This is a genomic window from Candidatus Methylobacter oryzae, from assembly GCF_003994235.2.
GTDB lineage: Bacteria > Pseudomonadota > Gammaproteobacteria > Methylococcales > Methylomonadaceae > Methylobacter_A > Methylobacter_A oryzae.
The window spans coordinates 1-57,671 of the sequence record NZ_RYFG02000120.1; the positions used below are offsets into that span (position 1 = coordinate 1).

General features: G+C 49.0%; 54 protein-coding genes and 1 riboswitch (1 of these 55 running past the window's edge). Of the genes, 23 read left to right on the top strand and 31 right to left on the bottom strand.

Translation table 11 applies throughout. The features are described from left to right. Positions 1-102, bottom strand: a riboswitch (cobalamin riboswitch). This riboswitch is flagged as partial in the annotation. 483 nt (positions 103-585) lie between these two features. Continuing rightward, complete coding sequence (crcB, locus tag EKO24_RS19980) at positions 586-1,296, top strand: fluoride efflux transporter CrcB (RefSeq protein WP_127026946.1); 711 nt, start codon at positions 586-588, stop codon at positions 1,294-1,296. Between the two features lie 443 nt (positions 1,297-1,739). Here the strand turns inward: crcB and EKO24_RS19985 are convergent, their stop codons facing one another. The 10 genes from EKO24_RS19985 to EKO24_RS20025 all read right to left on the bottom strand — a co-directional run bounded on the left by EKO24_RS19985 (position 1,740) and on the right by EKO24_RS20025 (position 11,754). Continuing rightward, on the bottom strand, positions 1,740-2,048 hold the full coding sequence (locus EKO24_RS19985) for a DUF190 domain-containing protein (protein ID WP_127026947.1): 309 nt from the start codon (positions 2,046-2,048) through the stop codon (positions 1,740-1,742). Between the two features lie 63 nt (positions 2,049-2,111). Continuing rightward, positions 2,112-2,348, bottom strand: a complete 237-nt coding sequence (locus EKO24_RS23315; protein ID WP_241674720.1) for a hypothetical protein — start codon at positions 2,346-2,348, stop codon at positions 2,112-2,114. Next, positions 2,306-2,836, bottom strand: a complete 531-nt coding sequence (locus EKO24_RS19990) for a hypothetical protein (protein ID WP_241674721.1) — start codon at positions 2,834-2,836, stop codon at positions 2,306-2,308. The genes EKO24_RS23315 and EKO24_RS19990 overlap by 43 nt, the downstream gene beginning before the upstream one ends. 114 nt (positions 2,837-2,950) lie before the next feature. Then, positions 2,951-4,360, bottom strand: coding sequence for a heavy metal sensor histidine kinase (locus EKO24_RS19995; protein WP_127026948.1), 1,410 nt, complete (start codon positions 4,358-4,360; stop codon positions 2,951-2,953). Further along, on the bottom strand, positions 4,341-5,012 hold the full coding sequence (locus tag EKO24_RS20000; RefSeq protein WP_005372060.1) for a heavy metal response regulator transcription factor: 672 nt from the start codon (positions 5,010-5,012) through the stop codon (positions 4,341-4,343). Before EKO24_RS20000 ends, EKO24_RS19995 begins: the two co-directional genes overlap by 20 nt. A gap of 25 nt (positions 5,013-5,037) precedes the next feature. Further along, the gene (locus EKO24_RS20005; protein ID WP_127026949.1) at positions 5,038-5,754 is read right to left on the bottom strand and encodes a sulfite exporter TauE/SafE family protein; all 717 of its coding nucleotides are present in this window, start codon (positions 5,752-5,754) and stop codon (positions 5,038-5,040) included. A 54-nt stretch (positions 5,755-5,808) separates the two neighbouring features. Continuing rightward, positions 5,809-6,108: an EamA family transporter gene (locus EKO24_RS20010; protein WP_241674722.1), complete on the bottom strand. Its 300-nt coding sequence runs from the start codon at positions 6,106-6,108 to the stop codon at positions 5,809-5,811. 5 nt (positions 6,109-6,113) lie between these two features. Beyond that, complete coding sequence (locus EKO24_RS20015) at positions 6,114-9,278, bottom strand: efflux RND transporter permease subunit (RefSeq protein WP_143733265.1); 3,165 nt, start codon at positions 9,276-9,278, stop codon at positions 6,114-6,116. After that, positions 9,278-10,339: an efflux RND transporter periplasmic adaptor subunit gene (locus tag EKO24_RS20020; protein WP_127026951.1), complete on the bottom strand. Its 1,062-nt coding sequence runs from the start codon at positions 10,337-10,339 to the stop codon at positions 9,278-9,280. The genes EKO24_RS20015 and EKO24_RS20020 overlap by 1 nt, the downstream gene beginning before the upstream one ends. Continuing rightward, entirely contained in the window at positions 10,336-11,754 is a 1,419-nt protein-coding gene (locus tag EKO24_RS20025) for a TolC family protein (protein WP_127026952.1), read from the bottom strand. Before EKO24_RS20025 ends, EKO24_RS20020 begins: the two co-directional genes overlap by 4 nt. A gap of 262 nt (positions 11,755-12,016) precedes the next feature. On the opposite strand from EKO24_RS20025, the gene EKO24_RS20030 reads away from it, so the two are divergent. Further along, positions 12,017-12,397 (top strand): DUF805 domain-containing protein, encoded by a 381-nt coding sequence (locus EKO24_RS20030; RefSeq protein WP_127026953.1) that lies wholly within the window; start codon positions 12,017-12,019, stop codon positions 12,395-12,397. A gap of 100 nt (positions 12,398-12,497) precedes the next feature. On the opposite strand, the gene tfpB is transcribed toward EKO24_RS20030, so the two are convergent. Genes tfpB through EKO24_RS20050 form a run of 4 tightly spaced genes read right to left on the bottom strand, consistent with a single transcriptional unit; the run spans position 12,498 to position 16,258 of the window. Beyond that, complete coding sequence (gene tfpB, locus EKO24_RS20035; protein ID WP_127026954.1) at positions 12,498-14,306, bottom strand: type IV pilus assembly ATPase TfpB; 1,809 nt, start codon at positions 14,304-14,306, stop codon at positions 12,498-12,500. Between the two features lie 45 nt (positions 14,307-14,351). Beyond that, on the bottom strand, positions 14,352-14,939 hold the full coding sequence (locus tag EKO24_RS20040; RefSeq protein ID WP_127026955.1) for a CDP-alcohol phosphatidyltransferase family protein: 588 nt from the start codon (positions 14,937-14,939) through the stop codon (positions 14,352-14,354). Beyond that, positions 14,936-15,751: an endonuclease/exonuclease/phosphatase family protein gene (locus EKO24_RS20045; protein ID WP_127026956.1), complete on the bottom strand. Its 816-nt coding sequence runs from the start codon at positions 15,749-15,751 to the stop codon at positions 14,936-14,938. The genes EKO24_RS20040 and EKO24_RS20045 overlap by 4 nt, the downstream gene beginning before the upstream one ends. Before the next feature lie 15 nt (positions 15,752-15,766). Further along, on the bottom strand, positions 15,767-16,258 hold the full coding sequence (locus EKO24_RS20050; protein ID WP_127026957.1) for a CDP-archaeol synthase: 492 nt from the start codon (positions 16,256-16,258) through the stop codon (positions 15,767-15,769). 197 nt (positions 16,259-16,455) lie between these two features. On the opposite strand from EKO24_RS20050, the gene EKO24_RS20055 reads away from it, so the two are divergent. From EKO24_RS20055 to recJ, 6 genes are all read left to right on the top strand, one after another. Further along, positions 16,456-16,650: a Trm112 family protein gene (locus tag EKO24_RS20055; RefSeq protein WP_196240041.1), complete on the top strand. Its 195-nt coding sequence runs from the start codon at positions 16,456-16,458 to the stop codon at positions 16,648-16,650. Further along, positions 16,647-17,417 carry a 3-deoxy-manno-octulosonate cytidylyltransferase gene (gene kdsB / locus EKO24_RS20060; protein WP_127026958.1) on the top strand — a complete coding sequence of 257 codons (771 nt, stop codon included), beginning with the start codon at positions 16,647-16,649 and terminating at the stop codon, positions 17,415-17,417. The genes EKO24_RS20055 and kdsB overlap by 4 nt, the downstream gene beginning before the upstream one ends. A gap of 101 nt (positions 17,418-17,518) precedes the next feature. Beyond that, positions 17,519-18,703 carry an alanine transaminase gene (gene alaC, locus EKO24_RS20065; RefSeq protein ID WP_127026959.1) on the top strand — a complete coding sequence of 395 codons (1,185 nt, stop codon included), beginning with the start codon at positions 17,519-17,521 and terminating at the stop codon, positions 18,701-18,703. 167 nt (positions 18,704-18,870) lie between these two features. Then, positions 18,871-20,181 carry a homoserine dehydrogenase gene (locus EKO24_RS20070; protein WP_127026960.1) on the top strand — a complete coding sequence of 437 codons (1,311 nt, stop codon included), beginning with the start codon at positions 18,871-18,873 and terminating at the stop codon, positions 20,179-20,181. Positions 20,182-20,189: 8 nt separating this feature from the next. After that, a complete protein-coding gene (gene thrC, locus EKO24_RS20075) occupies positions 20,190-21,269 on the top strand; it encodes a threonine synthase (protein ID WP_127026961.1) in 1,080 nt (359 codons plus the stop codon). Between the two features lie 178 nt (positions 21,270-21,447). Continuing rightward, positions 21,448-23,193, top strand: a complete 1,746-nt coding sequence (gene recJ, locus EKO24_RS20080) for a single-stranded-DNA-specific exonuclease RecJ (RefSeq protein WP_127026962.1) — start codon at positions 21,448-21,450, stop codon at positions 23,191-23,193. A gap of 39 nt (positions 23,194-23,232) precedes the next feature. Here the strand turns inward: recJ and EKO24_RS20085 are convergent, their stop codons facing one another. From EKO24_RS20085 to EKO24_RS20105, 5 genes are read right to left on the bottom strand one after another with little or no spacing between them, the layout of a single operon-like run. Continuing rightward, the gene (locus EKO24_RS20085) at positions 23,233-24,330 is read right to left on the bottom strand and encodes a peptidylprolyl isomerase (RefSeq protein WP_143733266.1); all 1,098 of its coding nucleotides are present in this window, start codon (positions 24,328-24,330) and stop codon (positions 23,233-23,235) included. Continuing rightward, a complete protein-coding gene (locus EKO24_RS20090; RefSeq protein ID WP_127026964.1) occupies positions 24,331-24,609 on the bottom strand; it encodes a BolA family protein in 279 nt (92 codons plus the stop codon). It lies immediately after the preceding gene. Then, positions 24,606-24,908 carry a YciI family protein gene (locus tag EKO24_RS20095; RefSeq protein ID WP_127026965.1) on the bottom strand — a complete coding sequence of 101 codons (303 nt, stop codon included), beginning with the start codon at positions 24,906-24,908 and terminating at the stop codon, positions 24,606-24,608. The genes EKO24_RS20090 and EKO24_RS20095 overlap by 4 nt, the downstream gene beginning before the upstream one ends. 3 nt (positions 24,909-24,911) lie before the next feature. Further along, on the bottom strand, positions 24,912-25,448 hold the full coding sequence (locus tag EKO24_RS20100) for a septation protein A (protein WP_127026966.1): 537 nt from the start codon (positions 25,446-25,448) through the stop codon (positions 24,912-24,914). A gap of 21 nt (positions 25,449-25,469) precedes the next feature. Beyond that, positions 25,470-25,790 (bottom strand): hypothetical protein, encoded by a 321-nt coding sequence (locus tag EKO24_RS20105; RefSeq protein WP_127026967.1) that lies wholly within the window; start codon positions 25,788-25,790, stop codon positions 25,470-25,472. Between the two features lie 119 nt (positions 25,791-25,909). Here EKO24_RS20105 and EKO24_RS20110 point away from each other — a divergent pair, with 119 nt between their 5' ends. Both EKO24_RS20110 and EKO24_RS20115 read left to right on the top strand, forming a co-directional pair. Continuing rightward, the gene (locus EKO24_RS20110; protein ID WP_127026968.1) at positions 25,910-26,212 is read left to right on the top strand and encodes a DUF1244 domain-containing protein; all 303 of its coding nucleotides are present in this window, start codon (positions 25,910-25,912) and stop codon (positions 26,210-26,212) included. Then, complete coding sequence (locus tag EKO24_RS20115) at positions 26,209-26,949, top strand: class I SAM-dependent methyltransferase (RefSeq protein WP_127026969.1); 741 nt, start codon at positions 26,209-26,211, stop codon at positions 26,947-26,949. Before EKO24_RS20110 ends, EKO24_RS20115 begins: the two co-directional genes overlap by 4 nt. Before the next feature lie 147 nt (positions 26,950-27,096). Here the strand turns inward: EKO24_RS20115 and EKO24_RS20120 are convergent, their stop codons facing one another. Further along, entirely contained in the window at positions 27,097-27,555 is a 459-nt protein-coding gene (locus EKO24_RS20120) for a toxin-antitoxin system YwqK family antitoxin (RefSeq protein ID WP_127026970.1), read from the bottom strand. A gap of 500 nt (positions 27,556-28,055) precedes the next feature. Here EKO24_RS20120 and EKO24_RS20125 point away from each other — a divergent pair, with 500 nt between their 5' ends. The 3 genes from EKO24_RS20125 (at position 28,056) to EKO24_RS20135 (ending at position 32,288) form a co-directional block, all read left to right on the top strand. Next, entirely contained in the window at positions 28,056-28,757 is a 702-nt protein-coding gene (locus EKO24_RS20125) for a c-type cytochrome (RefSeq protein ID WP_127026971.1), read from the top strand. 65 nt (positions 28,758-28,822) lie between these two features. Then, positions 28,823-29,794, top strand: a complete 972-nt coding sequence (locus EKO24_RS20130) for a DmsE family decaheme c-type cytochrome (RefSeq protein WP_127026972.1) — start codon at positions 28,823-28,825, stop codon at positions 29,792-29,794. Then, positions 29,742-32,288, top strand: a complete 2,547-nt coding sequence (locus EKO24_RS20135; protein WP_127026973.1) for an MtrB/PioB family decaheme-associated outer membrane protein — start codon at positions 29,742-29,744, stop codon at positions 32,286-32,288. Before EKO24_RS20130 ends, EKO24_RS20135 begins: the two co-directional genes overlap by 53 nt. A gap of 98 nt (positions 32,289-32,386) precedes the next feature. On the opposite strand, the gene EKO24_RS20140 is transcribed toward EKO24_RS20135, so the two are convergent. The 10 genes from EKO24_RS20140 to EKO24_RS20180 all read right to left on the bottom strand — a co-directional run bounded on the left by EKO24_RS20140 (position 32,387) and on the right by EKO24_RS20180 (position 41,353). Then, the gene (locus tag EKO24_RS20140; RefSeq protein WP_127026974.1) at positions 32,387-32,599 is read right to left on the bottom strand and encodes a helix-turn-helix domain-containing protein; all 213 of its coding nucleotides are present in this window, start codon (positions 32,597-32,599) and stop codon (positions 32,387-32,389) included. 113 nt (positions 32,600-32,712) lie between these two features. Beyond that, positions 32,713-32,916: a siphovirus Gp157 family protein gene (locus EKO24_RS23320; RefSeq protein WP_241674724.1), complete on the bottom strand. Its 204-nt coding sequence runs from the start codon at positions 32,914-32,916 to the stop codon at positions 32,713-32,715. Continuing rightward, positions 32,855-33,217, bottom strand: a complete 363-nt coding sequence (locus EKO24_RS20145; protein WP_241674725.1) for a siphovirus Gp157 family protein — start codon at positions 33,215-33,217, stop codon at positions 32,855-32,857. Before EKO24_RS20145 ends, EKO24_RS23320 begins: the two co-directional genes overlap by 62 nt. A 10-nt stretch (positions 33,218-33,227) precedes the next feature. After that, complete coding sequence (locus EKO24_RS20150) at positions 33,228-34,595, bottom strand: J domain-containing protein (RefSeq protein WP_127026975.1); 1,368 nt, start codon at positions 34,593-34,595, stop codon at positions 33,228-33,230. Between the two features lie 68 nt (positions 34,596-34,663). Continuing rightward, complete coding sequence (locus EKO24_RS20155) at positions 34,664-35,002, bottom strand: hypothetical protein (protein ID WP_196240042.1); 339 nt, start codon at positions 35,000-35,002, stop codon at positions 34,664-34,666. 283 nt (positions 35,003-35,285) lie between these two features. Next, a complete protein-coding gene (locus EKO24_RS20160; RefSeq protein WP_127026976.1) occupies positions 35,286-35,927 on the bottom strand; it encodes a chemotaxis protein CheB in 642 nt (213 codons plus the stop codon). A 359-nt stretch (positions 35,928-36,286) separates the two neighbouring features. After that, positions 36,287-37,441 (bottom strand): D-alanyl-D-alanine carboxypeptidase family protein, encoded by a 1,155-nt coding sequence (locus EKO24_RS20165; RefSeq protein WP_127026977.1) that lies wholly within the window; start codon positions 37,439-37,441, stop codon positions 36,287-36,289. Between the two features lie 234 nt (positions 37,442-37,675). After that, positions 37,676-38,656: a glycoside hydrolase family 17 protein gene (locus EKO24_RS20170; RefSeq protein ID WP_162853376.1), complete on the bottom strand. Its 981-nt coding sequence runs from the start codon at positions 38,654-38,656 to the stop codon at positions 37,676-37,678. Between the two features lie 355 nt (positions 38,657-39,011). After that, on the bottom strand, positions 39,012-39,698 hold the full coding sequence (locus EKO24_RS20175; protein ID WP_127026979.1) for a cupredoxin domain-containing protein: 687 nt from the start codon (positions 39,696-39,698) through the stop codon (positions 39,012-39,014). Then, a complete protein-coding gene (locus EKO24_RS20180) occupies positions 39,695-41,353 on the bottom strand; it encodes a multicopper oxidase domain-containing protein (protein ID WP_127026980.1) in 1,659 nt (552 codons plus the stop codon). Before EKO24_RS20180 ends, EKO24_RS20175 begins: the two co-directional genes overlap by 4 nt. Positions 41,354-41,641: 288 nt before the next feature. Between EKO24_RS20180 and EKO24_RS20185 the strand changes: the two genes are divergently transcribed. Together EKO24_RS20185 and EKO24_RS20190 are read left to right on the top strand one after the other, a co-directional pair. Next, the gene (locus EKO24_RS20185; protein ID WP_127026981.1) at positions 41,642-42,178 is read left to right on the top strand and encodes a hypothetical protein; all 537 of its coding nucleotides are present in this window, start codon (positions 41,642-41,644) and stop codon (positions 42,176-42,178) included. Positions 42,179-42,274: 96 nt separating this feature from the next. Next, positions 42,275-42,934: a tetratricopeptide repeat protein gene (locus EKO24_RS20190; protein WP_127026982.1), complete on the top strand. Its 660-nt coding sequence runs from the start codon at positions 42,275-42,277 to the stop codon at positions 42,932-42,934. A 164-nt stretch (positions 42,935-43,098) separates the two neighbouring features. Here EKO24_RS20190 and EKO24_RS20195 read toward each other — a convergent pair whose 3' ends face one another. Then, positions 43,099-43,473, bottom strand: a complete 375-nt coding sequence (locus tag EKO24_RS20195) for a transposase (RefSeq protein ID WP_127026983.1) — start codon at positions 43,471-43,473, stop codon at positions 43,099-43,101. A gap of 146 nt (positions 43,474-43,619) precedes the next feature. Here EKO24_RS20195 and EKO24_RS20200 point away from each other — a divergent pair, with 146 nt between their 5' ends. From EKO24_RS20200 to EKO24_RS20235, 8 genes are all read left to right on the top strand, one after another. Beyond that, positions 43,620-45,527 (top strand): bacteriohemerythrin, encoded by a 1,908-nt coding sequence (locus EKO24_RS20200; protein ID WP_127026984.1) that lies wholly within the window; start codon positions 43,620-43,622, stop codon positions 45,525-45,527. Positions 45,528-45,992: 465 nt separating this feature from the next. Further along, on the top strand, positions 45,993-48,335 hold the full coding sequence (locus EKO24_RS20205; RefSeq protein WP_127026985.1) for a methyl-accepting chemotaxis protein: 2,343 nt from the start codon (positions 45,993-45,995) through the stop codon (positions 48,333-48,335). 152 nt (positions 48,336-48,487) lie between these two features. Continuing rightward, complete coding sequence (locus EKO24_RS20210; protein ID WP_143733267.1) at positions 48,488-48,931, top strand: hypothetical protein; 444 nt, start codon at positions 48,488-48,490, stop codon at positions 48,929-48,931. An 83-nt stretch (positions 48,932-49,014) separates the two neighbouring features. Continuing rightward, positions 49,015-49,929: a diguanylate cyclase domain-containing protein gene (locus EKO24_RS20215; protein ID WP_127026987.1), complete on the top strand. Its 915-nt coding sequence runs from the start codon at positions 49,015-49,017 to the stop codon at positions 49,927-49,929. Positions 49,930-50,033: 104 nt separating this feature from the next. Further along, the gene (locus EKO24_RS20220) at positions 50,034-50,855 is read left to right on the top strand and encodes a SphA family protein (RefSeq protein ID WP_161990635.1); all 822 of its coding nucleotides are present in this window, start codon (positions 50,034-50,036) and stop codon (positions 50,853-50,855) included. Between the two features lie 227 nt (positions 50,856-51,082). Further along, entirely contained in the window at positions 51,083-54,934 is a 3,852-nt protein-coding gene (locus EKO24_RS20225; protein WP_161990636.1) for a CHASE domain-containing protein, read from the top strand. Further along, positions 54,927-55,850: a diguanylate cyclase gene (locus tag EKO24_RS20230; RefSeq protein ID WP_127026990.1), complete on the top strand. Its 924-nt coding sequence runs from the start codon at positions 54,927-54,929 to the stop codon at positions 55,848-55,850. The genes EKO24_RS20225 and EKO24_RS20230 overlap by 8 nt, the downstream gene beginning before the upstream one ends. 137 nt (positions 55,851-55,987) lie before the next feature. Continuing rightward, a protein-coding gene (locus tag EKO24_RS20235) for an ATP-binding protein (protein WP_161990637.1) crosses the window boundary here: on the top strand, positions 55,988-57,671 show its 5' portion. Its footprint extends 1,070 nt past the window's final position; the window shows 1,684 of its 2,754 coding nt (coding positions 1-1,684); its start codon is at positions 55,988-55,990; its stop codon lies off the right edge, out of view.

Here is a 57,671-nt window from a genome sequence, read left to right on the forward strand (position 1 = left end):
ACTTACATACCGTTGCGGGGGCAGCGTCGGCTTTGGATACCGACTTCCCGTTTAACCATTGGGTTTGAATAACCCTCCGGAACCTGAAAGCTAGGGTGATTATAAGGGGTAGGGGGGATAAAGCAAATTTGCTGGATTGGGTATTGTGAATTAGTTTTTTATCTAGTCCTGTAGGTGGGCAGGAATAAGTCAGTTAAATTTAGGATAAAACCCATGTTATATAAAAGCTCTTTGTTATAGTTTTTTGCATTTAAAGCTGAGTTGAGCGGCTTGCCCGCTCAAACGAAACTTATGCCCTCTGGGTATAAAGCTGAGTTGAGCGGCTTGTCCGCTCAAACCCTACTTATGCCCTGTGGGTATAAGTACGTAATATCCGTACGAATAGGTATCTGGAAGTTTTGAGAAATAGTGCTTTTATACTGTTGCGGGGGGCAGTGTCGGCTTTGGTCTAAACCTTATGATTCGCATTAAATTCAAAAATACAAAACCGGAACAGGCACTTCACATTCCAGCCGCAAAAAACTAGACTACCCGTTTAACTTGCGGCGGCGCATTTATCGCCATAAAACAGGAGTCACTAAATCAATGAACCAATTAATTGCCATCGCAATGGGCGGGTCGGCGGGCGCAGTTGTGCGCTTTTTAGTGGCCAATGCAATTTACGGCTGGTTGGGGCGAACTTTCCCTCACGGCACCTTGTTTATCAACGTATCAGGATCGTTTTTGATGGGTTTCCTATCAGTTATGATGATGCAGCGCTTTCCGTTGGCAGTCGAATACAGGGCCGCTATTTTGGTGGGTTTTCTGGGCGCTTATACAACTTTTTCGACCTTTGCGTTAGAAACGCTCAATTTATTCGAGGAAGGCAATTTACTGAAAGCGGCATTGAATATCTTTCTTAGCACCGTGTTGTGTTTGGCTGCGGTATGGGTAGGCTTGGTGTTGGCACGACAGCTATTCGAGTCTGACCTTTATCCCTGGATGGGACACAATTTCCCTTACCGTGACTTGGCATTAGGCTTCTTGATGATTTTTCTGGCAGCCATTTTGACCGAATTTTTGTTCATGCGGCAAAGTTTAGCGCCCGAACTACGCGCCATCGGTTTAATTACGCTACTCGGTTTGTTGGCCATCGTATCGACGCTGTGGCTGAGCTTCAAGCTTGCCGATTGGCATCTGGAATTCAATAGCTTATTAAGTATATTTATCGTCAATGCCCTGTTTGGCGTGGTCGCGGTCTGGCTAGGCATGGCTGTCGGTCATTGGCTTTGGCAATTCAATTCCTCGGCGCAGTAGTCGGTCATGATGAAATACAAGGATAAAGCCGAGCCGGTTTTCGTTGCGCACTCTTAACAGGTTTCACGCTGGTGTTGCTGTTATGCCCAAGTATAAAAAACGCGTCATCCATGCCGGTATGACGTGCTATTTGAACAAAGTGATAGGTGCTAAGTTAACGTAATATCAGAATAGAGCGCGTGACGTGGACCAACGCCTGTTGACAACCGAACCGATCGGCCAAGCACTAAACATCCCCTCGCCGCGATGTCCCATCACGATCAATTCCATCTTTATTTATTATTCTCCGCGTGATAAAGAATTTGCTTGGCGGGATGGCCTACGGCCATTCTTTTTATTCCGCCATTGTGCTTCTATGAGTTCAATCAATTTGCCAAGCGGTTGCGGTAAATCTTAAATACCCTGCTTTGTTTTTCTAATTATTGCGCTGTATCAATCAGGCTTTAAAGGCTACATACCCACATGGAGGAACTCACGATATGCGGAAGATGAAATTCGTTAAGTAACTCAGTAATAATAACTTCCGCCTTGTTCGGCTCTTCGTAGAATTCGATGATCAATGGCAAGTCCAGCGATAAATCCACTAAAAAGCTGGTCCGCAATTTGCCGTTTTCGCTGAATCCCTCGACAGCCCTTAGCACGGTCATGCCGCGGACTTTCGCCTTGTCATGCAAATAATCGACGATCTTGCCCAGGATATGTTCGCTTTCCCGCAGATAAATACGAACTAATGTCACTTCGTGTTTGACCATAGATTGACTCCAAAATATATTTTTTAATGATTGCTGGGGCGTAAATTTTTTGAATTTACTTTGTTATAAAGACCTTGCAATTAGCAGGATGCCCGACATTGCAAGAAACACGGAAAACAAGCGCTGATATTTGTTCTGGCCAATATTCAAATAAAACGTCTCGTCAGCCAAAACAAAAAACAGCGAGGCGACTACGGCATAACTCGCTTGCTCGTAAAAGCCGATCCGGATTTGCTGCCCGCTAAACGCAAACAAGGTCAGCAACTGCACAAGCGCAAAGGTGGCATAGGACGCAGCCACCGTGACTCGTGCGGTGTCCTTCGGGTAAGCTTTTGGTGGACCAGTGCCGTCAACAGCGAGCCGCCAAGACTGCTTAAGCCGTGGATGACGCCCATCAACACGAAATACGGCTTTTCGTACTTCATCAGCGCATCTATCGTGCGTGTCGCGCCAGCCGAAAAATCCTTCAGCGCGATAAACAGCAAAAATACCCCGATGAACAGGCCGATATTGATTCGGGCATGCGTCACGATGAACAGAAACAACGCGATCGGCGGCAGGCTTAGCCAGAGGATACGGCGATAGAAACCTAAATCGACGTTGGCATGGTGTTTCGTAATTTGAAAGCTATTGATGACCAAGGAAATCGGCAGCAAGATCACCAAGACATCGATAAAATCGTAGCCGAGCAACAGCAAAATCGGCGCGCCGAACAACAAAACCCCGGCGCCGAAAATGGATTGTACGATGGTTGCTGCCACCACTGTGAGTAAAATGTCCGCAGACATTGAATAATCTCCCTTAATATTCAAATAGTTTCTAACTATAAAGAAAGCGGAGAGCAAACGTCAAAACTTCTCGCCAATATATTGGCTTGCATGACCCAAGTTTGCTTAAACCCTTTAATGCCGCCGGTCGGTCTCAAAATGCAGCGTGACCAGGGTTCCTCGACCCAACTCGCTGGTAATCGCGATCCGCCCGCCGTGCAACGCCATAATCGATTTAACAATCGCGAGCCCTAAACCACAGCCGCCCCCGGAGCGGGCCGAATTCACCCGGTAAAAGCGGTCGAATAACTTGGGTAAGTGCTCGGCGGCAATCCCGCAACCGTTGTCTTGTACCCGAATATCGACGCCGTCGTCATCGCCGGCCTGAATGGAGATGCGGATTTCGCCGTTGACCGGCGTGTGTTGAATGGCGTTGAGCAACAGGTTGCTGAGGACCCGTTTAAATAACTGGGCATCGGCATAAAGCTCGCCTTCGCCTTGGTAGACCAAGCGAATTTGCTTTTCTTTCGCCAACGCGTCGAGATAACTGCAAACCGCTTCGATCTCGGCGCGTACGTCCAGAGCGATTTTATGCAACGCAATTTCGGTGTTGTCGGCTCTGGCCAAAAACAGCAGGGTTTCGATAATTTGCGCCAAGCGGCGGTATTCTTCCAGATTGGATTCGAGGATGTTGCGATATTGGTCAGCACTTCTCGGTTGGCCCAGTATCACCTCGCATTCGCCGGTCAGGTTATTGACCGGCGTGCGCAACTCATGAGCCAAATCGGCGGAAAATTGCTGCAATTGCGCGAACGACTGGTCCAAGCGCCTCAGCATCGCGTTAAAGGCCACAGCCAGGTCGGACAGCTCACGGGGATAATCGGTCGATACCAATTGCTCATGGAGCTGCGTCGCGGTCACGCCTTCCATGTGGCGGGCCATGATCGCCAATGGCTTCAGTCCACGTCGTGCAACCGCCAACGCGGACAAGCCGGAAAACAGCAAGCCGATCAGCAGGGTCGCCGCCAGATTGCGCCGGTATTCGGCCAGCAAGGCGGCCTGATGGGAAATGTCCAGGCCAATCTGGATGGTATGCTTTGGCTTTGCATTGCTGATTGCCGTCATCAGCATAAAGTACCGGCCGTCGGGCAGCGCTTGGATTGTTTTGTTGCCTGGTTGCGATCCGGAATGCCGAGGAAATTGCAGCATCGCAGCCAATGCCGACATCCCCGGCGTTTCGCTCAGGTTATGTCCTTGCTCATCCAGAATACGCGAGTAATATTCGCCGGTCGGCAAATCCAGTCCTTCCCGTTGTTCGTCGGCCAAACGCTCCAAATTCAGCGGCTGCTCCGCCAATACGTTTTGCAGTAACTGGATTTCCTTCAATAAAAACTGCCGATTGTCTTGCGCAAAAGTCTCAGTCAACGACCGGTACAAATAAAAGCCGATGCCCAGAAAAATCAGCAACGCCGCCAACGAGAACAGCCCCGTCAATCGGGCGGTCATCGACCAGGGGCGAGCAGGATCAACGCTGTTCAAGGACATAGCCGATCCCGCGCACGGTATGCAACAGTTTTTGCGGAAACGGATCGTCGATCTTCTGCCGCAGGCGGCGTATCGCGACATCGATGATATTGCTGTCGCAGTCGAAACGGACATCCCACACTTGTTCGGCAATCAGCGTCCGCGACAGGACTTCACCGGGCCGGTTCATGAATAAGGCCAGCAGCGTAAATTCCTTCGGCGTTAAATCCAGCGCTTGCCCGCCGCGATAGGCTTTATGCCGGATCGGGTCCAGGGACAAATCGGCCAATTGCAAGTGCTCCGCCTGACGCACCGGCCCACGTCTTAAAATCGAGCGAATCCGCGCCAGCAATTCGACGAACGCAAACGGCTTGACCAAATAATCGTCGGCGCCCAGTTCCAGGCCTTTGACCCGATCGTCCAGCGTATCGCGCGCGCTCAGGTACAACACCGGCGTTTTCCGGCCCCGCCGTCTTAATTCCGCTAGCACCGACCAGCCGTCGCGTAACGGCACCATGACGTCGAGAATGATCAGGTCGTATTCCACGGTCGCGGCCAGCAATAAGCCTTCTTCGCCGTCGTGGCAACTATCGACCACAAAACCGTGTTCGCTCAGCCCCTTTTGCAAATAGGCGGCGGTTTTCTTTTCGTCTTCGACAATCAAAATGCGCATAGTAAAGTCGCCGTCCGCTTAACAATCACTTGAGCAAAAACCATAAACCAAAACCGGCTATGGCGGCTTCGATCATGTTCATAAACATTTGTGCCGAGAGTTTTTCGAGCAGATTTTTGCCGGTGTAAGTACCCAAGATCATCACCGAGCCTACGACCACCCCGTTCATCCACGCCGCAGGGGATATAGCCCCTAACTCCTGATAAGAAGCCAGTTTGGCGATGTGCATGATCGCGGTACCTAAGGCTTCACTGCCGATAAATGCGCCTTTGACCAAGCCGTAGGACAGGTAAAATGGCGCCAGGAAAGGGCCGGCACTGCCCCCAATCGCCGACACCAATGAAAAAACGGCGCCAATCGGCGCAAACCAACGCACGCTAAAGCTCGTATTCGAGCGGCTACACCAGCGCCGCCAAATGACGGAGCCGATCAAAAATCCGCCTAAAAATTTAAACAGTTCGGTGTCCGGCATTCGGGTGAACAGCCAGGCGCCCAAGATGGAACAAGGTATCGCCCCCAAAGCAAACCAGAACACCACCGGAAATCGTATCAGCGGCCAATTGAAGCCAACCCGGCTCAGATTGCCGATCAATTGAGCAACTGCGTACAACGGCACTGCATCGCGTATCCCGAACGACGCGACTAAAACCGGCAACAAAATGATGCCGCCGCCCGTGCCGGCAATCCCCGCGACAATCGAGGCGGCGAGAGCCGTCGATAAAATAATAAGCCATTGATCCATAAGAGATTGAAGATTCCTTGTGTCGATTTAGACATCAACGTTTAAAGGCTAACGTTAAAACACCGGCAGCAACGCCTCGCCGATTTGCAGGGCGCGAAAATAGCACAGCCACGAAGCGCCTGTCGCCAGGGCGGACAGCGCCAGGAACTGCCAGGTTCTGGCCGGCCAATGCAAGGGATTGCTCCATTTTCCGGCAAAGCCTACAAATGCCGCCAAAATCACAACGATCATCGCCGTGCGAATCAGTGTCGCCAAGTCGGAATCGATACTTTGAATGCCGATTTTGGCAAAAATGGCGGTCAGCGCCGCAAAGACGGCCGATAACAGCGCCCAAAAAAACCAGTGTGAAGTCATCGTCATCATCGATTAATGTCATCCTTCCGTGTTGATTGATGCGGTACTGCCCGGCGTTGCAGCACAAAATAACAGCTCGGCGTCGCAATCAACGACAGCAACACCGACAAAACCAAGGCCCCGATCACCGCAATCGCCAACGGTTTCAGCATATCCGAGCCGGCGCCTATACCGTAGGCCAACGGCAACAAGCCCAACGCGGCGGCCAACGAGGTCATCAATACCGGGCGTAAGCGCCGCCGTCCCGACTCCAGCAACGCCTGTTCCAAGTTCTTGTTTTGCCCTTTTAGCTTATGCACCGAATCCAGCATCAGAATACCGTTTTTCGCGACCACGCCAATCCCGATAATGGCTCCGAGTAACGACACGATATTAACCGAAGTCCCGGTCAAGAACCACGCCATCAGCGTACCGCACATCGCCAATAGCGAACCGAACAAGATCGCGACCGGTTCGCGGAACGAGCGGAACTCGATCAACAGCACGGTAAACACCAGGAAAATAGCCGCCAGCAATACCATGAGCAGATTTTGGAACGATTCCTGTTGCTGTTGAAACAGGCCGCCGAACTCCAGTACGCCGGCCGGCAGGCTGGGGTCTTGCGCCAGTTTGGCTTTGATGTCGGTCATGGCGCTGCCCAAATCGCGATTTTCCAGGCGCGCTGAAACCGCCACCAATTGCCGCAGGTCTTCCCGATGCAACTCCAACTGGCCGGGATCGATCACCCTATCGGCCACTTGCGATAGCTTGACGGTACGGCCATCCATTGAACGCAATGGCAGTTCCTTGAGATCGGCGATTTGCCGGCTGGCTTCGGACTTTATACGCACCCGGATATTAACGATTCGGTCGCCTTCCAATACGTACGAGGCTTTTTGGCCCAGCATGGCGGTGGAGACGGCGACGGCCACATCGTTGGCGGTCAGCCCGAAGCGCATCGCGTCGCTATAGCGCACGCGCAAATTTAACGAGGGACCGGTGGTTTCCAGGCCGTCGAAGCTATCGACCACGCCGGGAACGGTGTCCAGCGCCGCTCGCACTTGCGGGGCTTTTTGTTTCAGCCATTGCACGTCGGTCGAGAACAGTTTGATTTCGATTGGGCGCGGCGACCAGGTCAGATCGCCGATCAGATCGCCCAGGATGCCGGCGAACTCCCATTCCAGGCCCGGAACCGCCGCGTGCAGCCGTTGCCGCAGGTCGGCAACCACTTCGTCGGTTTTGCGTTGCCGATCCGGTTTCAGTTTCACCAGAAAATCGCCCTTGTGCGCCTGCGAAAGCCCCAATGCCAAGCGCGCGCCGGTCCGCCGGGAATAACCGTCCAGCTCCGGCATCGAGCGCAGTAGGGTTTCGGCTTGCCGCAATTGCCGGTCCGTTTCGGCAAGACTGGTGCCCCACGGCGCATGATAGTCCAGTACGAAGCCGCCTTCGTCCATGAACGGTAAAAACTCGCTGTCCAACTGCTGATATAGCCAAACTCCCGATAGCAAGATCAAGCCGCAAACGGCGAGAACGGGCTTGGCCTGTTGCAGCGCCCAATGCAGGCTTTTTTCATAGGCCTTACTCAGTTTGCCGAACCAGCCGCTTGTCGCGGGTTGTTCAATCGCTACGGATGGCATCGCCGCGAGTTTTTCCGGATGTGCGGCCTGTTCGGACGAAGCAAGCCACCAACTGGCCAAGGCCGGGATCAGCGTCACCGCCAACAGCAATGAGGCCAGCAGCGACACCACCATGGTCAGCGCCAATGCCTTGAAAAAACTGCCGGCGACGCCGTCCAGAAACGCCAGCGGAATAAACACCACGACCGGCGTCAAGGTCGAGGCGAGCAACGGCCGGAAGATTTCCGCCAGACCCTCGGTAACTGCGTTCAGATGCTCCAGCCCTTGCTGCAACTTGGCATGAATCGCTTCCACTACGACGATGGCGTCGTCGATAATCAAACCGATGGCGGCGGCAATGCCGCCCAAGGTCATCAAATTAAAGCCCAGACCGCTGATGCGCAGGACCAGAAACGCCGCCAATACCGTGACCGGGATGACCACCGCCGCGATCAGCGTAGTACCCCAGTTTTTCAGGAACACATACAAAATCGCGACCGACAATATCAGCCCCAACACGATGGCTTCCCAGACGCTCCGGATCGAGTCGTCTACCAATAGCGACTGGTCGTAAAACACCTGAATCCGCATGCCGGGCGGCAGGCTTTGTTTCAAGCTCTCCAGCTCCTGCTTGAGTTGCCGTGCTATATCCAGGGTGCTGCCGTTCGGCTGGCTGTAGATGTTCAGCAACACCGCATTGACGCCATCCGCCGTCACGATATTAAACGCCGGTTCCTGGCTGCGTTCGACGCGGGCAAAATCCTTGATGCGGATCGGATGCGCGGTTGCCGTCGCGGTTTGCGGCGGCGTTGACGGAACCGGCGCCGCTGCCGGCATCGACACCGTCAGATTTTCCAGTTCCTCGATCGAATGAATACGGCCGTCGGCCACGGTCAGATATAACTTATAGTCTTCTTCCAGCATCCCGGTGGGGACGATGAGATTGTTTTTGAGCAATGCATCGGCGACTTGGTTGAGACTCAGATTGACGGCTTGCAGCCGCAACGGATCGACGACGACGTGATATTCCGGCACACGCCCGCCGACGATGCCGGTCCGGGCGACGCCGGGGATGCGCAGCAAACGCGGTTGCAGCGTGTAACGGGCGGTTTCCCATAATTCAGTCAGCGAGTGGCCGGGACCGGTCAGACTTAAACCGATCACCGGAAACGCGGCAAAGGTCAGCCGCCATACGGCGGATGTTGCTGTCGGCGGCAGGGATTTTTGCACGTTGGCCAGCCGGCCTTGCACGAACAGCTCCGCTTCCACCATATCGGTCTGCCAATCGAAAAACACGTTGACTTCCGCCGAACCGCGCCCGGTTTTCGAACGTATCGTGGTAACGCCGGGAATGTCCTTCATGGCTTCCTCGACCGGCCGGGTGATGGTCGCCATCATTTCGTTGGCGGGCATGACGCCGTTATCGATCAAAATCACCACGCGGGGAAAATCGGTGCGCGGAAAAATCGACGACGGCATGTTCAACGCGGCGTAGGCGCCGGCCAGACAAAGTACAACGCACAAGAACACGATGGCCAGGCGATGGCGGAGCGGAAAGGCAAAGGACGACAGCATTATTCGATAACCCGGATGCGCGTTTCGTCGGGCAGCCCATAAGCGCCCTCAGTCACCACGGTCATGCCTTCGTGCAACTGATCGCCGGCTATTTCCACCCGGTTGCCGTCGCGCAGTCCCGTTTCGACCGGCACCCGTTTCGCACGGTTGCCGTCGACTAAAACCAGCGTGCTGCCGCTATCGCCATGCACCACGCTCTCGACGGGCACGGTCAGCCGGTCGGTCAATGCTTCTACCCGAATACGCATCCGAGCGAATTGCCCGGCGCGGACCCCGGCACCGCCGGGCAAGGTCGCCCGGACCAAAACCGTATCGGTCAAGGGATCGATTTGCGGGCTGATGAATACGACTTGTCCTGCCACGGGTTGATCGGCTGGCGAACCCGGCTCGAACTCGACCGGCTGGCCCAAGCGAACGGCGCCGATTTCCTGGCTGGGAATTTTGACGGCGACATCCAGCCGTTTCAGGTCGATCAGATCGGCCAAAATATTATTGAGGCCGACGGCCTCGCTGGCTTTGACATGAATTGCGGCAACGGTGCCGTCCAGCGGGGCTTTGATCGTGAGCAGATCGCGTTGCGTTTCGGCATTCGCCAGATCCTTGCGCGCCGTTTGCAGCAGTTGTTCGGCCTCGTCGTAGAGCTTGCGCGATACATTGTCCGCCGCATTCAATTGCTGTTTGCGAGCAAAATTCTTCTGCGCGAATTCGACGGCGACCTTGGCTCTGGCGGTCAGGGCATCGGCGGCGCGGCTGTCGAGTTCGAACAAGACGGCGCCTTTTTTAACGAATTGGCCTTCTTCGCAAAATACTCGCGCTATAACGCCGGCCGCCGTCGCCGCGAGTTTGGAACTGGCCGCCGGTTTGCCGGCCATCGCGGGTTCCGGCTCGACCATGCCATAAGCCACGACGTAGCGGTAGAGCGTGGTTTTTGCGATCCGGGCGATTTTAACGGCCACTTCGGTTTCGACTGCGGTCTCGTTTTCGGCGTTTGCTGCCGGCCGTAATGCCATGAGGCCAAAGACCGCGGCGGCGATCAGGGTTAACCACGCGATGGGTTTCATGGCTTGGGTTCCATCGCGGCTAATTCGGCAATCGAAGTGGACGTAAGTACCGAATGCAGCGGTCGGCGGAGCGTATCTTCCAATCCGTTCAGCGCCTGTTGAGTTTCGACCCGTACATCCAACCGGGCACGTTCCGCCAAGATTTGTTCGAGTTCGGTACTCAGCAACGCCACGCGGTCCGTTTCGCCGGCTTGATACTGGGCTTGCATCGCCATCGAGTTGCGTTTCTGGGTTTGGACTTGGTTTTCGCTATCCCGCCATTTATCCATCAGCGCCGCGACGCCGGCATGCGCATGATCGATGTCGCCGATGATTTTCATTTGCAAGGCTTCGAAGCGCGCGGCCATCTCAGTCCGCTTGGCTTCGGCTTCCGCGATCGGACCTTGGTTTTGATGGAACAGCGGCAACGGTAACGTCGAACCCAGCGTCCAGCGGTGTTCGCCCATTTCCCAGGAATAACCGGGATTGGCTTGCAGATTCGGGTATTGGTTGGCGATTTCAAGCTGCAACGCCGCCTGGGAAGCTTCGTAATCGGCCAACGCCGCCAATATATCGGGGCGGGTGTGCAAAGCTTGTGTTTTTAGCACGCCGACGGGAACGTCCTGCAAAGCCGGATTGACGGCAAAATCATTGAAGTCGAAGACCGCGTTTGCCAAACCATCGACTGGTATGCCGATGGCCGTTGCTAACGTCACCTTGCTTTCCGCTACGCGTTTTTGTGCCGCATCGGCATTGAGTTTGGCTTGATTGAGCGCCAAATGCGAGCGGCTGATTTCCAGCGGCCCGATTTCGCCGACGGCCAATTGTTGTTCCAGGCGTTGATTGATGGCTTGTTGAACGGCGAGTTGTTGGTCGGCAAATCGCGCCGCTTGCTCGGCGGCGAACGTCTCCAACAACGCCGCCCGCAATCGCCCGCGTACCAGCCAGGCGGTGTCGGCAATCCGTAAGCGGGCCGCGCCGGCCAGTTGGCTGGCCTTCTCAATCCTATAATCGCGTTTGCCGGCGGTTTCAATGGGAATGCCGATGGAACTTGCTGCAATCCACGGCACGGCGGCGGTTGCCAAATTGCGCACCCAGGTAGGCGAAATCGTGATGAATGGGTTGGGACGTTGCCCGGCGGTCTTAATGCCGGCCGCCGCCCATTGCGTTTGCGCACGGGCAACCGCTAGGTCCGGGTGGTAGAAAATCGCCGCCAGGGTTAATCGATCCAGGTTCCAGGATTGGGTGGCATTGATCGATTTTTCCCTTGTTGCCAACCGAATAAAATTCATCAACTCGTGGTTTGAAAGAGTCCGTTGTTCCAGTTGAGACGCCGACTCACTGGGTTCGAGCCCACGCGCCTGGAATTCCGTGCAGCCGGCGAGCGCCAGATTAAGTAGGAATAAAATGAAAAAAATAATAAACGGTCGATGCATGGTTAGATGATAATAACTTGTTCCTGACTCAACCATGACGGAAAGATTACATTTTTGTCAGAATCGCCGGTTGTTAATGCCAGGCTAAAGCTCGAATCCGCCGGAAACGTCGCTTCGCGCTATGCATTCGGATGGCCTTATTCCTGCCTACGCCTTGCCATAGCTGGGACAACATTTTTTCGGCGGGCAATAATCCAGTTGACGTGCATCACCCCGGCATTCAGCTAGCAAACTCAACGGGGCAAAGCGAAAGGAAAAGATCATGAATTGGTATCTGGAAGTTTTGAGAAAATATGCAGAGTTCGATGGCCGGGCCTGCCGGCAAGAGTATTGGTTCTTTTGGTTGTTTAATATTCTTATCAGCGCCTTTCTGGCGACCATTGACTTTTTTACCGGTACTTTTAATTTTGCAACCGGCGTCGGCCTGTTAAGCGGCCTTTATTCATTGGGTGTTTTGATTCCCGGCGTAGCGGTAACGATTCGAAGATTGCACGACACTGACCGCAGCGGCTGGTGGGTATTGATTCCGCTGATTCCAATCATCGGCGGAATCGTGCTTTTTGTTTTTATGGTTATGGACAGCACGCCCGGCGATAATGAATATGGTCCGAACCCAAAGCAGACCGGCATACTTGAGGTTTAACAACTGAATAGAGATAGCTTCCCCAAATTTGGGCGCGCACGGCGCGCCCTACGCTATCTCTAGATTAGGTGCCGTTATTGGCGAATAAAAAATGAGGTCTTCAATCCTCAATATTCTCAGGCGTCACTCTTAACATTTCATCGACACTGGTTATTCCGGCCGCGACTTTTTCAGCCGCGCTCAAACGCAATGGCCTCATGCCTTCTAGCATGGCCTGCTTTTGCAGTACGCCGCTGTCGCAACCGCTGACCATCATTTTCCTCAGCGCCGCCGAGTTGCTGAATATTTCATAAATTCCGATTCTGCCCGAATAGCCGGTGTGCCTGCATTCCTTGCAGCCGACCGCTTCGTAGATATGGCGAGGAGTGGGCGCTGTGTAAGGCGTAATCAGTTGCGACCATTGCTGATCGTCTATGCCGACCTGTTTTTTACAGTTCCGGCATAAAACCCGCACCAGGCGTTGCGCCATTACGCCGAGCAACGTGAGTTGAATCAGGTAAGCAGGCACGCCAATATCCAGCAACCTTACTACCGCTGACGGCGCATTATTGGTATGCAACGTGGAAAATACCAAATGCCCGGTAAGGGACGCTTGGATAGCCATTTCCGCCGTCTCCAGGTCGCGTATTTCGCCGACCATAATAATATCGGGGTCCTGGCGCATTAGCGTGCGAATGCCGCTGGCGAAAGTCAGTCCGATATTGGCTTTAACCTGTAATTGGTTAAAGCTGGGTTCGATTTGTTCAATCGGGTCTTCGACAGTGCAGAGATTGACTTCGGGCGTCGCGAGATGTTTCAGCGTTGAGTACAGCGTGGTGGTTTTTCCCGAGCCGGTAGGGCCGGTGACCAGGATAATGCCGTGCGAGTGCTGAATTAATCTATTCCAGACGGCTTTTTCATGATTGTTAAAGCCGAGTTGCTTGTAATCGCGCGTCAGCACTTCGGGATCGAAGATACGCATGACCATTTTTTCGCCGAACGCGCTGGGCATCGTCGAAAGCCGCAATTCAATCTCTTTTTTTCCTGAGATGTGCGTTTTAATGCGACCGTCTTGCGGCAAGCGTTTTTCGGCAATATCCATCCGGCCGAGAATTTTTAAGCGGCTAAGGACCGGATTCATAACGGCGGCCGGCAGTTGATAAACGTCGTGCAAAATGCCGTCGATCCGGAAGCGTACATTGCCTTGATTACGGCGGGGTTCGATATGAATATCGCTGGCACGTTGGTCGAACGCATACTGCATCAACCAGTTAACCAAGTTAACGATATGCTGGTTTTCCGCATCCAGGTTATTGATCTGGCCCAGCTCCACCAGCTGTTCAAAGTTATAAAGGCTGTTGACAGATTGGTTAGCGGAATTGTCCGTGGCGCCTTTTAAAGATTTTGCAAACGCATAGAATTCGCCTAAATAGCGTTTGATTTCATCAGGATTAGCCAATACACGGGATATTTGTCCCGGTTGAATTTTTCTAAGATCCGCCTCCCATGCTCGAATATAAGGTTCCGCGGTAGCAATGACGGCTTCATCTTTATTCACCTTAATTGGTAGGATATTGTAATTTACCGCATAGGCGTGACTGTAAATTGAAGTCACGGAAGGAATGTCGATTTTTAGCGGATCGATGTAGTAATAGGGCAGGTTGACTTTCTTTGCCAACCACTGCGTTAAATTCTCAAGCGTCAGCGGTTTTCCGAACTGAGTTTGGTCGGTTACGACGCATTCGGTAAGGATGTTAAGCGGGTGCTTAAGTTTGTTGGCAGACGATTTTCCGTATATCCGGCATTTTTCCAGGTCCGCGTTCGAGATTACCCCGTCTTCTTGCAACCAGAATAATACTTGCTCAAGCGTTAGCTTTCCTTCGCTTGGGTTGGCTAATGATGGGGATTGTTTCAGCAACTGTGTAGACATTAAATTATGGTTTAGCGATGGCCGGTAAGTAATTGTAATCGGTAGTCAAAGGCGCTTGTTCCGTTCGGAGCGTTTCAACACATCCCAGACCGAACGCAGATTGGATTCGGGTTCGGGCAACAGCAACGTGATGATTATCTCTTCAATGGCGGCGAGCAGGCATATTACCGCAGCGATTCGGAACGGCCATGCCGGGCCATGCAGAAACAGTACGTATAAAGTCGAGCCCATCGACGCGGCGGCGATTTTGACGCCCCAAGTATGGTAACTGGTAAAACATCCGAACTTCAGGATGCCGGCTAGTGCAGGTAATAAGCAACTGGCTACTATTAAAGCGACATAAAGCGCTTCTCTTAGGACTACCTCGGGCCATAGCCACCAACAACTTAATGCGATGGTCAGGTAAGTGATTACGTCCGCCCAACTGTCAAGGGACGCTCCAAACGGGGTCACTTGGCCGGTTAAGCGGGCTACCATGCCGTCTAGCATATCGGTAACAAATGCAATCGCCAGCAGTACCATAAAGGCAACGCCATGGCCGTTCCAGGCTAACGATAACAAAACCGGGGCGGCGACAAAGCGGAACCCGGTCAGCAGGTTAGGCAAGGTTAGTTTGGACTGCGTGGTGTTCATAACGTAAACGAGGCCGTTAACGGCGCATGGTCTGAAAGCGTATGCCACGGTGCATGGGCCAGCCGCTCGCACGATACCGGGATAAAGCCGCGATAATAGATGCGATCCATCGGTAAGAAAGGCAGCCAGACAGGAAAGCTTCGCGCATAGCGGCCATGGGTTTCACGAAAAATCTCTTGCAAGCCCAGATGGTCGTGGAAAAAACGGTCGGCCTGGCCGAGCCAGTCGTTAAAATCGCCGGCTATGATCAGCGGTGCATCCGGCGGTACATGGCTATCGATACGCGCGGATAATTTGTTGATTTGCAGGCGGCGTTCTTTTCCTATTAGGCCGAAATGTATGCAGATAATATGAATATCCAGAGTAGTTCCAGACACTCGGTCGCATCGGTTCTCTCGGCAACTGCTCCTGCGTTGCTCTACCTGCTGCGCCCCTGGCAGTCGAATAACACCGTGCAACAGGCTGCGGCTGGCCCAGGGAAAAGGCGATACGTTAATGTTTTCCCAGCTTTGGAACGGGTGCTTGCTCAGTATGGCGTTGCCGTGATGGCCGGCATTGTAAATCGCATTTTTGCCGTAGGCGTGGAAAGGCCAGACGTTTTCAGCAAGAAATTCCAGTTGCGATAAAACCGGCCAGTCAGGGATCTTTTTTTGGTGGCCCAGATGCTCGCCTTGCATTTCCTGCAAGAACACCAAATCGGCATCGGTGGCTATTAGCGCGTCGCGAATCTGGTGCAGCACAAAGCGCCGATTGCCCGCATTAAAGCCTTTATGGATGTTGTAGGTTAATATTCGTAATCCTTTTTTACTCATGCCGGTCACGTTAATCTAATAAGGCCGTTTTCGAATATGCAATCGGTAAAGTATCGGCGAGACCCACTCTTCAATCAGAAAAAAAAGCGCGACAATCAGGACGATGTCGGTTGGGCTCAAGGCTAACGCTTCTTTTAACAGCAATGTCGGCAACAAGGATTCGGGCACCGTATCAAGGCCTCGCGCGCGACTGCTTTCACTGTATCCCATTCGGCGTTTGATAAAGCTGGCCAGCAAATCCCCGACCATTGCCAATGCGCCGAATAATACACCGGTTAACGGTTCTATTCCGCTTAAAAATGCTACCAGCGATGAACAAAAAATAGCCGAACATAAGCCGCGCCAGGTTTTACTGTTACCGAACAATCGGTAGCCGTCGCGCAGTTTTATCCGATTATCGACCGGCCATGCCCAACGCGCGCCTAATGCTTTGTTGGTCAGCACCGGCGCGCCGTTTGCGGCCACGAGCAAGGCGATAGTCTGGAAACACAACGATAGTGCGCTCATTCAAATACCCGATTGCTTATAAAGCTCAGCTTTCAGTCAATATTATTTGACCATAGATTAACAATTGCTGTCGATTCAGCTTATATGCGAGTTGGAGCGACTCCGATCTGCATAAAACAGGCTGCTTAAAAATGCTGTAAAATACTGTAAAATGCCCAAATGGCAATTACCCTTTACCATGAATTTAAGAGAAAACCATGATAGATAAAAAACTGCTTGATATTCTGGCTTGTCCTTTATGCAAGAGTCCGTTGATTTACGACAAGTCCCAGCAGGAACTTATCTGCAAAGCCGACCGTATCGCATTCCCTATCCGTGACGATATTCCCGTCATGCTTGAAGATGAAGCTCGTGAACTGACTCATGACGAAATCGACGCCTTATCCAAATGAGCGTGCGTTTTAAAGTCGTCATTCCGGCAAGATACGGTTCGACAAGATTACCGGGTAAACCGCTGCTGAACATCGCAGGCAAACCGATGATTGCGCATGTTTGCGAACGCGCCCAAGAAGCCGATGCCGACGAAATCATTGTCGCCACCGACGATGAGCGAATCTTTCAGGCAGTCGGCAATTTAGGATTTAAAGCAGTGATGACACGCGCCGACCATCAAAGCGGCACGGAAAGAATCGCCGAAGTTGCAAGACTTTGCGGCTGGGCCGGCGATGATATTATCGTTAATCTGCAAGGCGATGAGCCGCTTATCCCTCCGGCTTATATTCGCGAAACCGCTGAAATATTAGCCAATCAGCAGCAAGCGGGTATCGCGACGCTCGCTGCAAAAATCATTGATCCTGAAGAGATTTTTAATCCCAACGCGGTCAAAGTGGTTTTAAACCACGCCGGTTATGCGCTTTATTTTAGCCGTGCGCCGATTCCGTGGGAGCGGGATGCGTTTGGCCGGACTGGCGGGGCGCCTTCCGGGAAATTGCCTTATCTGAGGCATATCGGCATGTATGCTTATACGGTTGATTTTTTAAATCGCTATTGCCTTTGGGACGCTTCATTGCTTGAATCGGTTGAGTCCCTGGAGCAGCTAAGAATACTCTGGCATGGCGAAGCCATTAAGGTCAGCATCGTGGACGAAACACCGGCCGCCGGTGTCGATACCGAAGAAGATTTAATACGCGTGGAGCAAGTATTGCGCTTGCACCGCTAGCCGTCCCGGAACTGTTTCGATTTGACATAACGTTTTAATAACAGTAATTTGGGCAACATTTTTTAACTTTTACTTAAACACCGGTTTTTCAAGAGCAGTCAATGGAAGAATTTCATAGAATAAGTCGTTTACCTCCTTACGTTTTTAACATTGTTACTGATCTGAAAGCTAAGGCGCGTGCAGCGGGCGAAGATATTATCGATTTCGGCATGGGCAATCCCGATCAAGCCACGCCTGAGCATATCGTCACTAAATTGATTGAATCTGCCCAACGTCCTGATACGCACCGTTATTCCGTTTCCAAGGGTATACCTCGGTTAAGAAAGGCCATTTGCACTTGGTATAAAAACCGCTTTGACGTTGATTTGAATCCGGAAACGGAAGCCATCGTCACGATCGGTTCAAAAGAAGGTTTGGCGCATCTGGCTTTGGCGACCTTGGGGCCCGGCGATGTGGTGCTGGTGCCGAATCCCGCTTATCCGATTCATCCTTATGGTGTCGTAATTGCCGGAGCCGATTTAAGGCATGTGCCGATGGTGCCGGGCGGCGATTTTTTCGATGAGTTGCATAAAGCGATTATCGATTCATGGCCGAAACCGAAAATGCTGATTCTTAATTTTCCGGGCAATCCGACCAGTCAGTGTGTGGAACTGGATTTCTTCGAAAAAATCATCGCTGTGGCCAAAGAGCATAATATCTGGGTCGTACAGGATATTGCCTATGCGGACATCGTTTTTGACGGTTACAAAGCGCCGTCGATTCTGCAAGTCGAAGGCGCGAAAGACATTGCCGTTGAGTTCTTTTCATTATCAAAAAGCTACAACATGCCGGGCTGGCGTGTCGGTTTTATGTGCGGCAATAAAGAATTGGTCGCTGCTTTGGCACGTATTAAATCCTATCTGGATTACGGTACGTTTACGCCGATTCAGATTGCCGCGATTGCAGCGCTGGAAGGTCCTCAGGATTGCGTTGCCGAAATTGCCGAAATGTACCGGAAAAGACGCGACGTATTGTGCGACGGCTTAACCGCAGCGGGATGGCCGGTTGAAAAACCGAAAGCGACGATGTTTGTTTGGGCGCGTATTCCCGAAGCGTATCAGCATATGGGTTCGCTTGAGTTTTCCAAAAAACTGCTGGCGGAAGCCAAAGTGGCGGTCTCGCCGGGTATCGGTTTCGGCCAGCATGGCGACGATCATGTCCGCTTCGGCCTGATCGAGAATGAACACCGCACCCGTCAGGCGGTGCGCGGCATACGCAATATGATGAAGAAAGACAAGGTTATATAAGCGGGTTAAATGATAGAGCAGGGATTAGACGGATAAGACGGATTTACACGGATTTTTTAGCCGAAGCTAAGTTTGATTACGCTTTAAAATCAGTGATTATCCGTTTAATCCGTGCCATCCGTGTTCCATTTCTCTTTGAGCAAAATAGTTTTTAACTGGAGTTTGATTTGAAACCGGTAAAAGTAGGTGTATTAGGATTAGGTACTGTCGGTGGCGGCACCGTCAATGTGTTGAAGCGCAATGCGGCGGAAATTGCGCGCAGGGCAGGTCGTGAAATTATCATCACTCGCGCCTCGGCAAAGGATTTAAACAAGCAACGCATTTGCGATACGCAAGGCATCGCTTTAACGACCGATCCTTTTGAAATTATCAACGATCCGGAAATTGAAATCGTTCTGGAATTGATTGGCGGGGCAGGGCCGGTTAAAGACATGGCGTTAAAAGCCATAGAAAACGGCAAGCATGTCGTTACCGCCAACAAGTCGTTGATTGCGTTGCACGGTAATGAGATTTTCGCCAAAGCCAGCGAGAAAGGAGTGATCGTTGCTTTTGAAGCCGCTGTTGCCGGCGGCATCCCGATTATCAAGGCAATACGCGAAGGGCTAAGCGGTAACCAAATCGAATGGCTGGCCGGCATCATTAACGGCACAGGCAATTTCATTCTGACCGAAATGCGCGACAAAGGCCGCGATTTTTCCGACGTATTGGCCGAAGCGCAAGCCTTGGGTTACGCGGAAGCCGATCCTACTTTCGATGTGGAAGGCATTGATGCCGGCCACAAGCTCACCATTCTGGCTTCGATTGCTTTCGGCATTCCGTTGCAGTTCGACAAGGTGTTTACCGAAGGTATCACCAAGATTACCCGTACCGACGTCGAGTACGCCGAACAACTGGGTTACCGGATTAAACATTTGGGAATCGCCCGCAAAACATCGGAAGGTATCGAGTTAAGAGTGCATCCGACACTGATTCCCGAGCGCCGCCTTATCGCCAATGTCAACGGCGTGATGAACGCGGTCTTGGTTAAAGGCGATGCGGTCGGTCCTACGCTTTATTACGGAGCCGGCGCCGGAGCAGAGCCTACCGCGTCTTCTGTCGTTGCCGATGTGATCGATGTGGTCAGGGCTTTAACCAGCGATCCTGAAAACCGGGTGCCGCATTTGGCGTTTCAGGCCGATGCGTTGGCCGACATACCGGTATTGCCTGCCGATATGTTCCGTACGGCTTACTATTTGCGCCTTCATGCGGAAGACAAGCCGGGCGTTTTGGCTGAAGTAACCCGCATTCTGGCCGAGCATCAAATAAGCATCGAAGCCATCAGCCAGAAAGTGCCGCAGGACAATGAAACATCGGTGCCGATTATCATATTGACTCAGGTCACGCTGGAAAAAGAAATGAATGCAGCTATTGCTGAAATTGAAGCATTACAAACCGTTACCGGTAAAGTTAATCGCATCCGTCTGGAAACTTTGGGATAAATAAAAACATGTCTAAACATAAACACCACATCGGCTTGATCGAACGCTATAGAGACCGCCTGCCGGTTAGCGCAAGCACTCGCATTATCAGCTTGAACGAAGGCAATACGCCGCTGATTCAATTGCAAAATATCCCCCGATTGATCGGCAAGGACGTCGATATTTATGTCAAATTCGAAGGCCTGAATCCAACCGGTTCGTTTAAAGATCGCGGTATGACGATGGCTGTTACCAAAGCGGTGGAAGAGGGCAGCCAAGCTATCATCTGCGCGTCAACCGGCAACACGTCGGCTGCCGCGGCTGCCTACGCGGCAAGAGCAGGCATTAAAGCTTTCGTGCTGATTCCCGACGGCAAAATCGCCTTGGGCAAGTTGGCGCAAACGTTGATGTACGGTGCTGAAATCATCCAGATTAACGGCAACTTTGATAAAGGCATGTCGCTGGTAAAAGAAGTGGCCGATCATGCGCCGGTTACTATCGTTAACTCGATTAATCCGTACAGGATCGACGGACAGAAAACCGCCGCTTTTGAAATTGTCGACGATCTCGGTTTTGCGCCTGACTATCACTGCCTGCCGGTCGGCAATGCAGGGAATATTACCGCTTATTGGAAAGGTTATACCGAGTACGCCACCAGCCGCGTATGCAGTTCACGCCCGGTCATGTGCGGTTATCAAGCGGCTGGAGCCGCGCCATTCCTAGCCGGACACCCTATCGACGATCCGGAAACCATAGCCACGGCAATACGCATAGGCAATCCGCAATCCTGGGATTTTGCCTGGGCTGCGCAAAAAGAATCCGGCGGCTGGTTCGACAAGTTCACCGACGAGCAGATTTTAGCCGCTCATAAAATGCTGTCCCAGTTTGAAGGCATCTTTTGCGAGCCTGCTTCAGCGACTTCATTAGCCGGGGCTTTGCATGATATTGGCTCAGGTAAGATTCCTGAAGGTAGCAAGATTGTCTGTACTTTGACCGGCAACGGCTTAAAAGACCCCGATACGGCTATTTCGCAATGCGCTGCTGCGCATCCTGTCACTATCGATGCCAGTTTGGATGCGGTTAAGCGGGCTATTTTGGATTGTTTGTAAATAATAGAATACGGATGACGCGGATTTAACGGATTCGCACTGATTAAGCCGATTTTCGATTCGACAGCGTGGACAGGGCATGTTACCTCGTCCAGCCTTGAACACTCCGCATTAAGTAATCAATCAATAAAGTAGTAATGTAAAGCCGACTTTTGTCGGCTTTCTTATTGAGAAATCTATGTATTATCAAGGTGTAAAGAAAACCATCGTTAGGCGCACTGTCCCCAAAAAACGCTCTACTTTGGGCGAAATGCATCCTGTACTGGAACGTATTTTTCTATCTCGAGGTTTAAGCTCGCAAGCGGACCTGGACAGGACGCTGGCAAAACTGCCGTCGCCGTGGTTGTTATCGGGCATGGAAGAGATGGTCGGGCATTTAATTGCCGCGATCAACGACCGCCAAAAAATCTGTATTGTCGGCGATTTCGATGCCGACGGTGCAACCAGTTGTGCGGTGGCTATCAGGGGCTTGCAATTACTGGGCGCGGAAAATGTAACCTTTGTCGTACCGAACCGCTTCGAATACGGCTACGGTTTGACGCCTGAAATTGTCGAGCTGGTTAAACAGCAAAATCCCGATCTGATTATTACCGTTGATAACGGCATATCGAGCATAGACGGGGTCAGGGTTGCCAAAGAGCTGGGCATGAAAGTCCTGATTACCGATCATCATTTGCCGGGCCATGAACTGCCTGCTGCCGACGCTATTGTTAATCCCAATCTGGTCGACGACAAGTTTCCCAGTGGTACGCTTGCCGGTGTTGGGGTTATTTTTTATGTGCTAATGGCTTTAAGAAGCCGGTTAAGGGAACAGAACTGGTTTGAGCAACATCAAGTTGAAGAGCCTAACCTTGCCCAGCTGCTTGATTATGTCGCGTTGGGCACGGTTGCCGACGTGGTGGCGTTGGATAAAATCAACCGGGCCTTGGTGTATCAAGGCTTATTGAGAATACGCACGAGGCGCGCCCATCCGGGTATAAATGCGCTTATTGAAGTGTCGGGCAGAAGGCCTGAGGCTATCTTGGCTTCCGATTTGGGCTTTGCATTGGGACCACGGCTTAACGCGGCGGGCCGCATGGACGATATGTCGCTGGGGATTCAATGCTTGTTAACCGATGATGTTGAACTGGCAAAAACAATCGCGCAGCAGCTTGACGAGCTGAATAACGATCGCAAGGAAGTCGAAGGGCAAATGAAAAACGAAGCGATAGCTTTGTTGGGCGAGATGAAACAGCTCGATGAACACCATTTACCGGCGGGCGTCTGCTTATTCGATGCGAGCTGGCACCAAGGCGTTATCGGTATTTTGGCGTCGCGAATTAAAGATCAATTGCATCGTCCGGTCATTGCTTTTGCGCCTGCCGGAAAAGATCAGATAAAAGGCTCTGCGCGCTCAATTCCCGGTGTCCATATTCGTGATGTACTGAGCGATATTGCCGCGTTGCATCCTAAATTGCTGAGCAAGTTCGGCGGTCATGCGATGGCTGCGGGCATGAGTTTGAGAATGCGCGACTATCCGCCGTTTGCATTGGCTTTTGATGAGATGGTTAGGAAGCGTTTGGTTGCTATCGATCTGGAACAAAAAATCTATTCCGATGGGGAATTGAGTGAACAGGAAATGACTATTGAGTTTGCGGATCTATTGCAAAACGCCGGCACTTGGGGGCAGGAGTTTCCCGAGCCTGCTTTTGACGGGGTTTTTGATGTAATTCAATCGCGCATCGTCGGACAGCGGCATCTTAAGTTGGTATTGAGAAAACCGTTTGGCGAGTTATTAATCGACGCAATTGCTTTTTATGTCGACAAGCCGGAAAGTTGGTTAGGCTTGCGTCATATTAAGGCGGTTTATAAGCTGGACGTTAATGAGTTCAGGGGGAATCGCAACGTGCAGTTTATAGTGCAATACCTGGAAAAAATTGCATAAAAAAGGGCGGAGTGTCCGCCCTTTTTGTTTATCGTAATATTATTTTTTTGTTTCTGCCGGTGCTGCTGGAGCAGGTTCGGCTGCTTTAGCGGGTTCTTCGGTTTTGGCCGGTTCTGCCGCAGCAGGAGCGGCCGGTTTTTCTTCAGCTGTCGCCGGAGCTTTTTCAGTTGCGGCGCCTTCAGCTGCTTTAGCAGGCTCAGCCGCAGCGGGGGCTTGAGTTGTTGGCGCAGCTTCTGTCGCCGGAGCTGCGGGTTCCGCGGCCGGAGCGGCTTTTGGCGGTTCTTCGGTTAGCGGCACCAATACTTCTACTTTTGCTTGTTTACGCAGTGTTTCGATCATTTCTTGAACTTTTTTGCGTTGCAAGAAAGGCGTCAGCTGTTCTTTAACCGCTTCCAATGGTGGAGGCGTTACCGGACGAGACTCTTCTCTTAAAATAACATGGTAACCGAATTGGGTCTTAACAGGTTCTTTGGTGTATTTACCATTTTCCAGTGCAGCAACTGCTTCGGAGAATGGGGCAACCATTTGCGCGGGAGAAAACCAGCCTAAGTCGCCGCCGTTTTGAGATTCTTTAGCATCCAATGAGTTTTTATTGGCCAATTTGGCAAAATCCGCGCCCTTATCCAACTCGGCGATCAGCTTTTTAGCTTCAGCTTCGGTTTTAACCAGGATATGACGCGCTTTAAATTCGGTGCCTTTTTCAGCGGCTACTTTGCTGTCGTATTCGGCTTTGACTTCTGCGTCGGTTACCGGGTTGGCTTTGATGAAGTTTTGCAGATCGGCTTGAGTTAACAGCGCTTTTTTAGCAGCTTCAAGTTGGGCAATGAATTCAGGTGATTTATCCAGTTGTTTTTGTTTCGCGTCTTGAATCAGTAATTCACGTTGAACGAGTTCTTCAACCAATTTTTCCTTAGGAAATGTTTGTCCGTGGCTACGCTCGGCGATTTCCTTTTCCAGCGTTTCCAATGCTGATTTAGGGATATACTGGCCGTTGACTTCCGCAACAGCATCGGCTTTATCAACGGTAGGCGTAGCCGTTGCAGCTGGAGAGCTGCTGGTAGTGTCAGTAGCTTTTTCTTGATTACAACCGGCAATCAATGCCGTGCCGACAACAAGTAAGGGGATGAATTTTTTCATTTAGAATCTTCCTTTATTTTCTTCAGAGGGTGAGAGAGCATTAATGCCTAAGGCATGAATTTGTTGTTTCATCATGTCGCCCAGCGCATTATAAATAAGCTGGTGCCGCTGAACTAAAGATCTTCCTTCAAAAGCTTCAGCAACAATAGTGACATGATAATGACCGCCGCCGCTACGTGCACCGGCATGTCCGGCATGAGCCGCACTGTTATCGATGATTTCCAGGAGTTCGGGTTTAAAAGCATCGTTTAACAGCTGTCTAATTAATTCGGATGTCATTGTGGAAAGACCTTTTTAAATGGTTTAACGGTAACCTTGGCGTAAACCCCGGCGCCAACGTAAGGATCAACGTCCGCCCATTGCTGAGCATCTGTCAGGCTATCGAATTCGGCAACCACCAAGCTGCCGGTAAAGCCGGCCTCTCCGGGGTTGTCGCTATCGATTGCGGGATGGGGGCCTGCGAGAACCAATCGCCCTGCATCCTGTAGTTCCTGCAGCCGTTTAAGATGCGCTGGACGCACGGAAAGTCTCTTCTCCAGACTATTTGCTATATCTTCACTGATAATCGCGTATAACACGTTTTATTCCTCTGTATCGGGGATATATTTATATAAGAAAATCACTTGCAGCAAAATAAAAACGACCATTAAGGCCGGTACGCCAAATGTCTTAAACGTAACCCAATCATCGGTATCGTAATTGTACATTACGTAGATATTAATGAAGCCTACGCTGAGAAAAAAGCAGCCCCATAAGGTATTTAACCGTCTCCACACTAAGGAAGGCAGGGTCAAATTGGCGGACAGCATTTTTTCAATGAACGGTTTTTTACCGATGAACTGGCTACCCAGAAAGGCTACGCCAAACAGCCATTCAATGATGGATAGTTTCCATTTAATGAATTGCTCGTTTTGTAAATAAAGGGTTGCGCCGCCCATTACTAAAATCAACCCCAGGGTAATCCATTGCATGGTCTCAACCTTTCGGTATTTAAACCAGGCATAGGCTACTTGAACAATGGTTGCCGCAATGACAACGGCGGTGGCGACGTAAATATCGTAAAGCTTAAACGCAATAAAAAATAAGAGTATAGGAAAAAACTCGAAAAGTTGTTTCATAGTAGCAGAGAGTAGGGGTGACTAGGCGTAAGCATCTATTCCTGTAATCAATTGAGCACGTTGCTCCTGTTGCAGTGCATTGAATTCCTGGGTATAGGCGGAAAGTGCTCTTAAAGTTCGTGAATCGGTCGGTTTAATAAGGTTATCTTGGCCTGATAAATCAACGGCCGCAACAGTATCCAACGCTTTTTTAATCTCTTCGGGCGAAGAGGGTTTATTGGTGTTTTTGTTTTGGGTATCGGTTAGTTCGTTCGGGTCTTTATTTTGCGCGCTATCGTTCCTGCCAGTTTTCTGGTTAAGGCCTATAGGCGAAAAAGTTAACGATGAACTATGAATTTTCATATTTAGAAACGAGTTGTTACACAAATCTAACTATCAGTCCATTGTAAAATCTTTATCAAGGAATGTACATGCTTGAATAACTGTTTCTGCTAGAATAGCGGTTATTTTTGGAGGAATCAGTGAGTAAACACGCACAAACCGAATTAGAAGCAGCCGCCTTCAGACGATTAGTGAGCCATTTACAACAGCATACCGAAGTTCAAAATATCGACTTAATGATATTGGCCGATTTTTGCAGAAACTGTCTGGCTAAATGGTACGCGGCCGCGGCAGTAGAGCAGGGTGTCGATATCGATTATGAACAGGCCAGGGAGATTGTTTATGGCATGCCGTATAATGAATGGAAAGATAAATTCCAAACGGACGCGACGCCGGAACAATTGGCCGCTTTCGAACGTAAACAACAAGCCAAATTAAAATGACAGACAAAACGCAATATGACGCCATGTTTTCAGGCGTGATCGGACAAGATTACGAACTGCTTAACCTCATTTGTCCTTTAGCAACGCAAATGAGCCGCTTAGTTGGTGAGGCAGCCGCCGGATACTCCGTAAAAACAACCGGTAATCTAAATGTTGTTGAGTTAGGCGGAGGGACCGGCATTACCTCCTTGTCGCTATTAACCGCATCGGATAAATTTAATATCTTGAGCATTGATAACGAACCGGTTATGCAGGAGCAGGCCAAAAAGCATCTGCATAAATGGGTCGTAGAAGGGAATCTGGCTTTTTGCGGCGATGACGCGTTGACGGCGTTAAAGAATATCGCAACCGACAGTGTTGATATTGTGGCTTCGGCTTATACCTTGCATAACTTTCTCGATACGTATCGTGAGCAGGTTATTCAGGAAATTTTCAGGGTGTTAAAGCCAGGCGGCCAATTTATTAACGGCGACCGTTACGGCTTGGATGATATTTCCAAGCATACGCGAATCATTCAGCAGGAAGTCGCTGGTTATTTCAAGGTGCTAACACGGATTAACAAATTAGAAGTTCTGGAACATTGGATAGTGCATTTGTTTGGCGATGAATCGGAAAACCATGTTATGCGTGAGTCGGTAGCACTCACTCAGCTACGGAATGCAGGATTCTCGGATATTAATCTTAGCCATAGACTTGAAGTCAATGCCTTGGTTACAGCTACGAAGCCCGGTTTATAAAGCTGAGTTGAGCAGCTTGTCTGCTCAAACGAAACTTATGCCCTTTGGGTATAAAATTATTTAAATACTAGACAAGCGTAAAGCCGAATATCGAGGTGCTTTTACGGAAAAATAATTAATGAGCCCGTATCAAGGAAGCTATATAAATTAATTTTCTTGTTGGGTTCCTTTTATAAAGCTTAACTCGCCTATTTTATGTTCGTTTTCATCCCACATAATAAGCGGACCGTCTTTTTTTCCATCTTTATAGTTAGTTTCAATATATTTTTTTTTATTTGGGTGATATTCCCGATGCTTTCCGGTGAAAGGCTGATCTTTATTGGGCAAATAGGCTAAATTATTCCTAATCTCCAGTTCTTCCGAAGTCACTATTTCCTGCGGTTTGATTTCTTTTAAAACTTTATTTTTAGCTATTTGCTTCAGCTTTAATTGTTTTAACCTGCTTTTTCTTGCTGCAATTTTTTTCTTTAACTTTTCTTGCTTTAAAGCAATATTTCTAGCTTTTGCCGCTTTGGTTTTCGAGAGTATTTCCGCTAGAACTCTAGCGTCAGCACTACAGTCCGAAATAAAAAAGACCATAAACAATATAACTATTATATTTTTCATGAGATTAGTTATACCTGTTTCAGATTTACCCAAAAGATATCTATTTTTTGAAAAACAATAGATTTCAACTCATACCGTTAGCAAGTCTATCACAGCCTTATCGCCTTGATACACCATAATAAGCGCTTAATAAAAGTTAGCTTGGCTAAAGCAGATAAGACCGGCTACCGGTGACTATGCAATTATACGTATTGAACAATACTGTTCTTTTAAGATAATAAATTGTTCTGTCCAAGCTGATCTAAATAAAGTCTTTCGGATGTTAGGCAGTGGGGCGTTAATAAGAACTAACTAATAATTTTTTTTTAAAATCGTTTTAAAGCTGTTGTCTAGTTACCATAATCTATTTTTATGTTATAAGCTTATTTTTGAAGGAGATTCTATATACATCGGTTCTTTATAAGTCATTATGTTGATTTTTCAATGGCTTATGTTGTTATATATGGGGAAAACAGATATTGGCAAGGTCCTTAATTCAGGCATATATAGAAGGAACACTTATGAATATAAAAAGCGCGTTAACTATACTATTCCTTTTCTTTATCACAGATCAGGCTTTTGCCGCTATTGATCCGGTCTATGAAGGTGCAAACGGCATTCGAGCAAAGGTATTCGCAACGAATTGCCTGGATTGCCATTCATCTACTTTGACCGGCTCAGCGCGTAACGGCGCCCCGCCTTCCGTTAATTGGGATACTTACGAGGCAGCGCTGCCTAATGCGCCTCGCGCTATCGTAAGAGCGGTGGAGCAGATGACGATGCCGCCTGCCTTTAGCGGCGTCCCGGCGCTTAACGATGAACAAAAAGCCGCAATGCTCGCGTGGCAAAGTGCAGGCTTCCCAAGAGCTGCGGCCACTACCTCGACTGCAGCCGACTTTTCTTACGATAGTTCTATTTTGACGCTTCCGGTTGTTAACGTCGGCAGTCAAATGTACAACGCAACTCTTAGATTAAGCTCCAATAATAGTAGCCCAACCGGTATTGCTTTTGTTCTGGAAAGCGCTCAGCCAGCTACGGCGGCTTCTTCGGTAAATGCAGCGAATTTTTTTCCTACCACAGGGCAATTGACTGTTCCTCTTGTCCAGCTAATGCGAAATGGCGCCAGCCAGGGTCAAGTCAGTGCCGAGTTGGCACTGGTACCAAACTCCAGTCCCTTTTTGTTTCTCTTAAGCAGCTATACCTCCGTACCCGGAGCACAATAATCCGTTCTAAACCAGCAATGAGGTTTGAGCATTGCTGGTTTCTTATCGTTTAGAAAAAGGCGGCAATGAATGTCGAATTCCTCGTCAAGCGCATGAAACTGGTTTATTTAAGTTTAGTTGCCGGTATGGTTTTGATAATCAGCTGCTCGCCATTATCACCGTTATCTTTAAAACCGGAATTGAATTCAGCACAAAGCCGGGCTCAATATGTTGGAGAGAGTGTTTGTTCCAGTTGTCATGAACTTGAAACCAACCATTGGAGCCATACGATTCATGCACGCATTCCTAATCTGGCCGCGCCGGATAATGCTCGGGCCCAAGGCTGCGAGACCTGTCACGGTCCCGGTTCTGAACACCTGGCCGATACGGCTAATAAATCGAAAATCATGGTGTTTACGCATCAATCAGGTTCTACAATCAGCCAGCAAAACTCCATGTGCCTTCAATGCCATAAAGGCAAAGAGCGTATCGCTTGGCCGGGTTCGGTTCATCAAATCAACGATTTAAGTTGCAGTGACTGCCATAATCCTATGGCGCAGTTCTCGGAAAAAGGACTGCTGCGCAAAGATGGAGTCAACCAGACCTGCTATAGCTGCCATCAGCAACAGCGCGCCGAATTCAGGAAACGCTCTCATATGCCTTTACCCGAAGGTAAAATCACCTGCACCGACTGCCATAACCCGCATGGTTCGAGTACAGCGCCTCTGCTGAAAGCCGATACGGTCAATCAGGTGTGTTATCAATGCCACCAGGAGAAACGCGGCCCTTTTATTTGGGAGCATGCGCCGGTTCGGGAAAGCTGCCTTAATTGCCATCAGCCGCACGGTTCCAATCACGAGTCCTTACTGGTTAGCGCTAGGCCGTTTTTATGTCAGTCCTGCCATACCAATCGAGGACATCCTAATGATTTGATGACGACTTCGAACTTGGCGGCGGCATCTAATCCCGATGCCCGGCTGATGAACCGAAGCTGTCAAAACTGCCATGCCCAGATTCATGGGTCTAACCAACCGTCCGGCCCGCTTTTTCATCGATAGCCCGGCCTCGATAGGGTCCGCTATCGGCAAGGATAGGACAGGCAGCTACCAAGCCGCGATCCTTACAAGTTTGCTGACTTTTAGCTCATTAGCGGCCGGAGCCGGCTCCCCTCCTGGTAACAATCTCAATCCGGCCGGCACAGATATAACCCAAACCAAGTCCCTAAAAGGACTTTCAGAAACCAAACGGCAGCCTTCCAGAACACCGAGCGGTTTGCTGTACGATATCCCTCCTGAAGCTTTAAGCGATAAAAAATTGAATGAAAACTGGCATTACCGCGGCAGCCTGGATTTTGGCTATTTATTCGGTACCGGCAGCAGACAACGCTCGTCAAAGCTTAACGATTACAGCGACTGGAGCAATGGACCTTTGCTAAATTATTTCTCGTTATCGGGTTGGCAGGAACATAAAGGATACTTTCTGGACGCGCAAGGCGGCGGTGTCGGACGCAACGATCAATATTACCAGTTATCGGCAGGACAGCTCGGCAGCTTCAAGGTTAACGGCTTTTTCAACCAAACACCGCATACTTACACGGCTAATGCGCTGACGCTGTATCAAGGCGTGGGCAGCGAGAATCTGACCTTACCGTTAGGGCTCGTTCCCGGCAACAATAGCCGCGATCAGCTCCGGCAAGCTTTGGCGTCGGTTTATAATCCCGATCTGGGCATCAACAGGGAGGAGGGGCGTATCGGCTTCGACTATACGCTAACGCCTAGTCTTAAACTGTTCAGCAATTTTTCTCATGAAACGCGCCAGGGCCGGCGAGCTTTCGGCGGATCGTTTTTACCGCCGTTCTACGCCGGCGAGAACTCGGGCGGCATGGTCGAAACCATCGAGCCGATCGATTATACGACCAACGAGATACGCTCCGGTTTTAACTATGCCGGTACCGGCTTGGATCTCAATTTAAACTATACCGGCTCTTTTTTTACCAATAACAAAGGCCAATTGACTTTTGATAATCCTTTTACCAATCTGCCCGGCACCGATTTTGCCGTTGAACAAGGCCGCTTTGATTTATATCCCGATAATACCTTCCATCAAGTTAAAACCGATCTGGCTTACAGGTTGCCGTTGAATGGGCAGCTAACTTCAACCTTGTCGTGGTCGCGCATGTATCAGAACGATAATTTGCTCCCGCCGACGATCAATTCGGGCCAGACTTTTACCGGCATCAATATGGATCAATGGAATTCCACCGCATCGCTATCGCAAAAAACAGCTAATGCGGAAATCACTAACTGGCTGTTTCAATCAGGGTTGCAATTTTCCCCTTGGGACCCTTTAACGCTGAAAGCAAAATTCCGTTATTACAACGAGGATAACAATACCGACTATACGGCGTTTAATCCGCTGACTAATCAATACGGTTATATCCTCGTGGACGGTGCGCAGGGCGGAGAGGTTTTTAGGCCGGCATCGCCGCAAAACCCTTTTCAATATCGCAGCATTCCTTTTTCGCAAAAAGTCACGGAAGGATTCTTCGATAGCGATTATCGGCTCAGCTACAAGACCACGGCCGGCTTTAGCTATCATTTTGAGCAACATGAACCAACTTACCGGGAACGCGACAGCACCGATGAAAACCATCTGAAGGTTCATTTGTCCAATCGCTCACTGTCCTGGACTACGTTGCGCCTGTCCTACGAATATGCGATTCGTGGCGGCAGCCGTTACGATTACAATCCCTACGTCCCTTTCTATACCAGCTCGCTTGCCGGATTTCAATCGGTACCGGCTAGCGGGGCATCACCGTTAACGCTCGCCGACTTGAGAAAATACGATCTCAGCGACCGGCGTCAGAACCAGCTCAAAGCCCAAGCCAATTTCATGCTGCGGGACGACCTGGATTTGCTCGCTTCGGTAAATTGGATAGACAACAATTACAACGTTCATTACGGATTGCAAAACGCCCGTACTCTTTCGGCCAATTTGGAAGGTAACTATCAACCTTCGCCGCGATTGAATGCTTACGCTTTTTACAGTTTCCAGAAACAGCAAAGCCAACTCAGCAATATCAACGATGTCGGTTTTTCGGCCGATCCTAATGCCGGCGGCAGCCGCTTCCCTTTAGCGGCGGCTTGGAAGGAATCCGTAGACGATACCAATCACTTGATCGGGCTCGGTTTTCGTTACCAGCTTGATCCGTTCGATATTGACATGCGCTATTCCCACAATTGGGCGCACACCGATGTTGGCTATGATGCGGCGTCCAATCAGGCCTTTGCCAATGTGGATGCCAATCAGGCCGTCAGCAATAACTTTCCGGCCATTACTTTTTCCCGCCATATTCTGGAAACTAATTTAAGATGGAATTTGCGCAAAGATATGTCAGTGCGCTTCTATCATCGTTATGAACATAGCGGCGTTCAAGATTGGCACTATGACGGGCTGTCACCGTTAATCGATAGCCAACTTTTCCTGAATGCGATTCCGGAGAACTACGGCGTGCACGTGTTTGGCGTGTTTGTTCAGTACCGGGTTCGGTAATATTCGAGTGGGTCTGGACTTGCAATACGGCCGCTAAGTCACTCTCAGGCCGGCAGGTTTGCCGTGAACGGGGCAGTAATACTTAGGAAAGCAGAGTCTTATATTTTCTTATCCGTTTCAGGCAGCAAATCGACTAAAGAACAATTTAACGCTTTAGCCAGTTTTCTGAGTACATCAATCGAGACGTTTTCGGCGCTACCGTTTTCGATTTTGCTAATCATCGATTGAGTTACGCCGGACCGAGATTCAAGTTCTTTTTGAACCAAACTAAGATCAAGCCTTTTACATTTTACAATGTCGCCTATTTGCATGGGGTACTCGTTCTTGAGTGGGATTTTAGGAATTGTTTTCCTAATTATATGGATGAACTCGTGTTTTGAGCAAAAAAAAGAGCCGCAGTAGCGGCTCTTTTCAGGCTGATGCATTATTTAACGCTTAGGCGCGTGCCGTTTACCAGCTCCGTGCCGGGCACGACGGAACCGGATTTGATGGCTTCTTTGATCGCAGCCTTATCGATTTTCCAGTTGGTGATTGGTTCTTTGAATTGCGCCGGGATCGCATTTTCATCAAGGATAGTGACGACAGCCGGATTTTTTTTGGACTGAAAGCTTAAAATACGGGCATTCAATGTCGCTGATGCCGCAGATCTCCATACTTTCTTTTACATAGTTTTTCAGCCATTGCACGCGATTCTCCAAGGCCTTTCGGCGCTTTGCCATGTCTGCCTCGGCGCTCTTTATAGCATCGGCGGCGGCTTCCATATTGCGAAAAAATTTCGCAACGTTGATGGCTTTGTCTTCCAATTCTCCGCCCAGCGTCTCCAGCGTATCGTTGATCGCCTCGATAGGTAAATCCGTTTCCGGGTCGGTCAGAAAGTCCAAGGCTTGTAAATAATTCGCGCTTAACTCGTATAAAGATAATCTGGTCATGATGTTTTTCTCAACTGGATTGAGCGGCGCATAAAACCGCCGCGTTTACGCCAGTGCCGGTATTCTCTATGTTCCGGCCATCCTTATTACGGTTTTTATACCCAGAGGGCATAAGTTTCGTTTGAGCAGACGAGCTGCTCAACTCAGCTTTATGATCGCTTGGGTGAAAATACCATGCGGCCTTTCGGGTGGACCAACGATAGCCGGCCGCTTTTATCGCTTCTTTATGTTCCCTGGTATTGCCGGAGAGCCAAACTCCCGCACCGCAAACCGCAATATTAACGCCGTCCAAACCGGTCACAGCATTTAGCGCATCGTTTAATAGATCGCCAAATTCGCTGTCGATTTCTTCCTGGACCGGATGCTCCGAACCGTTATAAGCAATTTCTTTTAACAACAGGTGCGCGGCATTGATGATCTTCATCATTTCCGGGCCGGCCTGGTTTTTATCGGGACGGTACTTGATGCAGGCTTTACGGTAAGCTTTTTTGATAGCTTCCTGGTCTGCAAAAGCGCTAAGGCCCAAAATCGATAAGGCCTCTTTAACGTTGATTGAGCCGCTCTCGGCGAATTGGTCGAGCTTGTTGTAAAGAATTCGGTAAAAATCCTGGTTCAGTTCCAAAAAACTGTTGAAGCGGTTATGCGAGGCTTTTGTCATCCATTCTTTAACCCTGGCCCGGTCAAGTCCAAGCTCTTTAATCTTGGTTTCAAGCTGCTGATGCTGGGTTTTACTGATGCCTTCAAAACCGCTATTCAGTTCGGATTCCGCTCGCTGGATGCTTTCGGCTTCGCGGCGTTGAACCATGTCCTCAATATCCTGGGTAAATACTTCGGAAAGACCGGCCATTCTTAACGTCGCATCAATGTGGGCGGATTTCTCGGCCATTTTCAGGCTTTTGTTGATGTCGCCGTTATCCTGGGAAACAATGCGCGCCCCGACACCGTCAGCTACGACCCGGCCGGAGCCGTCGACAATCTCGCAACGAATAATGATTTGGTTTAGATGGGCGCCTGCAAGTGCGGCTTTTTCGTACTCCGGCAACGACGGATAACGGACAGTCACGCCCAGCATGCCGCATATTTTTTCAGCGCCCGGCTTGAATAGGCTCGCTTTACTGAAATGGTTCGGATTCCGGCAATTTTTTCCGGCTTGGCACTTTGAGCGGCTGACGGTATGGACTTTACCGAAGTCGGAACCATCGACCAGCGCGTCGCGAATCCAGGCCATTAACGCGGCGCGGTTTTGCTTACGGCGATCCAGGCCTTCTTGAAAAGTGATTGCCGGAAGATCCAGCGGATTGGCGGGAACGACCGCCAGTTGCGTTTCTTGGTCTTTAACCGGTGTTGCCCGGTCAACTAATTGTTCTGTTGAATACATGACAAGTACCTATTTGTGCAGATGAAATAAAGGCGGCGTGAGCGCCTATGACAATTTGCGTAAATGACTTAGAAGGGCGTATCTTCCGTTACGGCGCTGTTGTACCCAAAGGGCATAAGTAGGGTTTGAGCGGACAAGCCGATAAACTCAGCTTTATTTACTGTTTTTATTGAAGAAATAGCATTTTTGACAGCCTCCGCGAGCGTTTTTCCGGTTGCGTAAAAGGGTTCGATATTGGCTCTGTTCGGTGAGGATACAAAGACCGAATAATTTTCTTCGGTTTCGCGTTGACTGCTTGAGCTATTAATTTGTATGCAAACAGAGCGCTCGCTAATACCGACCGATAAAAGAGCGGTTTTGACTACGCTAACCGCATGACGTTGTTTATCGACAATTTGAATTAACATAAAGCCTCCAAGGACTTGATTAGCTCTATATGAATATATTCATATAATAAGCCGGCCAATTACCTTGCAAAGCACTTGCGCCACGGGAGATCAATCAAAAAAATCGATCCCGTTTTTTACGCTAAGTGACGTAAAACAGATATTATATTCAATATGAATATATTCATATTATAGCATAAATAGCATGTTAAAGTACTAATTTAAAAAGATATTATTACTGTTAGTCCATCATAAGCCCGCGCGAACAGGCAGCATCCGAAACCCCTAGCTAATAATATTTGCGTTACGGTTTTTTCAAGAGATGACGTTCCTCGGCAATAGATTGCAATTTTTCGGCTATTGCAATCGGTGGCAGCAGAAAATCGACGCAACCGGTATTAACGGCATTCATCGGCATTTCCGGTTGCATTGCCGTGTGAAAGTCTTGGGCAATGACTATTCCGCCAGCATCCTTGATAGGCTTCAGCGCGGCGGCGCCATCCGCGTCCAGTCCCGATAAAATGACGGCTATCGCATGCTTGGAATGATTGCTCGCCAACGAATGTAAAAAAGCGGAAATACTTCTCGGCCATCCCCATTGTTTCAACAGCGGGGAAAGCCTGAATTTATCTCCTGACATATAAACTTGCATGCCTGGCGGCGAAACATAGATGTGATTTGCTTTCGCAACTTCTCCATCTTCGACAAGCTTTACCGGCATTTGGGTATAGTGAGGAATAATTTCCGGTAACAGCGATTTCCAATCAGAGGGTTGGTGATGAATGATGATAAAGACTAAACCGGTTTCGGACGGCAATAATGAAAGAATTTTAAGATAAGGTTCCAAACCGCCGGCTGAAGCGCCAAAGCAGACAATCGATAAATTATTATTGCTTTGGCTCGCTGCATTCGTTTCGATTATGTCACCTTCAAAAATTTCAGAAATACGTAAACCTTTGGAAGATTAGAAATAACGCGACTGTTCTGTCTATTCGATAATTGTTTATAAAATACTCTAATGGAAAACGTTTTTCTGTGGGTTAACGTACATAGAACGGCTTTTATTGTGCTTTGCCGCTTTAAAATTGAATATCCTCAGCCACGATTACTCCCTACAATTTTGCGGCATTCCCACCATCCTTGGCGGTCAATGCAGATATTGCATAAGACCATGGATGGTCTGTAGTAGAGCAACGCAGGAGCAGTTGCCGAGGAGCAAATATCTGCCCCATGCAAGTCGCGGATACCGGCAGTCCATGCCGGTATGAGGTGCTATTTAAGCAAAGTGATAGGTGATTTAGCAGGCTACGACTTTTTATGTTTACCAGCGGGTTTATTTTCGGCGTTGATTTTATGAAAGTTCTTACTTTTGGCCGGAAGCTTACCGGCCGGTTTTATGATCGCCTGTTTGATAGTCTTGGCCAACATCTTGTTATTGCTAACCGATTTGATAGCGGGTTTGGCGCGACTGACAGTCTTAGGGTGAGCCAAACGAACGCTTCCGATGTTGGCGTGGGTGTTTTTATGCCTGGGTTTATAGCTAACGCGGCTGACGGTGGGGATTGAATGGCTAACGCCCCCGTTGCCGCAGTCAAGCTGGTACGGAGGGCTGCCTGCCGAGCTTGTCGACATCGTGATGATGTTTCTGGCCGGATCTGCGTTGTCCAGGTTAGCGAAACTCGCATCCATTTTTTGCATCATCAACTGGTAGCGTTCTTTACTGGTCATGCCGCCCATCACCACGCCGATCAGGCGTTTGCCGTTTTGCTGCGCCGAACCGATCAGGTTAAAACCTGAGCCGCAGGTGAAACCGGTTTTCATGCCTTCAGCGCCGGGATAACTGGCTGTAAATTTGTTGATGCCGCGTAGTTCAGTGCCTTTGAAATTAAAGCTGTGCGCCCCGAAATAATGGTAATACTCGGGGAAATTGCGTTGTGCTTTCCACGCCAGTACGGCCATATCCCTGGGGGTGCTCACTTGCCAGTTGTTCGGAAGGCCGGTCGCGTTCATGAAATGAGAATTGTACATGCCCAGCGAATGCGCTTTTGCGGTCATGGTGGCGGCAAAATTTTCCTCGGTGCCGCCTAAGTGTTCGGCAAGCACTACCGATGCGTCATTCGCGGAACGGGTAATAATGGCCAAGATGGCGTCTTCGACAGTTAAATGCTCGCCGCGTCTTAAGCCCAGTTTACTGTTAGGCTGTTGCGACGCATGAGCCGATGCGGTTAAGGTCTCGTGCAGACTAATTTCACCCGCTCTCAATGCGTCGAATGTCATGTACAGCGTCATCAGTTTGGTCAACGAAGCGGGATACCATGACTGAGTTGCTTCTATTTCATGTAAGACGTTGCCGTTATCTGCGTCGATAATGATGGCTGCATGGCGGCCATAGCTGGCCTCGGACACTGCAAACAGCCATACGGCATTTAGGATAAGTAGCGTTAATTTCACTTTAGTCATTTAAAACCGTTCTCAAAAAAATCGATGATTATTGTTTGACCGCAGTGTCCGAGCGGCACGGCCAAGTTTTATATCTCAAGGGTTAATAGGTAGCGCGCAATCGGGTATGCCGGACAGCAAAAGGCATGCTATGCGCAGGTTAATTATAAACTGCGGAGATTGTAATGAATAATCGGATTTCAGCTTTTAGCGTGGTGCGAAAGTTTGCCGGCGAGCTTCATTAGTTTTCGCGTATTAGAACTTCGTGCAGCTATAAGGCGGCTCGCCCTGGCAAATTCCCCAGAAACGGCCGAAATTGCCTTCATCGTTCGGTTTCCAGTTCTCCGAAAAGGCTTCGAACACTGTGCCGGACCAGCCTTTAGCCGCTAGTTTCTTGAACGTCGATTTAACGACCAGCTCTTGGTTTTTCTTACCGGCAACGCTGCATTGCTGCCCGGTGCGCGTATTGGTATCCGTGCCGCCCTCGGGGCCGTTCGGCCAGCCGAATTCGGTCAGCACCACTTCTTTGCCGGGATAAGCCCGGCGCACGTCTTCGATCCTGGCGATATGGAAATCGGCAGCTCGTTTAGCGGGCGTGCATGGAAACAGGCCGGAGTACTTGTTATCCCACCATGGGAACACGTTGATGCCTATCCAATCGACTTGAGCTCCGAAACCGGTTTGTTGGCACGGATAAGTGCGGTTGCACCATTCCCACCAGATGTCGATTGTTGTTACCGGCTGGGTTACGTGCGCTTCTCGCATCGCGTTGATGCAGCGGCTGATTTCGCCGTCGAATGCATAATTGTGGCGGGTTCTGACTTCGGAGCCGCAGCTGAGTTTGATGATAGTGCCGGGATAGGCTCTGGCGGCGTTGATGCCGGCGGTTATCGATCGCGAATTGACGTTGATGTCATCGTCCAGCCAGATAATCGCAATGACTTTGATATGCCGGGTTTTTGCGGCGGCGAAAGTGTATTCGAGGCCGTTCATGACTCCGTAAGTCATGATGCAGCGGAACGGGGTTTCCTTGACTAATTTGTCGAGCAGTTGGTCGATCAATTCCTTGGACGGATGCGCGCCGTAATTAGGGGTCAGATCGCCCACATAGGGGCTGAAGGCTGCGCATTGCAATACATTGCTGTTAGCGTTTTTTTTCACTTTCTCGCGTGCCGATGCGTTTTGGCAAACAACCAGCATCATGGAAATTACAATGAATGACAATAATTGTTTCATAAGACGCTCGGCAGTAATGATTATTTGAGTCGGAAAGATAGGGCGCGCTGTGCGCCCCGGCCTGTGGGTTATTTTAAGAACTGATGTTACGCAACGTCCATGAAGTACACGAAAGGCACGAAAAATAGCAACCGTCGATTTCTCGCCGACCGTGTCTATCCGGCCTTTATTAACGTTTTCGTCTATTCGAAACGGTGCCTTAGACCTTCCAGGTTTAAAAAACCTGGAAGGTCTGCCTAGCGGCAGGTTTCTTGCTCAACCTTAAATCAAGGACGGTTGTTATGACGACTGCCCGCAGACAAGCCGTCTATAACGATGGGGTTTAACTATCTTCGTGCCTTTCGTGGACTACGCTTTATTTATCATCTGTATGCGTAACATCAGTTAAGAATTTATTTTTTATAATAACAAACGGGATAACAAAGCCTACCAATACGCAAAGAAACAGCACTGACCAATCCTTGGCTTGCCAATCGACCGGATAAATATCGGCTTTGACCGGTTTGCTGATGCCGGGAATACTCGGCAAATCGACATCGCCGCCGTCGACTTTCAGTTGCGCCTTCATGCCTTTTTCCATGTGCTGCGCCAACTCGCAATGTACGAGATAGGTTTTTTTCTGGCTGGGCACGATCAAGGAAGCTTTCAATTCGCCTTGACCGTAGAGTTCCAGGTGGAACATGCCCTGCGGGTATAAATAACCCGGCAAGCCGTGAATCATCAATTGATGGCGTATCTGGTCGTCATTGATAAAGGTGATGTTGATCCGGGAGCAGGGCTTGACATCCCATTGTTGGTTGTCGAACGCAAACATTTTGCCGGGGAATTTCAGCGCATGTTTTTGGCCGGCCCGGATCGTGATATTCACGTCGCCGGAAATCTTCGGGCAGTCTTTCGGCAGATTGTCGCTATTCGCATTCATAATCATGCCTTTTTCGTCCATCATCATGCTGCCATGGTGCATCATGGCCATGGTCTCGTCCGCAAGCGCCGTATGAGAATGCAATCCGAGCATCAACAACAGTGTCAGTAAAAATCTCATAGCTTTTGTTTCCGTTTATAAACCAGTATCGCAAAAATAGTCAGCCCTATCGCTAAACCGGCCGCCAAGCCAAAAACGACGATGCGAACGGTATCGGTGGCAATTAGTCCGGCTTCGCCCAACAACGGCGCAAATTCGCCTTCGCCCCAGACCGCTTGCTTCTTGGCATAGTAATCTTTGTTAAATACCTGGTCGAGCAGGGCGTCGTGCATAAGCGGCATGCCTTGTTCATCGAGCAAAGGCTTGTAGGCCAGGATCGCCATGTTGCCGCCCGGTTCCATGCCGTCGGTCGTCGTTCCTGTCGGCACATGGTCATGGAACATCCACAGGCCGGGGCCGTAACTGTCCAGGCCGTTATTGCTGGTGCGCAGGCGCAAGTCGAGCCGCTGCGCGGGAGCGATGTCGAAAACGTCCCGCGTTATTTGCGATGCGGCCGGTTGATCGACGCCGTCGTAAGCGGTGATCGTAGCCTTGTGGCCGTGGATATGCAGCGCTACTAAAGAACGTTGGGCGTTGGCGACATGAAGTTTTATGTCTTCATTGTCGTTGGCGGCAACGACTGCGTCTCGTAATGTGTAAGGAAACGAATGGCCGTTCAGCATGAAGTAATTTTCAAACGATTCGGTCATGTTGTATTCGCGGCTCATCCGGTGCGCGATCAGTCTCGGATCGTTGGCACCCTGGATGATTTGCGCCAGTTTTTTATCGACCGATTGGTAATACAGATCGTATTCCCGGTTATAGGATTTTTTTACCGCAACCGAAGGATGACGCACTTGGCCGGCGCCGATATTGAAAGTTTGCACCCAGTTATCCGGCTGGTTTTCCTCGACGATAAACATGCCGTTCAAGCCCATCATGTAATGTTGGGCGGTTTGTACGTGGCAATGATAAAACATGGTTCCGGCGTGCCGGGGCTGAATTTCGTAAGTATGGCTTTTGCCGGGGAATACCGGATGTTCCTCCATGCCGTCGTTGTCGTCGCCGGTCGAGGTCAGCCAGGCATGATCGACGCCGTGAAGGTGGATCGTATGCGGTAGATAGTGAGTGTTTTCGAGCGTGATATAAATCTTGTCGCCTTGTTCGACTCGAATGACCGGCGATGGCGCACGCAGCAACGGATTAGCGGCCAATGAGTTGAAGTTTTTAAGCGCCATGCCGCTGGACTTGGGGGCAAAAACCCAAAGCCCCGGCTGAATGCCTGGGGCAATATCGTAAGTGTTGATCAGGAAGTCGCCGTCCGGGCTTGCGCCGTTAAGTTCGGCGACTTCCAGCTTGATGCGGATGATGTCGGGATCGCCGTCATGATCCAGGTCGTCGGTCATCGTTAACGCGTCTTGAGCCAGATGAGTTTGCATCAAAGTTTGCATCGATACGTTGTTGGTGCCTTTGACGGCAACGGCAACGTCATAGGGATTATCCGGCTCGCACGACGGAGCTTCATCGATTTTTACGCCGTCGATAACTTGCGCCTGCCGCCATTCAGGATGTTCATTAGAGCAGGGCTTATCTACAGAACTGGTTTCGGCTGTCCGGTTGGGAACGGTCGCAGGCGGCGTAATATCGGCTTTTTGCGATGCGGTCGGTACAAAATAAACGGCAACTAATGCGGAAATCAACAGTAGCGCGAAAAGAGGGAAATATCTTTTGAACATATAAAAATAGAAATTTTTTACTAAGTGGTGCTATTGTAAATGCCTGTCAAGCTAAAACCTAGGTGCATTTTCAAATGTCGTGAAGGATCCGGATGCAAAGAGCGGGGCAGGATATGACGTAGTATTGGCCAGACTAGACCGTGTAACGTTATTTTAAATGACGCCATTAGGCATTATACTTGCTATAATTCCTTAAATTCTAATGTTCATAAGAAAGCTTCTTTTGGGTACAGTGAGCCTTAAAAATTTAAGTCCTTATTTGTACAAATCTTTACCTGGTATTAATGCATGCCTAATTCGAACTCGTACAATCCTGATCTTGATTGGACCCAAGTAAGGGAAACATCAAGAATGCTTATTTTATCGGCTATTCAAGTAGAAGATATGCTGGCGGAATCCGATATATCGGTTAATACGCTAACCGAATCTTTTACCTCCATTGTTGAGCATATGCAGGCGATAAATAATTATCTGCTCGCTCTTGATTCTTGTGAAATAAGGGAAGAAGCGTTAGCCTGCTGTGCGGAAACAACCGATAAAATTCAGGCTTCCATTATTGCTTTCCAATTTTACGACCGGATGCAACAATGTTTGCAGCATGTCACCTCGAACCTAAAAGGTTTGTCTGAATTAGTGCAAGACCCGAATCGCCTTTACAGCCCGGCGGAATGGCGGGAATTTCAGCACGAAATTCGTTCCCGGTATACGATGGAATCCGAGAAATTGATGTTCGACGCGATTGTGCGGGGTAAATCCGTACATGAAGCATTGGCGATAAAAAATGCGCATCAAGAAGAACAGTCCGACAATATAGAGCTTTTTTAATAGATGATGTCAGTTAAACGCTTAGTTATCATTTGTACATTATCATCTTTCCTTACAGGCTGTGCTGAGTTCTACGGTTCACAACCTCCCGCTCCAGTGTATGGCGGCCAGGCGAAAGGGCAAAAACCTTCACGCGGTTCGCGAGCAAAAGCCCAGCCTTCCGTCGATACGTCTAAAGAAATTGTGCAGACGCAGCCGCTCAAAGATATTTCGGAAATCAAATCCGAGCCTTTAGCGCCAATAGAACAGCCTCTTCTTCCAGAGCCGGCGCCTGTAGAAACAACGCCTGTAGAAACGCCCGAACCGTCAGCGCCAGTGCTAGCGCCTGCGCCTTCTTCTTCCTCAGTATCGGAAGCGCCGCAGCGATCGTTGCCGGCGGCTCCGCCACCCACTCCGCAGTTAGCGCCGTTTGAGCCGATACAGCCTACGGTTCCGTTATCCCCTGTTGTGGGCGCCCTGGTTTCAGCGGCCAATCAAAACAGTAAAGCCGGTGATCTTGATTCGGCGGCCGCGTCTATTGAACGCGCCATCAGAATTGAGCCGAGAAATGCAAATCTGTTTTATAAGTTAGCGTTATTAAGGTTGCAACAATCAAAGCCGCGTTTAGCGGAAGATCTTGCAAAAAAATCCGCGTTATTAGCTTCTACGGATAACACCTTGAAAAAGCACTGCTGGTTGTTAATTGCCCATGCCAAAGAGCTACAACATGATTTTACCGGTGCAAAAGAAGCACGGGCAAAGGCTGAAAGTTTCTAAGCGCGAGGGTGTGCTGAATTTTGTGTATGGGTTTATGGAAGGTTAGGCATCCGGTCGTCGAATCGAACTCTAAACCGATTTAAAGCTGCTTTCCAGTTCTGTAAGGGCATGGTTCATTTTTACCGATATTCATCCTTAACAGATAGAACAATTTGGATTCCGCCTCATCGCTGGAAAACGAAGCCCGGTTTTTGTTGATTTTCTGAAGGCTCATATTCAGCGTTCGATGATGGGTGGCGTAAATGATCCGGCTCCAATTGCGCCGCCAGATCAGGACGATAGAGGTTCGCGTCGTTCCCGCTTCGAACTCGCCCGTTCTGCTTAGTCTCGTTGTCGGTAGCCGGCGGACATATTTGCTTGAGCTCGGCGGCAACCTGTTTGCGCATTTTCCAACTGACATAATCCAGGCTGTTGCGTACCGGATGGACGATGTAAAGTTGGACGGCGGTTTTCGGATAAACCGTTTCGATGGTTTCGTATCCAAAGGGCATAAAGGAAACCTTCCGGCCATCGACGCAGGCGATGGCAATGTCTTGCACGCCGTGTTTTTCAGCTCAGTCACTCACCTGCAAGCAAAACTTGGCGCCTTGGGTTGGAGGGATGCATAGCCCCCAAGACTTTCTTCTTCTCTTCCAATAAAGATTTCATTATCGTCGTTTAGAAGTAACTGCCACTTAGAAAGATTATGACTAATTCCAAACAACTGCCAACGATACTGATTGTTGACGATGATCCCACCAATATAGATATTCTTGCGGCATCGTTAAATTCGTTATACCGCATAAAGGTCGCCAATAATGGGGGCGATGCGCTTAGGGTTGCGCAAACAGAGCAGCCGGATCTGGTGCTTTTAGATGTCATGATGCCGGGCATGAGCGGTTTTGAGGTTTGCCGGAAACTGAAAGAGAACCCGCTAACTGAAAAAATCGCGGTAATTTTTGTCACTGCCGACAATACCGAATCCGGTGAGGAACTGGGTTTAGATATGGGGGCAGCTGACTATATTATGAAGCCATTCGTGATTCGGAGTGTTAAGGCGCGTATTCGTAAGCATATCCGCTTCAAGCAGCAAGCCGAACTCATGGAAATAAAGTCAATTGACATACTTCCGTGGAGTAATCATTTTGATACCGGCATACCTAAAATTGATGAACAACACCAGAAGCTGGTTCAGCTATTGAATGAGCTGGCAAGTCGAGCGGCTTTCCACTGCGACATACAGACATTGAACGTTGTTTTCAATCGCTTGGCGGATTATGCCGTTTACCATTTTCAAACCGAAGAAGCTATTTGGCATGAGTATTTTCAGGATGACGCGCTAGAGACAAAGCACAAGGCGGAACATAACAGTTTTGCCTCCACTATTCTCAATCTTAAAAGCGAAGAAAATAGCATTTCGTTATATAGCCGAGTTGATAAGCTTCTTTTATTCCTTGTTAATTGGTTAGCGTATCATATTTTGGAAAATGATAAGTATATGGCCTCTGTTGTTCTGGCTATGCAATCCGGTATTTCGCACGAACAGGCAAAAAAGCAAGCAAATGACAAAATGCATGATGGGACGCGCCCGCTGATCAACATCATACTGTCGGCCTATCGCAGTCTGGCTGCGAACACTACTCAGTTAATGAAAGAAGCTATAGAACGTAAGCAGGTGGAACGGAAGCTTGGCATTTCAGCCAAAAAGCTTGAATCTACTGTGCAGGATCTTGAAAAAGCAAATGAAGATTTAAAAAAGCAATTTACCGACTCTATCAAGGTGTTCGCGCACGTTATTGAAATGCGTCCCGGTATTAAAAGCAGACAATCAAAAGATATTATTGAAAAATCGATGCTGGTTGCGCGATGTTTAGGTATCAATGCAACAGACAGTAAAAATATCCTGTATGCCGGGCTGTTGATGAAAATCGGTCAAGTCAGTTTTTCGGACGCTTTGTTGGAAGCACCTTTTGATCTTATTCCTCTCGCTGAAAAGGAACGTTATTTAAAGCACGCGGTTGACGGTGAAGCATTATTAAGTGACTTAACTTTTTTAAAAGATGCATCTATTTTAATCCGGCATCAATACGAGCGTTATGATGGTTCAGGTCTTCCGGACGGTTTAGCTAAGCAAAAAATACCGATGGGGGCGCGTATTCTTAGCGTGGTCAGAGATTATATCGCGTATCTTGACGGCTCAATGACCGGTGAGGCGATGACGTTTACTAGCGCTGTCAGTAAATTAACGGCGCGGAGCGGAAGCCATTATGATCCTAATGTTCTCAATGCCCTGATTAAGGTGCTTAAAGACACCGAGGTTGAAGCAGACGTCGATGTTGAAGCTAAAACGCCTGAAATTAATAAGTCCTGGCGGAGAAGCCGCTTACTTACTAAACAAGATAAGGTGAAAAAGCTAAATATAGCCAAGTCGGTTGTTGAAGTTTCATGGCCGCAATTAAAAGTCGGCATGGATATAGAGAGCGTTTATTTTGGCGATAAACCCTATATTAGAAATTGTGTTGCCGACAAAAAGATCATCAATGAAATTTTATTGTTCAGCGAGAGAATGGGTAAGGATCCTGTTATTAGAGTCCGCGTGAAAGAGAACAAATAATGAATAGTATTTTCCGTCGCTCAAATTGGGAGAAGCTAAAATTAGGGTATAGCGTTAACTAAAGTAGAGCATGACCAAACGGCAAGGTTTTGTTGGAAAGCATTCACAGCTTTTTTTCGCGTTTTTCATTCCTAGCTTCTGAGAAGACGGGGCGGAGCTGAGTATAGATATAAAAGAGTTAATGAAACTCTTATTCTCGGAGGTTGGAAAAATTAAAATTTTTTGATTTTAGCTCGAATGTAAGATATAACTTACGCATTATTTTGGTTTGCCCTTGCCCCCGGCGCCAAATTCACAAGGCCCAGAACACGCCTGATTAAGCTCTCCGCACCGACTAAGTTTTATCCGCGGAGATTGACGAATAATGCCGATAAGGCAGGAGACGCAGGTGTTCAAAGGGTTCGCAATATTCCTACCCGGTCAACATCCTCAAGCCCTGATTGGCCTATCAGTGGTGAGGATGCTATGAAAATTAATATGCCGGTCACGGATAACGAAGTCCTGATGACAAAGGGTGACATCTTGGTTACCCGAACCGACCTAAAAGGTCGTATCACTTACGTCAACGACGCGTTCGTTAAAATCAGCGGTTTTACTCGGCAAGAATTGATCGGCGCCAGCCATAATATTGTCCGTCATCCCGATATGCCGGCAGAGGCTTTTGCAGATTTATGGCTGACGCTAAAGCAGGGCAAGCCTTGGTCAGCGCCGGTAAAAAACCGGACTAAGTCCGGCGACTATTACTGGGTCGAAGCCAATGTGGTGCCTGTTTATAAAAACGGTGTTCTCTATGAATACTTGTCCGCCCGTTACGCCCCCAGCCGCCAACAGATAGCCGATGCGGAAAGCTTGTACAAAAAACTGCATGCCAAGACGGCAACGCTAAGGCCAACGGGAATTGCGGCCGTCACTAAAAAGTTCAGGGAAATAGCCATCTCAAAAAAAACCGGCTTCGGATTAACGCTGTTATTAGCGCTGATCGGCTTTTTGATGCATCGCTTGTTTTTATCCGGGGAATTCGATCTGTTAGCCGCCACTTTTGCGTTGTCTATTGTTGCTGCGGCAATCATTGCCAGCGTCGCTCATGACATCATCCAGAAGATGGAGTCCTGCATTTTTGCAATTTACTGCATGGCCGACGGGAAATACAAAAACCGCTTCGATTTAACCCGTAATGATCAGTTAGGCGATTTAGTGCGCGGTATTTATACCATGCAGGTCATTTTTAATTCGCAATTAGCTGAATCCAAGCAGGTCACGACCGAAGCCTTACGTATTAACCGGGCTCTGGACAATGTGCACTCGGGCGTGATGGTCGCCGACGCCCAATTTAACATTATCTACATGAACAAAGCCGTGCAGAGCCTGTTCAGCAAGGCAGAAGCCGATATTCGCCGACAATTGCCGGATTTTAAGGCCGAGCAACTGATCGGCGCCAATATTGACAACTTTCATAAAAATCCGGCGCATCAGCGCAAGATGCTCGAACAATTAACCGATTTGTCTCGGGCCGAATTGATGATCGGCGGTCACAGTATGGTGGTGGTTACCACTCCGGTGCTCAGTGAAGAAGGCGAACGGGTTGGTTTTGTCGCCGAGTGGCTGGACCGTACCGCTGAAGTCGCTGTCGAGCAGGAAGTGGCGGCCCTGGTCCAGGGCGCGGTCATGGGCGATTTTACCCGGCGCATTGACATGCGGGGCAAGGATGGTTTTGTCAAACAATTGGGCGAAGGCCTTAACGAATTGCTGGAGACAGCGGAAAGCGGTATCAATGACGTGGTGCGTGTGCTGGGGGCTTTGTCCCGCAACGATTTGACGCAAACCATCACCAACGATTATGCCGGTAGTTTCGGGCAATTGAAGAATGACGCCAATACTACTGTCGAGAAGCTCAAAGAAATCGTTTCTCAAATCAAAGAGGCCACCGGCAGCATCAATACCGGTGCGAGAGAAATCGCCGCCGGCAACAATGATTTATCGCACCGTACCGAAGAACAAGCCGCCAGCCTCGAAGAGACCGCCGCCAGCATGCAAGAGCTGACTTCCACCGTACAGCATAATGGCGTCAACGCCAAACAGGCGAATGAATTGGCCGTGGCCGCTTCCGACATTGCCGGCAAAGGCGTTGAAGTGGTCGGCCAAGTGGTCAAGACCATGGAAGATATTAACGATGCCTCGCACCGGATCGGCGACATTATCTCCGTCATCGACGACATCGCTTTTCAAACCAATATCCTGGCCCTAAACGCTGCTGTCGAAGCGGCGCGCGCCGGTGAAGAAGGTCGAGGCTTTGCCGTCGTGGCTGTTGAAGTAAGAAATCTGGCGCAACGCGCTGCGACAGCCGCAGGCGAGATCAAACACCTGATCGACGACTCGGTCATGAAAGTCTCCAGCGGTAGCCGGCTGGTCACCCAGGCTGGTCATACGATGGAAGAAATCGTCAACTCCATCCGCGGCGTGACGGTCATGATGGCAGAGATCAGCGCCGCCTCAACGGAGCAAACGACTGGTATTGAACAAGTCAATATCGCTATTGCACAAATGGACGATGTGACCCAGCAAAATGCGGCCTTGGTCGAGCAAGCGGCCGCAGCGGCGGAATCGCTCGAAGAACAGGCGCAAAGCCTATTGGGAACCGTGAGTCAATTTAAAGTCGACGCTTACTCTCGTCATACTGTTCAAGCTCAATCTTTTCGGGCAATGCCGTACAGTAAGGAAACAGCGCCATCGGCTGCTAGGAAACCGGTTGTGGCGCGGCATCAACCAATCCCCGAGTTTGCCGGTGACGACGAATGGGAAGAGTTTTAAAAACAGGCGAATAGTAACCGAGGGTCTGTCCGGCGCTCAGTTACTCAATTAAGTAGAGCACGAGTCAACGATTTGGCTTGGTGGGGGCTTGGCATTGCTAACCAGTGTTTCAGATGAATGGGCTCTTGTCTTTGAGAAAATTAATCTCTTTTATGTTCCAGTACACTAAAAAATGCAGCAAGGCGCTGATCGGTCAAGATAGGCAAGTCGCCGGATTGTTTGCCAACTATCAGGCCGCGCTGAACAAGATTGACGCCCTTGAAAAGTCGTTAACGCTAAAAACACAGGAATTAAATCAAAGCAGCGAAGTTCAACGCTTACTGAAGCAAGGCTTGGAAAAATGCACAGCCAGCCTTGCTCCTTTACAAGCTCAACTACAGGACATCGCGGTCAGTGTTGATCAGTTACGGCAAGAAAACAAGCTGCTGAAATTATCAAATGATAAGTGGCTGCAACGCGCTTTGAAGCTGGAATTTGAAGTTTTAACCGTCAAAGACGAGCTTACAAAGATTACAAACGAGCGCGATTTAGCAAAAGAAATGTGTGAGATTTTACAAGTCCGGCTAATGTCGGCGGAAAAAGAAAGGTATCGGTAGCTAGTACCAACTTTACCAATAATCCCGCCCTAGTTATTAAGGGATACGGCCTATCCTGCTGCTCCCCGATACTGAGAAATCTTATGACTGATAGCAACGAACAACAACCGATGATTTTAATTGTTGATGATGTTCCCAGTAATGTGCAAATTCTTGCTCGCCAATTAGGCACTATATACCAAGTTAAAGTAGCAACTAATGGCGTGGATGCGCTGGAAATTGCGCAGAATAATCAACCGGACCTGATTTTACTGGACGTTATGATGCCGGACATGGATGGCTTTGAAGTTTGCAGGCGATTGAAGGCTAATAAGATCACCCAGAAGATCGCGGTGATCTTTTTAACCGGTATGCAAACTGAATCCGACGAGGAGCTGGGTTTGAACTTGGGTGCGGTCGACTATATCACCAAACCTTTAGCGCTTCCGATTATTAAGGCCCGCATTCGCAACCATATCCGCCTTAAGAGGCAAGCCGATCTACTGGAGTCACTGTCATTAATCGATGCGCTTACCTATGTTTCCAATCGCCGCCGTTTTGACGAGGCGCTGATGTTGGAGTGGAAACGTGCGATAGACGAAGGAACGCCGCTATCGCTAATCATGATCGATATTGACCATTTGAAAGAATATAACCAGCACTATGGTCATGGCGCCGGAGATGTTTGCATGCAAAAAATTGTTGCCGCATTAGCTAAAAGCCTCGCTCGGCCTAATCAATTGATTGCTCGTTATAGTGGTAAAGAATTTGGCATTCTCTTACCCGGCATCAACGAACAAGCGGCTTTATCAATTGCCCAACATTTACGGGAATACATAGAGAAGCTTGCGTTGCCTCATGTCTATCCTGAAGAAAACACGATTGTTACGATCAGTGCCGGGGTAGCCACTCAGCAGAAAATTCCGGAATACTTTTTGCCAAAGGTCTTGAACGATGCCGCTCTGAATGCGCTTTATCTGGCAAAACAAAATGGGCGGAATCGAGTCTACGCACACTGATTCAGCCGCCAGCACCGACATAAGAAAGGGTGCAAACTTTTATTTTGAATGTCTTTAACTTTTTAAATCGCTTAATGAAACGTTTTTTTTTAATAATCAGCCTAATGTTCAATTCCATGCCGATTAACGCTACTGAAGGAGGAGGAACCAATTATCTTCCAGGCTTCTATGGCGATTTTGGTCTGGCGGTTTTTCCTGAACCGGGCACTTATTTCAATAACTTTTTTGCGGCTTATCAAGACACTCGCTCAGATACAGGGACATTACTGGAAATGCCCGGCATCATCCACGTTACCGAAAAAAGCTTGCTTGGCGGTCAATTTATTGTCGGCCTGTATCCGGGAATGCTCGCATCCAAGGATCACACCGGCGAAAACAGTTTTAATCGTGTAGGGCTGGGCGACTTTTACCTGGTTCCGGGCGGGCTAAACTGGAAATGGGATACTTTCACTGCTTTTTTGTTTGAAGGCATTGTCGCTCCAACCGGCAGATACCAAGTCAATGACTTCAATACCGGACGTAATTATTGGACATTTGACCACAACCTGCTGCTCACGTGGAGCCTGCCCGCCAATAATGAAATATCCGTCGGTTTAGGCTACATGAACAACCTTAAGAATCCAGCGACCGATTATCAAAGCGGCGACGAATTTCATATGGATTATACGGTAGCGCATTATCCGACCCCTACGATAGGAATCGGCGTGGCCGGTTCCTACTATAAACAGGTGAATAAGGATAGAGCTCCGCAGTCTTTTGTTCTTCCTGAGCCTGGAGAAGCATCCAGCATAGGTCCGGCAATCATGTATACGCCGCGTATAAATGACAGGGACATCACCCTATCATTGAAATGGCTGCGTGAATTTAACGTGACAGGGCGGGCTGAACAGGAATATCTGGTATGCCGGCTTTTCATGGCATTTTGAAAAACCAATACCATTTAACGGCCAGGAAATAATTTAACTCTCGCAGTGCGATTTAAGGCTACTCCGGCGTTATTTCCTGCTTCAATCCGGTAAAATTTTGTGCCGGACTGGCCACTTTCTTTAAACAAAACTAAATTTATATGGCTCAAGCTAAACACGGGAAAGTCTTCTCATTTTTGGCCTTTAATCCAACGAAATCGTTTGCGTGGTTGCTGCAGGTTATAGGTTTGTCTATTGCCTATTTCGTAACCGGCAAATTAGGCGCTTACCTAGCTATTCCTCCCGGTTATGCAACCGCAATTTGGCCTCCTTCGGGTATTGCTCTGGCTGGCGTTTTAATCTACGGCTATCGTGTTTGGCCTGGGATTTTGTTAGGCTCGTTTCTGGTCAATTTTTCGACCACGCTTGACGCTTCTCTGGAAACCTTTACGTCAGTTGTCATCACCCTGATCATCAGTTGCGGAGCAAGCTTGCAAGCCGTCGCCGGCAAGTATTTAGTCGGCCGCTTCGCCAACTTTCCTAATGCGCTTACCGAAGAGAAGGAAGTCTTCCTATTTTTGCTCTTTGGCGGTTTTTGCAGCGCCTTAGTTAATTCAAGCATAGCGGTTTCAACGCTTATGGCCGCGGGCCGGATTCTTTCTTCAAACTTTCTGAACAACTGGGCGACCTGGTGGTTGGGAGACGTCCTGGGTATCTTCATTTTTACGCCATTGGCGTTGATTTGGGTGCTAAAGCCCAGTGAGCCTTGGCGGAATAGACGCATGGCAATTACCCTGCCAATCGTCTCTACGTTTTTGCTTACAACAGCCATTGTGTTTTATGAGACGCAAAATAACAATGCTCGTTTAAAACTTGAATTCGATCAACATGCGGCTGAGTTGAGCCTGGCAGTCGAAAAATCAATTTCAAACCATATTAACGTGTTGCGTTCCCTCGGCAGTTTTTATGAGGCTTCGAGTCTGGTGTCCAGGCAGGAATTCCAGACCTTCGTTACCCATGCATTAGATGATTTTCAAGGTATTCAAGCCCTAAGCTGGAATCCCCGTATTTTGCTCCCTGAGCGCGAAACATTCGAACACGGCATCCAAAACGAAGGCTATCCGAATTTCCAGATTACCGAACGTAATGCGGCCAAACAGCTGACGAGAGCTCAGGATCGCCCGGAATATGTTGCTGTCGGTTTTATTGAACCTTACAAAGGCAACGAAAACGCACTGGGATTCGATGTCTATTCGGATAAGCTGCGGCGCGAGGCTATTGACCGGGCACGGGATACTGGAGAAATCGCGATAACCGCCCGCATTAAGCTGGTTCAGGAACGTGGAGATCAATATGGGGCGCTTGCATTCATGCCGCTGTATCGTAAAGACTTGCCCCACAACACGCTGGAAGAACGGCGCAGCAATATTCTCGGTTATCTTGTTGCAGTATTCCGGGGCGGCGATATTGTCAGTACGGCAATTAAAGATTCGGACAGACCTAATTTGTCATACAAGCTTATTGACGAAACAGCTCCGGTAACAGAGCAATTACTATTTGCCAGCAGCAGCCAGGAAGAACTGAAGCCTTTTGTCCTGCAAGAAAAAGGCTTGTTTGGAAGAGATCTGTCTCTTGTCAATAGCTTAACTATGAATGTCGGCGGCCGGTTATGGCGGCTTGAGGTCGTTCCTACGCAAGATTATTTCACGTATCGCCACTCAAGCAGTGTATGGCTGATTTTGCTGGCCGGCCTGATGCTGACCAGCTTGGCCGGAACTTTTTTTATGGTGTCTTCCGGCCGGGAGAGCGTATTACGGCGTCTTGTTGACGAACGCGCTGCTGCGCTGACTGTTGCGCTGCATGAAGCCGGCAAAGCTAAGAAAGCCTTGGAGAATGTGCTGTCATCGGCAACCCAGATCAGCATTATAGCGACTACCCCTGACGGAGTGATTACGATTTTTAACCATGGTGCAGAGCTTATGCTGGGATACGGTGCCGAAGAGATGATAGGCAAGCATAGCCCTGTTATCATTCATTTGCAGGAAGAAATTACGCGCCATGCCCAGGAGTTAAGCCTTGAGTTGGGCAGGCCCATATCCGGGCTGGAGGTATTTTGGGTTAAAGCCGATCGATTAGGGCAAGAAAAGCGGGAATGGACTTATGTCCGCAAGGATAAATCCACATTGATTGTTTCGCTTGCCGTAACGACTATTCTGGATGAAAACGGCGAAATTACCGGTTATTTAAGCATTGCTGAAGATATTTCCGAGCGTAAACAAAATGAAGCCATCGTTTTGCTGGCCAAGAACCGGGCTGAAGCGCTTGCTCAATCGAAGTCTGAATTTCTCGCTAACATGTCGCACGAGATTCGCACCCCGATGAACGCAATCATAGGTCTTTCATATCTGGCGCTGAATAAAGAAGTACCGGACGAAGTACGGAATTATCTGGAGAAAATTAATAGCTCGTCCAATAGCCTGCTGAGTATCCTTAATGACATCCTGGATTTTTCCAGGCTGGAGGTCGGGCGTTTAACTATTGAACACAGCAGCTTCGATCTTTACGTCATATTAGATAGCATCAGAAACTTGTTTGCCGATCATGCCGCCGAAAAGGGCCTCGACTTTAACATTAATGTTGAAGCTGATATTCCGCGTTTCCTGCTCGGCGATGGGCTCAGGCTAAAACAAATATTGGTTAATTTAGTGGGCAATGCGATCAAATTTACCGAACAGGGAGCCGTTACGCTCGAAATTACCCTTCAATATTTCTATCGGTCGCAAGCCAAACTGTCGTTCTACGTAATCGATACCGGTATCGGCATATCCGATCGGGATTGCGAAAAACTATTCCAACCTTTTAGCCAGGTAGACGGTTCGATTACGCGCCGTTTCGGCGGCTCAGGCCTCGGACTCGCTATCAGTCATAACTTATTGAAGCTGATGGGTGGTGAGCTTGCCGTAGAGAGCACATCCGGAAAAGGCAGTATTTTTAGTTTCGAATTGATTCTTGGCATTTCGTCTATGCCGACTACGCTGCCTGCCAATCCGGCACAAAGAGATTTCGGTAAATTACTGGCCGGCACCCGGATTCTGGTCGTGGAAGATAATCCTACCAATCAACAAGTAATCAAGGAATTGCTGAACTTGTCGAGGATCACTGTAGAAATAGCTAATAACGGCGCAGAGGTGATGGGGCTATTGGATAACGATGCTTTTGACGCGGTATTGATGGATATGCACATGCCTGAGATGGATGGCTTTGAAGCGACGAAACTGATACGGAATCAAGCGCGTTTTATTAATTTGCCTATTATCGCATTAACTGCGGGAGTGACCCAAGAAGAGCAGCAGAAATGCATGGCCTTGGGCATGAACGGTTTCGTAGCCAAACCCATTAATCCTCAAAAACTTATGTCATTATTAGTACAATTGATAAAACCTGATGAAGCTGTTGGCGTTGAAACAGGGGCCATCATGCCCGCCATTGATATAGCAACACCGGATACTGACGAGCAGCCGATATTAGACCTAAATAATTTATTACTGATGATCAATGATAATCGAGAGCTTGCAACCCGGCTGCTTTTCTCATTCATGGAAAACACGAAGGGCTTACCTGATGAAGTTGAAGCACTGGTTTATGCCGGTGATTTTGCCGCGGTCAAAGAACTGCTGCACAAAATTAAGGGATCGTCGGGCAATATAGGCGCAATGCGGCTCCACTCTGCTGCGGAAGCACTCGAAACCGAATTTAAGGCGGCGCTGCCCGCCGTATCAATGCATTATTTTCGTAAAGTATTTGATCAAACCGTGTCCGCCATCAGTGCTCTGCATCATCCTGAACAACCGGCGCAGCAATTCAGCGGCAACGCCGAGGCAAGCCGCCGCATTGTGGCGGAGCTTGACCTGCTATTGAAAAAGAATGATTTCATTCCGGAATCCGTACTGGCTTCGCTTAAGCCTCATTTATCCGGCAATCAGCTCGACTGGTTTAACCGTTTACGGAAACTGATCAACAAGTTCGAATATGCCGAAGCGCGCAAGATTCTACACCAGTTTGAAGAACTATCTTCTGCTCAGGAGAAATTGAATGATTAATAGGCCTCACCCTACGATACTCATCGTTGATGATGTTCCGGAAAATATACAAATTCTTGCTGAGTCATTAAACACGCTATACAAAATTAAAGTTGCCAATAATGGCGCTGAAGCTTTGGAAGTCGCGCACCGCGAACAGCCGGACTTGATTCTTCTGGACGTTATGATGCCTCAAATGGATGGCTACGAAGTCTGCCGGCTCCTTAAAGAGAGCTCGCTTACGCGTAAAATTGCAGTGATTTTCGTGACTGCCCAAAATGCGGCTAACGATGAAGAACTGGGATTAAAACTGGGCGCTGTCGACTACATTACCAAACCCATTAATCTTCCGGTCGCCAAGGCGCGTATCCATAACCACATCCAATCCAAGCAGCAAGCGGACCTGTTGGAGTTGTTATCGTTGTTTGATCCTTTGACAGACATCTGCAATCGCCGGCGTTTTGACGAGTCGCTAATATCGGAATGGAAGCGCTCAGTGCGCGATAAAACCTCGCTCTCATTGATCATGATCGACATCGACCATTTCAAGCAATATAACAATCATTATGGCCATAGTGCCGGCGATATTTGCTTAAGGAAAGTTGCCGGGGAACTGTCCAGGAATCTGGTTCGTCCTGGGGATTTGATCGCTCGTTATGACGACGGAGAATTTGTGGTTATTTTGCCGGATACGGCAGAAAAAGGAGCGTTGCATGTTGCGGAACGTTTGCGTGAATGCGTTGAAAAAATGGGTTTACCCCATGCCTGTTCTGAAACAATACCTGTGGTCACCGTGAGCCTGGGGGTGGCTACAGGAAATAAAGTTCCGGATTATTTTTTGCCGCAGACCTTGAAAGATGCTGCGGGTAATGCCCTTAGGATGGCAAAAAAGGCAGGAAGAAATCGAGTCTTCCCTCAGACGTTGCAAGCGGGCTGATTTCAGGACTCTTCATCCAACAATGAATCCTTTGAAAATCAAGCACCAAGAAAAGGTTTTCTCTCTTCATCGAAACTTTTTGTTATTTAATGTTTAAAAAGCGCATTTTATCTATACGGTTTCCGCAAGATGTTAGTTTGCATCAATGGGTATGGCTCGCCTATGTCCGGGCTGCGCTAATTCCATTGCTATTTGTTGAGCTGGCGCTGCTGGGCGTTTATATGCTTTCGCATGAATGGTCTAAAACCGAAAGAATAGTTGCGATCCAGGCTTTAGCGAGCAACGAATTATTGCGATTGGTTGAGAATCATGTCGATGCGATTGAACGGCAGCTTGATGGAGTATCGCAATTGACTGAATTGCTCAGGCAAGAAACCCAGGATGCTTTAGCTCGCCCGGTTGAAAAAGATCTTGAGCTTCCAAACCGTTATGCGATGACTAAAGATGGCGCGCTTTACTCGCGCGTCAACGATGGAGGCGCGGCCGTGTTCTTCAGCGGCTTCGTTAAAATTAACGACTCAATTAAAACCAAAATTTCTCAAACTTCGCGCCTTGACGCCACTTTGCGCCGTATTGTTGACGTAAATCCGCTAGTGGTGCAGGCTTATTTCAATAGCCACGATTCCCTCAATAGAATTTGGCCTTATTTCGATGTCTTAAGCCAATATCCGGAAAAAATGGACATCCCTTCCTATAATTTTTATTACGAAGCCGATGCTGAACATAATCCCGACCGTAAAACACTTTGGATAGATGCCTACTTGGACCCTGCCGGTCAAGGTTGGATGGTTTCGTCAATTTCGCCGGTTTATAAAGGCGATTTTCTTGAAGGCGTTGTTGGGCTTGACATTACGCTCGACGCGATTGTCAAGCAAGTGCTGGCGTTGCGGCTGCCATGGCAGGGTTTTGCGGTGCTGATCAGTAAGGACGGTATGTTATTAGCGTTGCCCGAACGGGCGGAAAAATTGTTTAACTTGCATGAACTAACTTCTCATCATTATGACCAGGCTATCCGTCAAGAGACTTTTAAACCCGATGCATTCAATATTCATCGACGTCCCGATATGCGCCAGTTAAGTGAAGCTTTGACCCGAGACCAACAAAATAACACTACCTTGGTGTATTTTAACGAACCTTATTTGTTGGCTAGCAAAACATTGCCCAGTACAGGGTGGCGCTTGGCGATATTTGCTCCCGAAAACGAAATTTTCAAGCCGGCAAAGGTTTTGGCGGCGCGGTTGACCCGGATCGGTTGGTACATACTAGGGGGATTGTTTATTTTCTATTTATTATTTTTTGGTTTTCTGTATCAGCGCGCGAAGCGTTTAAGCCGGGATATATCCGATCCGCTGCAGGGCATACAAAACATGGCTATCCAAATCGGTGACGGTAATTTCCAGCCGGACGCCCCTGTATTTAAGGTTAAGGAGTTTAAGTCCACGGTCAATCAAATGTTGTTGACCGCGGATAAACTGCAATACGCCGAGCATCAGCTGATTGGCGCCAAAGAACAGGCGGAACAAGCTAACTATGCTAAAGGCGCATTTTTAGCCAATATGAGTCATGAAATACGAACTCCGCTTAATGCAATAACCGGCTTGGCGGAATTGGCTAAAAACGACAATCTCGATAATACGCAGAAACGATACCTGAACCAGATTCAACAATCTTCACATTCTTTATTGGCCATTATCAACGACATCCTGGATCTCTCTAAAATCGAATCCGGTAAAGTTAAGCTGGAAAATACTCGGTTTGTAATTGAAGAGATGCTGCAAGGGCTGGCCGATCATTTTATTCGTATGATAGAGCATAAACGTC

Bases quoted from the DNA above. Each gene is read 5' to 3' on its own strand.
- EKO24_RS20085 (WP_143733266.1), bottom strand. From the start codon at position 24,330: ATGAAAAAATTCATCCCCTTACTTGTTGTCGGCACGGCATTGATTGCC.
- EKO24_RS20050 (WP_127026957.1), bottom strand. From the start codon at position 16,258: ATGAGCGCACTATCGTTGTGTTTCCAGACTATCGCCTTGCTCGTGGCC.
- EKO24_RS20155 (WP_196240042.1), bottom strand. From the start codon at position 35,002: ATGTTAATTCAAATTGTCGATAAACAACGTCATGCGGTTAGCGTAGTC.
- EKO24_RS20025 (WP_127026952.1), bottom strand. From the start codon at position 11,754: ATGCATCGACCGTTTATTATTTTTTTCATTTTATTCCTACTTAATCTG.
- EKO24_RS20090 (WP_127026964.1), bottom strand. From the start codon at position 24,609: ATGACATCCGAATTAATTAGACAGCTGTTAAACGATGCTTTTAAACCC.
- EKO24_RS20205 (WP_127026985.1), top strand. From the start codon at position 45,993: ATGAAAATTAATATGCCGGTCACGGATAACGAAGTCCTGATGACAAAG.
- EKO24_RS20020 (WP_127026951.1), bottom strand. From the start codon at position 10,339: ATGAAACCCATCGCGTGGTTAACCCTGATCGCCGCCGCGGTCTTTGGC.
- EKO24_RS20180 (WP_127026980.1), bottom strand. From the start codon at position 41,353: ATGTTCAAAAGATATTTCCCTCTTTTCGCGCTACTGTTGATTTCCGCA.
- EKO24_RS20015 (WP_143733265.1), bottom strand. From the start codon at position 9,278: ATGCTGTCGTCCTTTGCCTTTCCGCTCCGCCATCGCCTGGCCATCGTG.
- EKO24_RS20105 (WP_127026967.1), bottom strand. From the start codon at position 25,790: ATGAAAATTCATAGTTCATCGTTAACTTTTTCGCCTATAGGCCTTAAC.
- EKO24_RS20045 (WP_127026956.1), bottom strand. From the start codon at position 15,751: ATGAGTAAAAAAGGATTACGAATATTAACCTACAACATCCATAAAGGC.
- EKO24_RS20230 (WP_127026990.1), top strand. From the start codon at position 54,927: ATGATTAATAGGCCTCACCCTACGATACTCATCGTTGATGATGTTCCG.
- EKO24_RS20140 (WP_127026974.1), bottom strand. From the start codon at position 32,599: ATGCAAATAGGCGACATTGTAAAATGTAAAAGGCTTGATCTTAGTTTG.
- EKO24_RS20135 (WP_127026973.1), top strand. From the start codon at position 29,742: ATGCCCAGATTCATGGGTCTAACCAACCGTCCGGCCCGCTTTTTCATC.
- EKO24_RS19985 (WP_127026947.1), bottom strand. From the start codon at position 2,048: ATGGTCAAACACGAAGTGACATTAGTTCGTATTTATCTGCGGGAAAGC.
- tfpB (WP_127026954.1), bottom strand. From the start codon at position 14,306: ATGTCTACACAGTTGCTGAAACAATCCCCATCATTAGCCAACCCAAGC.
- EKO24_RS20215 (WP_127026987.1), top strand. From the start codon at position 49,015: ATGACTGATAGCAACGAACAACAACCGATGATTTTAATTGTTGATGAT.
- EKO24_RS20055 (WP_196240041.1), top strand. From the start codon at position 16,456: ATGATAGATAAAAAACTGCTTGATATTCTGGCTTGTCCTTTATGCAAG.
- EKO24_RS20120 (WP_127026970.1), bottom strand. From the start codon at position 27,555: ATGAAAAATATAATAGTTATATTGTTTATGGTCTTTTTTATTTCGGAC.
- EKO24_RS20040 (WP_127026955.1), bottom strand. From the start codon at position 14,939: ATGAACACCACGCAGTCCAAACTAACCTTGCCTAACCTGCTGACCGGG.
- thrC (WP_127026961.1), top strand. From the start codon at position 20,190: ATGTCTAAACATAAACACCACATCGGCTTGATCGAACGCTATAGAGAC.
- recJ (WP_127026962.1), top strand. From the start codon at position 21,448: ATGTATTATCAAGGTGTAAAGAAAACCATCGTTAGGCGCACTGTCCCC.
- alaC (WP_127026959.1), top strand. From the start codon at position 17,519: ATGGAAGAATTTCATAGAATAAGTCGTTTACCTCCTTACGTTTTTAAC.
- EKO24_RS20150 (WP_127026975.1), bottom strand. From the start codon at position 34,595: ATGTATTCAACAGAACAATTAGTTGACCGGGCAACACCGGTTAAAGAC.
- EKO24_RS20145 (WP_241674725.1), bottom strand. From the start codon at position 33,217: ATGACCAGATTATCTTTATACGAGTTAAGCGCGAATTATTTACAAGCC.
- EKO24_RS20130 (WP_127026972.1), top strand. From the start codon at position 28,823: ATGAATGTCGAATTCCTCGTCAAGCGCATGAAACTGGTTTATTTAAGT.
- EKO24_RS20000 (WP_005372060.1), bottom strand. From the start codon at position 5,012: ATGCGCATTTTGATTGTCGAAGACGAAAAGAAAACCGCCGCCTATTTG.
- EKO24_RS20220 (WP_161990635.1), top strand. From the start codon at position 50,034: ATGTTCAATTCCATGCCGATTAACGCTACTGAAGGAGGAGGAACCAAT.
- EKO24_RS20185 (WP_127026981.1), top strand. From the start codon at position 41,642: ATGCCTAATTCGAACTCGTACAATCCTGATCTTGATTGGACCCAAGTA.
- EKO24_RS19990 (WP_241674721.1), bottom strand. From the start codon at position 2,836: ATGTCTGCGGACATTTTACTCACAGTGGTGGCAGCAACCATCGTACAA.
- kdsB (WP_127026958.1), top strand. From the start codon at position 16,647: ATGAGCGTGCGTTTTAAAGTCGTCATTCCGGCAAGATACGGTTCGACA.
- EKO24_RS20210 (WP_143733267.1), top strand. From the start codon at position 48,488: ATGTTCCAGTACACTAAAAAATGCAGCAAGGCGCTGATCGGTCAAGAT.
- EKO24_RS20125 (WP_127026971.1), top strand. From the start codon at position 28,056: ATGAATATAAAAAGCGCGTTAACTATACTATTCCTTTTCTTTATCACA.
- EKO24_RS20100 (WP_127026966.1), bottom strand. From the start codon at position 25,448: ATGAAACAACTTTTCGAGTTTTTTCCTATACTCTTATTTTTTATTGCG.
- EKO24_RS20115 (WP_127026969.1), top strand. From the start codon at position 26,209: ATGACAGACAAAACGCAATATGACGCCATGTTTTCAGGCGTGATCGGA.
- EKO24_RS20175 (WP_127026979.1), bottom strand. From the start codon at position 39,698: ATGAGATTTTTACTGACACTGTTGTTGATGCTCGGATTGCATTCTCAT.
- EKO24_RS20165 (WP_127026977.1), bottom strand. From the start codon at position 37,441: ATGACTAAAGTGAAATTAACGCTACTTATCCTAAATGCCGTATGGCTG.
- EKO24_RS19995 (WP_127026948.1), bottom strand. From the start codon at position 4,360: ATGTCCTTGAACAGCGTTGATCCTGCTCGCCCCTGGTCGATGACCGCC.
- EKO24_RS20010 (WP_241674722.1), bottom strand. From the start codon at position 6,108: ATGACTTCACACTGGTTTTTTTGGGCGCTGTTATCGGCCGTCTTTGCG.
- EKO24_RS20030 (WP_127026953.1), top strand. From the start codon at position 12,017: ATGAATTGGTATCTGGAAGTTTTGAGAAAATATGCAGAGTTCGATGGC.
- EKO24_RS20200 (WP_127026984.1), top strand. From the start codon at position 43,620: ATGACTAATTCCAAACAACTGCCAACGATACTGATTGTTGACGATGAT.
- crcB (WP_127026946.1), top strand. From the start codon at position 586: ATGAACCAATTAATTGCCATCGCAATGGGCGGGTCGGCGGGCGCAGTT.
- EKO24_RS20170 (WP_162853376.1), bottom strand. From the start codon at position 38,656: ATGAAACAATTATTGTCATTCATTGTAATTTCCATGATGCTGGTTGTT.
- EKO24_RS20005 (WP_127026949.1), bottom strand. From the start codon at position 5,754: ATGGATCAATGGCTTATTATTTTATCGACGGCTCTCGCCGCCTCGATT.